At 71.8% G+C, this 56628-nt stretch carries 51 protein-coding genes, 1 tRNA gene and 1 pseudogene (2 of these 53 running past the window's edge); 22 read left to right on the top strand and 31 right to left on the bottom strand.

What is annotated here, in order from left to right:
* The 6 genes from IG54_RS0105330 to IG54_RS0105305 all read right to left on the bottom strand — a co-directional run.
* Positions 1-1132, bottom strand: partial view of an acyltransferase family protein gene (locus IG54_RS0105330; RefSeq protein WP_030777913.1) — the 5' portion only. 95 nt of this gene lie to the left of the window's left edge; the window shows 1132 of its 1227 coding nt (coding positions 1-1132); its start codon is at positions 1130-1132; the stop codon falls past the left edge of the window.
* A complete protein-coding gene (locus tag IG54_RS0105325; RefSeq protein ID WP_051819284.1) occupies positions 1129-2298 on the bottom strand; it encodes an alpha/beta hydrolase in 1170 nt (389 codons plus the stop codon). The genes IG54_RS0105330 and IG54_RS0105325 overlap by 4 nt, the downstream gene beginning before the upstream one ends.
* A gap of 146 nt (positions 2299-2444) precedes the next feature.
* Positions 2445-3122 carry a response regulator gene (locus IG54_RS0105320; protein ID WP_030777909.1) on the bottom strand — a complete coding sequence of 226 codons (678 nt, stop codon included), beginning with the start codon at positions 3120-3122 and terminating at the stop codon, positions 2445-2447.
* Complete coding sequence (locus IG54_RS0105315) at positions 3119-4483, bottom strand: sensor histidine kinase (protein ID WP_234335982.1); 1365 nt, start codon at positions 4481-4483, stop codon at positions 3119-3121. Before IG54_RS0105315 ends, IG54_RS0105320 begins: the two co-directional genes overlap by 4 nt.
* A 112-nt stretch (positions 4484-4595) precedes the next feature.
* Positions 4596-5471, bottom strand: coding sequence for a DUF4429 domain-containing protein (locus IG54_RS0105310; protein ID WP_030777905.1), 876 nt, complete (start codon positions 5469-5471; stop codon positions 4596-4598).
* Positions 5472-5537: 66 nt separating this feature from the next.
* Positions 5538-6758, bottom strand: coding sequence for an alpha/beta hydrolase (locus IG54_RS0105305; protein ID WP_030777903.1), 1221 nt, complete (start codon positions 6756-6758; stop codon positions 5538-5540).
* Positions 6759-7162: 404 nt separating this feature from the next.
* Between IG54_RS0105305 and IG54_RS0105300 the strand changes: the two genes are divergently transcribed.
* A complete protein-coding gene (locus IG54_RS0105300; protein WP_030777901.1) occupies positions 7163-7546 on the top strand; it encodes a peptidase inhibitor family I36 protein in 384 nt (127 codons plus the stop codon).
* A 71-nt stretch (positions 7547-7617) separates the two neighbouring features.
* Positions 7618-7722 (top strand): annotated as a pseudogene (locus IG54_RS42805) (small hydrophobic protein); the annotation flags it as partial.
* Between the two features lie 106 nt (positions 7723-7828).
* Here the strand turns inward: IG54_RS42805 and IG54_RS0105295 are convergent.
* The gene (locus IG54_RS0105295; protein ID WP_051819283.1) at positions 7829-8644 is read right to left on the bottom strand and encodes a potassium channel family protein; all 816 of its coding nucleotides are present in this window, start codon (positions 8642-8644) and stop codon (positions 7829-7831) included.
* A gap of 128 nt (positions 8645-8772) precedes the next feature.
* Positions 8773-11505: a pyruvate dehydrogenase (acetyl-transferring), homodimeric type gene (gene aceE, locus IG54_RS0105290; protein WP_030777896.1), complete on the bottom strand. Its 2733-nt coding sequence runs from the start codon at positions 11503-11505 to the stop codon at positions 8773-8775.
* Between the two features lie 367 nt (positions 11506-11872).
* Between aceE and IG54_RS0105285 the strand changes: the two genes are divergently transcribed.
* The 6 genes from IG54_RS0105285 to IG54_RS0105260 all read left to right on the top strand — a co-directional run bounded on the left by IG54_RS0105285 (position 11873) and on the right by IG54_RS0105260 (position 16494).
* A complete protein-coding gene (locus IG54_RS0105285) occupies positions 11873-12304 on the top strand; it encodes a DUF3052 domain-containing protein (RefSeq protein WP_030777894.1) in 432 nt (143 codons plus the stop codon).
* A gap of 203 nt (positions 12305-12507) precedes the next feature.
* A complete protein-coding gene (locus IG54_RS0105280) occupies positions 12508-12975 on the top strand; it encodes a peroxiredoxin (RefSeq protein ID WP_030777892.1) in 468 nt (155 codons plus the stop codon).
* Between the two features lie 115 nt (positions 12976-13090).
* Complete coding sequence (locus tag IG54_RS0105275) at positions 13091-13666, top strand: TerD family protein (protein WP_030777890.1); 576 nt, start codon at positions 13091-13093, stop codon at positions 13664-13666.
* Between the two features lie 143 nt (positions 13667-13809).
* Positions 13810-14385, top strand: a complete 576-nt coding sequence (locus tag IG54_RS0105270; protein WP_030777888.1) for a TerD family protein — start codon at positions 13810-13812, stop codon at positions 14383-14385.
* A 64-nt stretch (positions 14386-14449) separates the two neighbouring features.
* Entirely contained in the window at positions 14450-15595 is a 1146-nt protein-coding gene (locus tag IG54_RS0105265) for a DUF475 domain-containing protein (protein ID WP_030777885.1), read from the top strand.
* Between the two features lie 158 nt (positions 15596-15753).
* Positions 15754-16494, top strand: a complete 741-nt coding sequence (locus IG54_RS0105260) for a TerD family protein (protein WP_030777883.1) — start codon at positions 15754-15756, stop codon at positions 16492-16494.
* 52 nt (positions 16495-16546) lie between these two features.
* Here the strand turns inward: IG54_RS0105260 and IG54_RS0105255 are convergent, their stop codons facing one another.
* A complete protein-coding gene (locus tag IG54_RS0105255) occupies positions 16547-17506 on the bottom strand; it encodes a TerD family protein (protein WP_030777881.1) in 960 nt (319 codons plus the stop codon).
* 265 nt (positions 17507-17771) lie between these two features.
* On the opposite strand from IG54_RS0105255, the gene IG54_RS0105250 reads away from it, so the two are divergent.
* The 4 genes from IG54_RS0105250 to IG54_RS39940 are packed head-to-tail and all read left to right on the top strand — an operon-like array spanning position 17772 to position 22467.
* Positions 17772-18956, top strand: a complete 1185-nt coding sequence (locus IG54_RS0105250) for an HpcH/HpaI aldolase/citrate lyase family protein (RefSeq protein WP_030777878.1) — start codon at positions 17772-17774, stop codon at positions 18954-18956.
* 14 nt (positions 18957-18970) lie between these two features.
* Positions 18971-21442 carry a phosphoribosyltransferase gene (locus tag IG54_RS0105245; protein ID WP_030777876.1) on the top strand — a complete coding sequence of 824 codons (2472 nt, stop codon included), beginning with the start codon at positions 18971-18973 and terminating at the stop codon, positions 21440-21442.
* Positions 21439-22248 carry a hypothetical protein gene (locus IG54_RS0105240; RefSeq protein ID WP_030777874.1) on the top strand — a complete coding sequence of 270 codons (810 nt, stop codon included), beginning with the start codon at positions 21439-21441 and terminating at the stop codon, positions 22246-22248. Before IG54_RS0105245 ends, IG54_RS0105240 begins: the two co-directional genes overlap by 4 nt.
* A gap of 9 nt (positions 22249-22257) precedes the next feature.
* Positions 22258-22467 carry an FmdB family zinc ribbon protein gene (locus tag IG54_RS39940; protein WP_030777871.1) on the top strand — a complete coding sequence of 70 codons (210 nt, stop codon included), beginning with the start codon at positions 22258-22260 and terminating at the stop codon, positions 22465-22467.
* An 82-nt stretch (positions 22468-22549) separates the two neighbouring features.
* Here IG54_RS39940 and IG54_RS0105230 read toward each other — a convergent pair whose 3' ends face one another.
* Positions 22550-24046 carry a hypothetical protein gene (locus tag IG54_RS0105230; RefSeq protein WP_420712225.1) on the bottom strand — a complete coding sequence of 499 codons (1497 nt, stop codon included), beginning with the start codon at positions 24044-24046 and terminating at the stop codon, positions 22550-22552.
* Between the two features lie 190 nt (positions 24047-24236).
* Between IG54_RS0105230 and IG54_RS0105225 the strand changes: the two genes are divergently transcribed.
* Positions 24237-24308, top strand: a tRNA-Val gene (locus IG54_RS0105225).
* Between the two features lie 206 nt (positions 24309-24514).
* Entirely contained in the window at positions 24515-24931 is a 417-nt protein-coding gene (locus tag IG54_RS39120) for a hypothetical protein (protein ID WP_051819280.1), read from the top strand.
* A gap of 29 nt (positions 24932-24960) precedes the next feature.
* On the opposite strand, the gene IG54_RS0105215 is transcribed toward IG54_RS39120, so the two are convergent.
* The gene (locus IG54_RS0105215; protein ID WP_030777866.1) at positions 24961-25245 is read right to left on the bottom strand and encodes a hypothetical protein; all 285 of its coding nucleotides are present in this window, start codon (positions 25243-25245) and stop codon (positions 24961-24963) included.
* 361 nt (positions 25246-25606) lie between these two features.
* On the opposite strand from IG54_RS0105215, the gene IG54_RS0105210 reads away from it, so the two are divergent.
* The gene (locus tag IG54_RS0105210) at positions 25607-25828 is read left to right on the top strand and encodes a DUF2277 domain-containing protein (protein WP_030777864.1); all 222 of its coding nucleotides are present in this window, start codon (positions 25607-25609) and stop codon (positions 25826-25828) included.
* 28 nt (positions 25829-25856) lie between these two features.
* On the opposite strand, the gene IG54_RS0105205 is transcribed toward IG54_RS0105210, so the two are convergent.
* A complete protein-coding gene (locus tag IG54_RS0105205; protein ID WP_030777862.1) occupies positions 25857-26465 on the bottom strand; it encodes a DedA family protein in 609 nt (202 codons plus the stop codon).
* A 246-nt stretch (positions 26466-26711) separates the two neighbouring features.
* Between IG54_RS0105205 and IG54_RS0105200 the strand changes: the two genes are divergently transcribed.
* The gene (locus tag IG54_RS0105200) at positions 26712-27260 is read left to right on the top strand and encodes a superoxide dismutase family protein (RefSeq protein ID WP_030777859.1); all 549 of its coding nucleotides are present in this window, start codon (positions 26712-26714) and stop codon (positions 27258-27260) included.
* Between the two features lie 106 nt (positions 27261-27366).
* On the opposite strand, the gene IG54_RS0105190 is transcribed toward IG54_RS0105200, so the two are convergent.
* The 4 genes from IG54_RS0105190 to IG54_RS0105175 form a co-directional block, all read right to left on the bottom strand.
* Positions 27367-27819, bottom strand: a complete 453-nt coding sequence (locus IG54_RS0105190; RefSeq protein ID WP_030777856.1) for a DoxX family protein — start codon at positions 27817-27819, stop codon at positions 27367-27369.
* 50 nt (positions 27820-27869) lie between these two features.
* A complete protein-coding gene (locus IG54_RS0105185; RefSeq protein ID WP_037896398.1) occupies positions 27870-29801 on the bottom strand; it encodes an FAD/NAD(P)-binding protein in 1932 nt (643 codons plus the stop codon).
* A gap of 210 nt (positions 29802-30011) precedes the next feature.
* On the bottom strand, positions 30012-31670 hold the full coding sequence (locus tag IG54_RS0105180; RefSeq protein ID WP_030777846.1) for an alkaline phosphatase D family protein: 1659 nt from the start codon (positions 31668-31670) through the stop codon (positions 30012-30014).
* 97 nt (positions 31671-31767) lie between these two features.
* Positions 31768-32433, bottom strand: coding sequence for an HNH endonuclease family protein (locus tag IG54_RS0105175; RefSeq protein WP_030777844.1), 666 nt, complete (start codon positions 32431-32433; stop codon positions 31768-31770).
* A gap of 463 nt (positions 32434-32896) precedes the next feature.
* Here IG54_RS0105175 and IG54_RS0105170 point away from each other — a divergent pair, with 463 nt between their 5' ends.
* Positions 32897-33475, top strand: a complete 579-nt coding sequence (locus tag IG54_RS0105170; RefSeq protein WP_030777842.1) for a TMEM165/GDT1 family protein — start codon at positions 32897-32899, stop codon at positions 33473-33475.
* A gap of 190 nt (positions 33476-33665) precedes the next feature.
* Positions 33666-34340, top strand: coding sequence for an HAD-IA family hydrolase (locus tag IG54_RS0105165; protein ID WP_030777840.1), 675 nt, complete (start codon positions 33666-33668; stop codon positions 34338-34340).
* A gap of 503 nt (positions 34341-34843) precedes the next feature.
* Here IG54_RS0105165 and IG54_RS0105160 read toward each other — a convergent pair.
* Positions 34844-36172, bottom strand: coding sequence for an APC family permease (locus tag IG54_RS0105160; RefSeq protein ID WP_030777838.1), 1329 nt, complete (start codon positions 36170-36172; stop codon positions 34844-34846).
* A gap of 41 nt (positions 36173-36213) precedes the next feature.
* Positions 36214-37254, bottom strand: coding sequence for a peptidoglycan-binding protein (locus IG54_RS43435; RefSeq protein WP_158708826.1), 1041 nt, complete (start codon positions 37252-37254; stop codon positions 36214-36216).
* A gap of 611 nt (positions 37255-37865) precedes the next feature.
* Between IG54_RS43435 and IG54_RS0105145 the strand changes: the two genes are divergently transcribed.
* On the top strand, positions 37866-39932 hold the full coding sequence (locus IG54_RS0105145; RefSeq protein WP_078593715.1) for an MFS transporter: 2067 nt from the start codon (positions 37866-37868) through the stop codon (positions 39930-39932).
* Positions 39933-39944: 12 nt separating this feature from the next.
* Here the strand turns inward: IG54_RS0105145 and IG54_RS0105140 are convergent, their stop codons facing one another.
* The 4 genes from IG54_RS0105140 to IG54_RS0105125 form a co-directional block, all read right to left on the bottom strand.
* Positions 39945-40496 (bottom strand): GNAT family N-acetyltransferase, encoded by a 552-nt coding sequence (locus tag IG54_RS0105140; protein WP_051819278.1) that lies wholly within the window; start codon positions 40494-40496, stop codon positions 39945-39947.
* 71 nt (positions 40497-40567) lie between these two features.
* The gene (locus IG54_RS0105135; RefSeq protein WP_030777828.1) at positions 40568-40894 is read right to left on the bottom strand and encodes an antibiotic biosynthesis monooxygenase family protein; all 327 of its coding nucleotides are present in this window, start codon (positions 40892-40894) and stop codon (positions 40568-40570) included.
* Positions 40895-40925: 31 nt separating this feature from the next.
* Positions 40926-41300, bottom strand: coding sequence for a hypothetical protein (locus IG54_RS0105130; RefSeq protein WP_051819277.1), 375 nt, complete (start codon positions 41298-41300; stop codon positions 40926-40928).
* Complete coding sequence (locus IG54_RS0105125) at positions 41293-41934, bottom strand: hypothetical protein (RefSeq protein ID WP_037896394.1); 642 nt, start codon at positions 41932-41934, stop codon at positions 41293-41295. Before IG54_RS0105125 ends, IG54_RS0105130 begins: the two co-directional genes overlap by 8 nt.
* Before the next feature lie 193 nt (positions 41935-42127).
* Between IG54_RS0105125 and IG54_RS0105120 the strand changes: the two genes are divergently transcribed.
* Positions 42128-42520: an FHA domain-containing protein gene (locus IG54_RS0105120; RefSeq protein WP_030777822.1), complete on the top strand. Its 393-nt coding sequence runs from the start codon at positions 42128-42130 to the stop codon at positions 42518-42520.
* A gap of 22 nt (positions 42521-42542) precedes the next feature.
* On the opposite strand, the gene IG54_RS0105115 is transcribed toward IG54_RS0105120, so the two are convergent.
* Entirely contained in the window at positions 42543-43220 is a 678-nt protein-coding gene (locus tag IG54_RS0105115; RefSeq protein WP_030777819.1) for an O-methyltransferase, read from the bottom strand.
* 106 nt (positions 43221-43326) lie between these two features.
* Positions 43327-44763, bottom strand: coding sequence for a glycine betaine/L-proline transporter ProP (proP, locus tag IG54_RS0105110; protein ID WP_037896392.1), 1437 nt, complete (start codon positions 44761-44763; stop codon positions 43327-43329).
* 485 nt (positions 44764-45248) lie between these two features.
* Here proP and IG54_RS0105105 point away from each other — a divergent pair, with 485 nt between their 5' ends.
* Positions 45249-47297 carry a bifunctional glycosyltransferase 87/phosphatase PAP2 family protein gene (locus IG54_RS0105105; RefSeq protein ID WP_030777814.1) on the top strand — a complete coding sequence of 683 codons (2049 nt, stop codon included), beginning with the start codon at positions 45249-45251 and terminating at the stop codon, positions 47295-47297.
* Here IG54_RS0105105 and IG54_RS0105100 read toward each other — a convergent pair.
* Positions 47251-48885: a hypothetical protein gene (locus IG54_RS0105100; RefSeq protein WP_030777811.1), complete on the bottom strand. Its 1635-nt coding sequence runs from the start codon at positions 48883-48885 to the stop codon at positions 47251-47253. The genes IG54_RS0105105 and IG54_RS0105100 overlap by 47 nt on opposite strands.
* Before the next feature lie 88 nt (positions 48886-48973).
* Positions 48974-50218, bottom strand: a complete 1245-nt coding sequence (locus IG54_RS0105095; protein ID WP_030777809.1) for a cytochrome P450 — start codon at positions 50216-50218, stop codon at positions 48974-48976.
* A 252-nt stretch (positions 50219-50470) separates the two neighbouring features.
* On the opposite strand from IG54_RS0105095, the gene IG54_RS0105090 reads away from it, so the two are divergent.
* A complete protein-coding gene (locus IG54_RS0105090; protein WP_030777807.1) occupies positions 50471-51640 on the top strand; it encodes a steroid 3-ketoacyl-CoA thiolase in 1170 nt (389 codons plus the stop codon).
* Between the two features lie 147 nt (positions 51641-51787).
* Here the strand turns inward: IG54_RS0105090 and IG54_RS0105085 are convergent, their stop codons facing one another.
* From IG54_RS0105085 to IG54_RS0105065, 5 genes are all read right to left on the bottom strand, one after another.
* Positions 51788-52243 carry a transglycosylase SLT domain-containing protein gene (locus IG54_RS0105085; RefSeq protein WP_030777804.1) on the bottom strand — a complete coding sequence of 152 codons (456 nt, stop codon included), beginning with the start codon at positions 52241-52243 and terminating at the stop codon, positions 51788-51790.
* Between the two features lie 337 nt (positions 52244-52580).
* Complete coding sequence (locus IG54_RS0105080; RefSeq protein WP_030777802.1) at positions 52581-53429, bottom strand: ECF transporter S component; 849 nt, start codon at positions 53427-53429, stop codon at positions 52581-52583.
* Positions 53426-55126: an ABC transporter ATP-binding protein gene (locus tag IG54_RS0105075; protein ID WP_030777800.1), complete on the bottom strand. Its 1701-nt coding sequence runs from the start codon at positions 55124-55126 to the stop codon at positions 53426-53428. Before IG54_RS0105075 ends, IG54_RS0105080 begins: the two co-directional genes overlap by 4 nt.
* Positions 55123-56352 carry an energy-coupling factor transporter transmembrane component T gene (locus IG54_RS0105070; RefSeq protein ID WP_051819276.1) on the bottom strand — a complete coding sequence of 410 codons (1230 nt, stop codon included), beginning with the start codon at positions 56350-56352 and terminating at the stop codon, positions 55123-55125. The genes IG54_RS0105075 and IG54_RS0105070 overlap by 4 nt, the downstream gene beginning before the upstream one ends.
* 27 nt (positions 56353-56379) lie before the next feature.
* Positions 56380-56628 carry the 3' portion of an SCO2322 family protein gene (locus IG54_RS0105065; RefSeq protein WP_234335979.1) on the bottom strand. 438 nt of this gene lie beyond the right edge of the window, so the window shows 249 of its 687 coding nt (coding positions 439-687); its start codon lies off the right edge, out of view — the gene reads right to left on this strand; it ends in the stop codon at positions 56380-56382.

Raw genomic sequence — 56628 nt, 5'->3', positions numbered from 1 at the left:
AGGCCCGGGCGTAGCGGCCTATCAGCACCAGCAGCGCCGCGATGAGCGGAAGCCAGGCGAGCCGCGCGGCTATCCAGCCCAACGTGTCGGGGCTCATCGTCAACCCCGGTATCGCGCCGAGGAGCGAGCCGGGTACCGCCGCGGCGAGCAGTGCCGTCTGGTGCCAGCACAGGATCGTCATCGCCGTCAGGTTGACCACGACGACCGGGGCCCACAGTCCCGGCCTGCGCAGCAGTCGGCCGATGCGGTTCCGCAACAGGATCGCCGCGCCGCTCTGCACGGCGGCGAGGGCGAGGACCAGCAGGGACGGCGGATGTGAGTTCGTCCGGGCCTCACCGGGGACGCCGACCATCGACACCGGATAGTGGAAGACGAGGAGCAGCACGGAGAACAGAGCCGAGCCGCCGACGAGCAACAGCCAGGCCCCACGCTTTCCCAGCCTCTTCTCGCCCCAGGAAACGCCCAGTTGGTAGGCGAACAGCCAGCCCGGCAGCAGATTCAGCAGGGAAAGCCAGGAGGACATGGCGTCCGCGAAGGGGCCGTAGCGCAGAAAGTCGACGATGGCGACCGCCCCCAGCAACGGCACCGCGGCCCAGGCCCCCAGCCGCTCCGCCGCGCGTATGCACCAGGGGGTGAGCGCTGTGATCGCCATGTAGACGCCCACGAACCACAGGGGCTGGATGACCAGGGTGGACGCCGTGCGCAGTGTCGTGCCCGGCACCCCCAGTCCGTACAGCACCGGGATCAGCGCGGCCCAGACCGCCGTGACCCCGAGGACCGGTCGCCCGAGCCGAGCGACGCGCCCGCGCAGCCAGCCACCGGTCGACTCACCCCGTGCCACCGCCCTGCGGTACGACAGCGTGGAGGCATAGCCGCCCACGAGGAAGAAGATGCCCAGCATCTGGAGCACCCAGCTCACCGGTGCGAAGAATCCGAACGAGGCCAGCGGGCTCGCGTTGTGCAGCGCGCCTTCGGCGTCGAGGGTGAAGCCGCCCAGGAGCCAGTGCCCGGTGGGCACGGCGAGCAGCGCCAGGGCGCGCAACCCGTCTATGGCCCGGTCGCGGTGGGGCGGTGTCTTGCTGTCGATGGCGGACGCCGCGCGGCGCAGTCCGCTCAGGGCGGGGAGGCTCATGTGCGTGCTCCGATGGTTCGGGTGCCGTCGGTGTCGGTGGAGTCGCCCCCGCCCGCGATACGGACGAAGGCCCGCAGGGAGTCCGTGCCCGGGGCGAAGTAGCCGGTGTGGCCCTTTGCTTGCTCGGCCGGAACGCGCCGGGCGCCGAAGCCGGGTGCGGTGGGATCCTCGCCGTGGCCGAGCCCGAACAGCTCGACGTTCGGCACCTTGCCGATCCAGTCGCTGTCGTCCCGGGCGGCCCAGACCCGCGCGCCGGTGTTCAGGTCGGCCACGCTGTCCGCCCGCATACCGGGGGAGCCGAGCACCACCAGGTCGGTCGCGGCGAGTCGCGGAGCGGCCAGGCCGCACACCACCGAGCCGTAGCTGTGGCAGAACACGGCGGGCCGCGGAGCACCGGATGCACTCAGACCCTGCGTGAAGCGCGCGAGACGCGGGGCTCCTGCCTCGGCGAGCCGACCGGTGGCGGCATCGGTGCCGAGGCCGACCGGCGTGGTGTATCCCACCCAGGCCACCACAGCGGTGCGGTGGCTGGCCGCCGCGTAGAGGGAGCGGCCCATCCCGGCGGGCGTGCCGTACTTGTCGTTGGCGCGGTCGAAGGTGCTCAGGTCGATGTCGGAGCCCGGCACCACTACGGATACGTGTTCCGCCCGCTCCAAGTCGCCGTAGACCTCGGCGACTTGCCCTCGGCCTCTTGGGTCGAAGGCCAGTATGTGGCGGCCGGGGGAGAGCAGCTCGCCGTAGCGCACGACCAAGGCGCGGGCGCGCTCGCGCTCCTGCGCGGTGAGGTCGGGGTCGGTCGATCGGGCACGCTCGCGCGCTCGCTCGGCGCGCAGAAAGCGCGAGTTGGCCTCGTATCGAAGAGCAGTCGGGGCTCCGTCGAGATTGCCGACGACCGAGGGGTGCCGCTCCATCAGCTCGTGGCGTCGGGTGGCGCTCAGCGTGTCGAAGAACGCGGCCACGCGATTGGGAGAGGCGGTCGCTGGGTCCGGCAGGCGCACCCCCAGGCTATGGTCCGCGCGCCAGGAACTCGTGCCCGGTGGTGGGCCCGTGAGCGGCTGCTGCTCATTGCCGGTGGTCCAGCCCACCGTGCCGGCCATGACCGTCGTCGTGAGTGCGGCGGCGACCAGCGCCCTCTTGCTCCGTGCTTTCCATGACCGAAGCCGCATGGCCGGTCTCCCTCCCCGCTTCGTGGCGCGCTGTGGCCTGACGAAGCGAAAGGTAGGAAGAAGGTGTGTCGCCGCACGTCACACCGCGGAGCCAACTCTCAGGTGCTACCGGGGTATGCGGTGGTGATACCGAGGTAGGGGGTGGCCTACTGCCCGCCGGGCGTGACCAGCCCCGCCTCATAGGCGAAGATCACGGCCTGGGCGCGGTCCCGCAGGTCCAACTTGTTGAGCACACGCCCGATGTGGGTCTTCACCGTCTGCTCGGCAAGGACCAGGCGCTCGGCGATCTCCTGGTTGGACAAGCCGCGCGCGATCAGGACCAGTACCTCGGTCTCACGCGGCGTCAGGCCGTTCAGCCGAAGGGACTGGTCCTTGCGCGGCGAGGGACGCTGCTTCGCGAACTCCGCGATCAGGCGACGCGTCACCGACGGGGCGAGCAGCGCCTCGCCGGACGCCACCACGCGGACGGCCGAGATCAGATCGGCAGGCGGCGCGTCCTTGAGCAGGAAGCCTGAAGCACCGATGCGCAGGGCCTCGTATACGTAATCGTCCGCGTCGAAGGTGGTGAGCATGAGCACCTTCGGCAGGTGCACCACTCCCGGCGGCGGGTCCAACAGGGCGCGGGCCGCGGCGAGTCCGTCCATCTCCGGCATGCGGACGTCCATCAGAACGACATCGGGGTGCGTGGTGCGGCTGACCTCGACACCCTGTTTGCCGTCCGGCGCCTCACCCACGACGTCGATGTCGCTCTGCGCCGCGAGCAGGGCGGCGAACCCCGCCCGCACCATGGCCTGGTCGTCGACGATGATCACGCGAATGGTCATGCGGTGGCGGAGTCCTTCGGGAGCAGGGGGAGCCGGGCGGCCACGCGGAAGCCGCCGTCGGGCAGCGGCCCGGCATCGACCGTGCCGCCGACCAACCGTACGCGCTCGCGCATGCCCACAAGCCCATGGCCCGTACCGCTGCTCTCCAGCGGGGCGGGCGGCTCGGTGGACGGGCCGTTGACCACGAGGATCAGGAGATGGTTGTCGTCCAGACTGACCGTGATCCTGGTCCGTGCCCCGGGTGCGTGACGCATCACGTTCGACAGGGCCTCCTGGACGATGCGGTAAGCGGACAGGTCCACGGCAGGAGACACCTCGGCGAGCTGGGTGAGGATCGCCAGCTCGGGGCGCGACAGGTCGATCGGTATGCCCGCCCGCACCGTGGCCTCCACCAGGTGCGGCAGCCGGTCGAGACCGGGCTGGGGCGCCCGCTCACCGGGCGCACCCTCGCTGCGCAGCACGGCGAGCAGCCGCCGCATCTCGGTGAGGGACTCCCGGGCGCTCGCCGCTATGCTCCCGAACTCCTCGCGCGCGGCGTCGGGGAGGCCGTCGAGCCGGTAGGGCGCGGAGTCGGCCTGGACCGTGATCACCGACATGTGATGGGCGACGACGTCGTGCAACTCGCGTGCGATGCGGGCCCGTTCCTCCAGGAGAGTGCGCTGGGAGCGCTCTGTCTCGCTGATCGTCTCCTGCTCGACGAGCCTGCGCCGGGCGTCCCCGCGCTCGCGCAGCAGCGCGCCGAGCAGCAGTACGGCCCCGCTCAGCACGATCAGCAGCACGCCGGTGTCCTGGCTCCCCTCGCCGCGGAACGCCCCGAGCACCAGCCCGGCGACCACCGTGACCAGCCAGACCCCGAGCAGTGTGCGGCGGCTCTCCCGCAGGGACAGCGCACAGCAGAGCACCAGATACCCCACGATGATCATGGGGGTCCAGGGGGCGAGGCGGCCGGGATCCGCGGTCATCGTGGCGATCGCGCCGATGACGTCCGCGACGATGACGATCCACCACGCGGGCAACGGTCGGGTGACCGCGAGGAGCAGAGGCGCGGACTGGGCCACTCCCAGAGCCCCCGCCAGGCCGCCGCCCACCCCGTAGTCATTCGTCAGCACCTGGACGGTGACCGGGATGAGGACGACGACGAAGCCCAGCGCGATCAGGTGGGGCAGCATCCGCACCCAGCGTTTGGGGGCACCCGCCAGCAGCGGCTCGGTCGATCCCGCGGGTGTCGAGAGCGAGGCCCCCGCCGTCCGCAGGCCCTCCACGACCGCCGCGGTCGCGCGCCGGAGGCCGGCCCCGCGGCCCCCCGGCTCAGCGGCCGGGCGGCGGGGCTCTTGATCAGGGGATGTCTTCGCGCTGCTCATGGCCTGATCAGCGTAGGCACGAAGCCCGCGTCGTGACGTCATACCGGGGAGCCGGACCTCACCTCATACCCAGGTATCACCGGCACCCCCACGGACTCCTCGGCGGCGCGGCTCACAGCTCTGCCAGCAGCTCGGCCTTCTTCATCGTGAACTCGTCGTCCGTGAGCAGGCCCGCCTGGTGCAGGTCCCCCAGGTGCCGGATGCGGTCCGCGATGTCCGCCGGGTCGCGCCGCACGGTCGGTGCCGACGTGGCGCCGACACCGTCGGACGTCAGTGCGGGGCCGCTGGCACGTACCGCCGCGAGGACCGACGCGGCGAACGGCAATGACTCGTGGACCGGGCCGTATCCGAGCCCGAAGACCACGGCCGCCGGATCCTGGTCGGCCTGCGCGGGCTGCGCCACGGGAGTCTCTCGGCGCAGCAGCCGCAGGTGGCCCTCGAAGACCTCCGGCGAACGCCACTCGATGCCGCTCAGGTCCGAGACGGGGAAGCTCTGGTCACCGGCCTTCCACTTCGCCGACGAGGCGCCCGTCCAGAACCACCGGAAGGACACCAGCTTGCCGTCGAAGGAAGCCTTGCCGTCGTACGCCTTGAACTGGAGCGGCGCCTCGGGAGCGGCCACCAGATAACGGTCGGTGGGGCCGTCGTCGTCCCCGGTGATCTGTGCCCGCAGCTCATCCGCGTAGTACTCGGCGAGCGTCTCCCGCTCCGCGGGCAGCACCAAGCGGTACGGGTCGCAGCCGTCCTTCAGCTGGCCCGCCGCCGCTTCCATCAGAGGATCGGCGCCCGGTCTTGGCACGGCATGCAGAACCACGGTCCCGCGTTTGCCGGGAGAGAGTGTCACCGCTGCGATCGCCTCATGCGGGATACGCCGTTCGCCGAGCGCTTGGTAGAGCCTCGGCGTGCGGATTCCCCGTTCGAAGCGGATGAGCACGGAGTCGGACTCGAACTCCCAGGCGGCGTGAAATCCGGCCAGTACATCACCCATGCGGCTTATCGTAGGCGGCACACGCCTCTCCGTCCCTCCTGCGGCGGGCCGCTGTTTCGTTGATTTCTACGCGCGTCGGGCCGCCGCCTCACCGGAAATGTTCTTCCGGCAGGCGTCATCCGCACTCGCGCACCGCACTCCGTGGTACGCGCCGGTGCCGATCTCGGCGAAGTTGCGCAGGCTCTCCGTGCCCGGCTCGAAATAGCCGGTGTGCCCCCTGGCGCCCGCGGCCGAGAGCACTCGCGCGCCGAAACCGCCGGACACCGGGTCGGCGCCGTGGCCGAGCCCGCCCACCTCCATGTACGGCACATCCTGGATCCAGTCGTCGCTGTCCCGTGCGGCCCAGACCCGGGCCGTCGTACCCAACTGCGACGCCCGGTCGGCGCGCATGCCGGGGCTTCCCGCGACCGCGATGTCGGTGACCCGCTGGGGCAGCGTCCGCGCGGCCACACCGCACACCACGGAGCCGTAGCTGTGGCAGTACAGCGCGACCGGGGAACGCCCCGGGAGCGCTCGCACCATGGAGTCGAGACGCACGGCGCCGCTCTCGGCGCGCATGGACGTGGCCGCGTCCACGCCGATGCCCGCGGGCGCGGTGTAGTCGGCCCAGGCGATCACGGCGGTCCGCGCGCGTGGGTTCACGGAGCGCTCCTCGCGGTACAGCGCCTTCGCCATGCCCACCGGCGCCGAGTACTTGCGGAACGTCCGCTCGAAGGTCAGCACATTGGTGTCGACGCCGGGCACCACGACGGAGACACGGCGGGCCTTGTCGAGGTCTCCGAAGACCTCAGCCATGCGCCCGGCACCCATGGGGTCGAAGGCGAGGACCTGGCGCTGCGGTCGCATCATGACCCCGAAGCGCTTCATTCTGCGCTCGGCCTCCTGCTGCCCCACGGGGGAGAGGCGTTCGTCATGCATGCGTTCCCGCTCGATCTTGCGGGCCTGTGCCAGGGCGATGCGGTTCGCGCGATAACGCAGCTCGATGGGCGCGCCGTTCATGTTGCCGACCGCGAGGGGATAACGGCTGGCGAGCCGGTTGCGCTGCTGCTTGTCGAGCGAGGTGAAGAAGTGGGTGAGCCGAGCGGCGGGAGCATCGGGGTCGGGCAGCGCGTGCCCGTCGATGTTCCCCCGCTCCCAGGCGGAGAGCGCGGCCTCGAGAGGCGACGATTCGCCCGCGTTGTTGCGTACGGCGGTCCAGCCCGTGGTCGCCAGCATGACGAACACGACGGCCAGCGCAAGCAGAGCGCGCCAGGCGTTGAGTTGAGGGGAGGAGTCGAAGGAAGTCACTGCGGAACACCCTAGGAGAACCCCGACGCATACCGTGCATCGCGTGACGCAGATCACGTTTCCGTAGGGGCAATTGAGGCACAGCGGGCGCATCTGGTGCGCGTCGTCACACTCTGTAAGTAGAACATGCGTGCGGCGCGAGGTGTGTGCATGACCCGCCGTTACCGCATTATCGCTCGGCGTTGTCGCGAATTGTGCTGATTGCGCCACCTTCGGTGAGGATCGGTCACCGGATGGCGGCCGAAGTCAGGGAAAGCCCCTCAGGGGCATTCCGGGGGGTTTTCGCCTATCCGGGTGACGCACATTCGTACCCCTTCCGATGGCACGGTCGGACGGTCCACAGTTCATGCAGCAGCTCCGCACGACGCGGACAACTCAGCCATACGACACGGGGGTTGAAGCACATGCGTACGACCATGCCCACGACCATCACGGCCGCCGCGATCACCGCACTCATCGCGGTGATCCTCTCACCCACGCACACCGTGGCCGCGGCTCCACCGACGTCCGGTGGCTGCGGGCCCGGTGAGTTCTGCCTCTGGGAGAAGAAGCAGTTCAAGGGCGCCCGTCACACATACGAATTGGCCAATATCGACATCGAGAGCTGTATCGCGCTGCCGGAGGGGGGCAGCGCGCAGGCTCTCGCCAACCGGACCGGCCGACCCGTCACCACGTATCAATCCGCGAAGTGCGCCGAGACCGGCGAGTTCAACACCTACCCGGGCAGCGGCACCTGGGCGCCCGAATCCCCCTATCGCGTACGGGCTTTCAAGGTCTGGGAAAGCTGAATGGGGGTACTCGTGGATGCGAGCCCGAACCGGCCGGCCTCGTCCCGGTCGGCTAGGTCGAGGAGCAGATGATGACGGGCTTTGGACGCATGACGCGGAAGTACCCCCGCTCACGCGGCCGTACGTGGTCGCGGAGTGGGCCGGACCGCGCGATGCCCCGGGTCGTCGGGCTCATATGAGTAGTTCCTCGGGCTCATAGGGCCAGTCCTTCGGGCTCATATGGGCAGACCGGGGCGATCACGATGAACGGCATGCTCCGAGCCGAGGGGGGTCCACCCCGGCTCAGGGCATCCCCGTCCCTCCGAGAGCCTCCGCCCCTCGGGCGGCGGCCTCGGCGGGCGCGGGGCCGGGCACCACGCCCGCCGAGGCCGAACCCGGCCCCGACAGAGCCGTCACCTGCGCCCGCAGCGCCTTCACCTCGGCCGTCAACGCCTCGATCGCGGCCGTCTGACGCCGCTCCTCGACATCGTCCTTCTCGAAGCGCGAGATGAACCACGCCGCGATGTTCGCGGTGACCACACCGAGGAGCGCGATGCCCGACAGCATCAACCCGACCGCGAGCACCCTGCCGAGCCCCGTCGTCGGAGCGTGATCGCCATAGCCGACCGTCGTCATCGTGGTGAAGGACCACCACACCGCGTCACCGAGCGACTTGATGTTCCCGTTCGGTGAATCCCGCTCCACGGAGAGGACCGCCAATGAGCCGAACATCAACAGACCCACCACCGACCCCACGACATATGTCGTCAGCGTGATCTGCGGTGCCATGCGGGCGCGCCGGCCGACGAGCATCAGCGTGGAGACGAGCCGCAGCAGCCGCAGCGGCTGAATCATCGGAAGGATCACAGCGCACAGGTCGAGCCACTGAGTGCGGACAAATTTCCCGCGATGATCGGAGAGGAGGAGACGTACGAGGTAGTCGAGGGCGAAAGCGGCCCAGACGATCCACTCCGCGATCGTGCAGGCCCTCGTCACGGTCCGGCTCGCGTCGGGCATGACGATCGGCACGGCATAGGCGAGGGCGAACGCCACCGCGAGGGTGAGGAGCGGACGTTGGGTGTGGCGCTCCCAGCGGCTCTGCGCCGGTTGTTCCTTCATGGGCGCATCGTAGGAAACGCCGAAGGGCGACGGGACCCATGGGCCCGCCGCCCTCCGGATGAGACACGAGCTGACGTCAGGGCGACGCGTGCGCTGAGGTCAGGGCGATCTGTCTATTGGTGTCAGGGTTATGCGTCGCCCCCGGCCGCACCGGGGTCGGCCGCCGTGACGTCGAGGAGCTGGTAGCGGTCGATCGCCTGCTTCAGGACGGAGCGGTCGACCTTCCCCTCACGGGCCAGCTCGGTCAGCACGCCGACCACGATCGACTGGGCGTCGATGTGGAAGAACCGGCGGGCCGCGCCACGCGTGTCGGCGAAGCCGAAGCCGTCCGCGCCGAGCGACTGGTAGGTGCCGGGCACCCAGCGGGAGATCTGGTCGGGGACGCTCCGCATCCAGTCGGAGACGGCCACGAACGGGCCTTCGGCGCCGGACAGCTTCTGCGTCACGTACGGGACGCGCTGCTCCTCCTCGGGGTGCAGGAGGTTGTGGCGCTCCACGTCCACGGCCTCGCGGCGCAGCTCGTTCCAGGAGGTCGCCGACCAGACGTCCGCCTTCACGTTCCACTCCGAGGCGAGGATCTGCTGGGCCTCGACCGCCCACGGGACCGCGACACCGGAGGCGATGATCTGGGCGGGGATGGCGCCCTGCTCGCCCGACTTGAAGCGGTAGATGCCCTTGAGGATGCCCTCGACGTCCACGTTGTCCGGCTCGGCCGGGTGCTGGATCGGCTCGTTGTAGACGGTGAGGTAGTAGAAGACGTCCTCGCTGTCGGGGCCGTACATCCGGCGCAGGCCGTCCTTGACGATGTGCGCGATCTCGTAACCGAAGGCCGGGTCGTAGGCGACGCAGCCCGGGTTGGTCGAGGCGAGCAGCTGCGAGTGGCCGTCGGCGTGCTGGAGGCCCTCGCCGGTCAGCGTGGTGCGCCCGGCGGTCGCGCCGAGGACGAAACCGCGCGCCAGCTGGTCGGCCATCTGCCAGAACTGGTCGCCGGTGCGCTGGAAACCGAACATCGAATAGAAGACGTACACGGGGATCAGGGGCTCCCCGTGGGTGGCGTAGGCCGAACCGGCGGCGATGAGGGACGCCGTGCAGCCCGCCTCGGAGATGCCGTCGTGCAGCATCTGGCCCGTCGGGGACTCCTTGTACGCGAGGAGGAGTTCGCGGTCCACAGCCTCGTACTGCTGGCCGAGCGGGTTGTAGATCTTCGCGCTCGGGAAGAAGGCGTCCATGCCGAAAGTGCGGTACTCGTCGGGGGCGATCAGCACGAAGCGCTTGCCGATCTCCTTGTCCCGCATGAGGTCCTTCAGGATGCGGACGAACGCCATGGTGGTGGCGATCGACTGCTGACCCGAGCCCTTCTTCGCGGCCGCGTACGCCTTGTCCTCGGGGAGCTGGAGGGGCTTCGCGCGTACGACGCGGGTCGGGACATAGCCGCCGAGGCCCTGGCGGCGGTCGTGCATGTACTGGATCTCTTCCGAGTCCCGGCCCGGGTGGTAGTACGGCGGGGCGCCGCTCTCCAGCTGCTTGTCCGTGATCGGGATGTGCAGACGGTCCCGGAAGCGCTTCAGGTCGTCGACCGTCAGCTTCTTCATCTGGTGCGTGGCGTTGCGGCCCTCGAAGTTCGGGCCGAGGGTCCAGCCCTTCACCGTCTGGGCGAGGATCACCGTCGGCTGGCCCTTGTGGGCCTTGGCCGCCGCGTAGGCCGCGTACACCTTCTTGTGGTCGTGACCGCCGCGGCCCAGGTGCAGGATCTGCTCGTCGGTCATGTTCTCGACCATGGCGCGCAGGCGGTGGTCGTCGCCGAAGAAGTGCTCGCGGATGTAGGCGCCGGTCTCGGTCGCGTACGTCTGGAACTGGCCGTCGGGGGTGGTGTTCAGCTTGTTGACCAGGATGCCGTCCCGGTCCTGGGCGAGCAGCGGGTCCCAGCTGCGGTCCCAGACGAGCTTGATGACGTTCCAACCGGCGCCGCGGAACTGCGACTCCAGCTCCTGGATGATCTTTCCGTTGCCGCGCACCGGGCCGTCGAGGCGCTGGAGGTTGCAGTTGACGACGAAGGTGAGGTTGTCCAGGCCCTCGCGGGCGGCGATGGAGAGCTGGCCGAGCGACTCGGGCTCGTCCATCTCGCCGTCGCCGAGGTAGGCCCAGACGTGCGACTTGGAGGTGTCGGCGATGCCGCGCGCCTCCATGTAGCGGTTCATCCGCGCCTGGTAGATCGCGCCCAGCGGGCCGAGGCCCATGGAGACGGTCGGGAACTCCCAGAAGTCCGGCATCAGCCGGGGGTGCGGATAGGAGGAGAGGCCGTGGGGCGCCTTGGACTTCTCCTGGCGGAAAGCGTCGAGCTGCTGCTCGGAGAGCCGGTCCAGGAGGAAGGCACGGGCGTAGATACCGGGGGACGCGTGCCCCTGGAAGAAGATCTGGTCGCCGCCGTCGCCCTCGTCCTTGCCACGGAAGAAGTGGTTGAAGCCCACGTCGTAGAGGGACGCGGAGGAGGCGAAGGTGGCGATGTGGCCGCCGACGCCGATGCCGGGGCGCTGGGCGCGCGAGACCATCACCGCGGCGTTCCAGCGGGTCGCGTTCAGGACCTTGCGTTCGATTTCCTCGTTGCCGGGGAAGAACGGCTCGTCCTTGGTGGCGATCGTGTTGACGTAATCCGTACTGCGCATTTCGGGAACGGCCACGCGCTTTTCGCGGGCGCGCTCGATCAGTCGGAGCATCAGGTAGCGGGCCCGCTCACGGCCGCGTTCGTCGACCGCGGCATCGAGGGAGTCCAGCCACTCCTGGGTCTCTTCGGGATCGAAGTCCGGGACCTGACTCGGCAGGCCGCCAATGATGATCGGGTTGCGATCGGATCCGGAAGCCACGCTGTTCCTTCGCTGTTGGGGCTTTCACCTGGGTTCTGCCTGGCCGTGCACCGCTCCCCATCGTGTACCCGACGGACGCGAACGTCATCTCTACCGATAGGTAACCGAGGCGTTCCCCCGGCATCCCTGGGGTAGGCTCGACCAAATCGCAACGATACGCCCATCCTGCTTAACCGCTTCGCAGAGCCGTTCGGCACCGTACGGATGAGGCGACAGTTGCGGCGACACGGCCGGGAACGTCACCGTTTCGGCGGTCTCGGCGGCCGGGTACTTGCGCGATCCGTCCCGCCCGTGTGGACTACGGCCAACGCCCCGCGCACGCGCGTGGCTGAAGGCATTCCCGAAAAACATGATCAGGAGGCAATCCGTGAGCGCGACCGCGGACCACGCGGAGACGAACCTTGCCGTAAGGCTTGGTTTCCAGCCCGACCAGGTGGTCCAGGAGATCGGCTACGACGACGACGTCGACCAGGAGCTCCGCGAGGCCATCGAGGAGGCCACTGGCACAGAGCTCGTCGACGAGGACTACGACGACGTGGCTGATGCCGTGGTGCTCTGGTTCCGTGAGGACGACGGGGACCTTACTGATGCGCTGGTGGATGCCATCGCGTACATGGAGGAGGGCGGCCAGATCCTGCTGCTGACTCCGAAGACCGGTCGTGACGGCTACGTCGAGCCGAGCGACATCGGTGAGGCGGCCACCACCGCGGGCCTGTCCCAGACCAAGAGCACGAACGCAGGCAAGGACTGGAGCGGTACCCGCCTGGTCACGCCAAAGGCGGCCGCCAAGAAGCGCTAGCCACGCGCGCGCCGAGCCGCGACTCCAGCAGAGACAGCCGTGAGGCCCTCACCGACGACCATCCGTCGGCGAGGGCCTCACGCGCGTGCGGCCGGTTTCCACAGGCGTGGGCCGACGGACGCGGGGGCGTAGATCGACGGACGTAGGGTGGGGTGTCACCCGATCGGCCCCATCCGGGGGCCCCGTCGAAGGGATGCCCGCACATGGCGCTCGCTGGAATCGCGACCGGCACCAAGGCTCCGGAGTTCGAGCTGAAGGACAACCACGGCCGCTCCGTGAAGCTCTCCGACTTCCGGGGCGAGAAGAACGTGGTGCTGCTCTTCTACCCGTTCGCGTTCACCGGCGTCTGCACCGGTGAGCTGTGCGCGCTCCGCGACGAGCTGCCGAAGTTCGTCAACGACGACACCCAGCTGCTCGCCGTCTCCAACGACTCCATCCACACCCTGCGCGTCTTCGCCGAGCAGGAGGGCCTGGAGTATCCGCTGCTCTCCGATTTCTGGCCGCACGGCGAGGTCTCGCGCGCGTACGGCGTCTTCGACGAGGAGAAGGGCTGTGCGGTGCGCGGCACCTTCATCATCGACAAGGAAGGCGTCGTGCGCTGGAGCGTTGTCAACGGCCTGCCCGAGGCGCGTGACCTGAACGAGTACGTCCGGGCGCTCGACACCCTGTGATTCTGAGCCGCAGAGCATGTGGCGGCCGGGAACCGGTCACTAGGATCCAGTCGTTGATCCGATGGCAACGCAACGCTTGGGGCTCCCCGCCCCTGGACACCAATTGGGAGGACTCGTGGGAGTCAGCCTCAGCAAGGGCGGCAACGTATCGCTGAGCAAGGAGGCGCCTGGCCTGACCGCGGTTCTGGTCGGCCTCGGCTGGGATGTCCGCACCACCACCGGTACGGACTTCGACCTCGACGCCAGCGCGATCCTGACGAACGCGGAGGGCAAGGTCACCAGCGACCAGAACTTCGTGTTCTTCAACAACCTGAAGAGCCCCGACGGCTCCGTCGAGCACACCGGTGACAACACCACCGGTGAGGGCGAGGGCGACGACGAGGTGATCAAGGTCGACCTGGCGGCCGTGCCCGCGGACGTCGAGAAGATCGTGTTCCCGGTCTCCATCTACGACGCCGAGACGCGCCAGCAGTCGTTCGGCCAGGTCCGCAACGCGTTCATCCGCGTCGTGAACCAGGCGGGCGGCGCGGAGATCGCGCGCTACGACCTCTCCGAGGACGCCTCGACGGAGACCGCCATGGTCTTCGGCGAGCTGTACCGCCACGGCGCCGAGTGGAAGTTCCGCGCGGTCGGCCAGGGGTATGCCTCGGGTCTGCGCGGTATCGCGCAGGACTTCGGCGTCAACGTCTGAGCCGAGCCGCCCCTCCGCCTTGTCGTCCGGCGCCGCACACGCACCAGGTGCGGCGCCGGACGTGCTCACCGCCCTGTGCCCCCGTCACCTTGGGGGGCACCACGGGCACTGCCGCTGTCGTCACCTCGGGGAGGACCACGAATATGGGCGTCACACTCGCCAAGGGAGGCAATGTCTCCCTCTCCAAGGCCGCACCGAACCTCACCCGGATCCTGGTCGGCCTCGGCTGGGACGCGCGCTCCACCACCGGCGCTCCCTTCGACCTCGACGCCAGCGCGCTGCTGTGCAGTGGGGGCAGGGTCCTCGGCGACGAGTGGTTCGTCTTCTACAACAACCTGAAGAGCCCCGACGGCTCCGTCGAACACACCGGCGACAACCTGACCGGTGAGGGTGACGGCGACGACGAGTCGCTCCTGGTCGACCTCTCCAAGGTGCCGGCCAACTGCGACAAGATCATATTTTCTGTCTCCATTCATGACGCCGACAATCGCGGGCAGGCGTTCGGTCAGGTCAGCAACGCCTTCATCCGCGTGGTGAACCAGGCGGACGGGCAGGAGCTGGCGCGCTACGACCTGAGTGAGGACGCCTCCACGGAGACCGCCATGATCTTCGGCGAGGTGTACCGGTACGGGGGCGAGTGGAAGTTCCGTGCCGTCGGGCAGGGGTACGCGTCGGGCCTGCGAGGTATCGCTCTAGACTTCGGGGTCAATGTTTCGTAAAGCCGGGGACCGGCGCGGGGGAGACCGCTAAACGGGAGCCCGTACACACACGATTGGTTAACCAGTGATTCTGAAAACCTTCGGCTGGTCGTTCGCGGTTACCGCGCTCGGTCTGGTCGCGGCGGTGCTCTACGGGGGGTGGACCGGGTTCGGCATCGTGGCGATCCTGTCCATCCTCGAGATCTCGCTGTCCTTCGACAACGCGGTGGTCAACGCCGGAATCCTGAAGAAGATGAGTGCCTTCTGGCAGAAGATCTTCCTCACCATCGGTGTGCTGATCGCGGTCTTCGGTATGCGGCTGGTCTTCCCCGTCGTCATCGTGGCCATCAGTGCCAAGACCGGCCCGATCGAGGCGGTGCGCCTCGCGCTCAACGACAAGGACCGGTACCAGCAGCTGGTCACCGACGCGCACCCGTCGATCGCCGCCTTCGGTGGCATGTTCCTGCTGATGATCTTCCTCGACTTCATCTTCGAGGACCGTGACATCAAGTGGCTGGGCTGGATCGAGCGTCCGCTCGCCAAGCTCGGCAAGGTCGACATGCTGTCGGTCTGCATCGCCCTCGTCGTGCTCATGATCACCGCGATGACCTTCGCGACCAAGGCCCACCAGCACGGCGGCATCCATGTGGACAAGGCGCAGACCGTCCTGATCTCCGGTATCGCCGGACTCATCACCTATCTGGTGGTGGGCGGTCTCTCCGGCTACTTCGAGAACAAGCTGGAGGAAGAGGAGGAGCGCGAGCACGAGGCCGAGGAGGAGGCCAGGAAGAGCGGCAAGAAGGTGCCCGCCGTCGTGATGGCGGGCAAGGCCGCGTTCTTCATGTTCCTCTACCTCGAGGTCCTGGACGCGTCCTTCTCCTTCGACGGCGTAATCGGCGCCTTCGCGGTCACCAACGACATCGTCCTGATGGCGCTCGGCCTCGGTATCGGCGCCATGTACGTCCGGTCGCTCACCGTCTACCTGGTCCGCCAGGGCACCCTCGACGACTACGTCTACCTGGAACACGGCGCGCACTACGCGATCGGCGCCCTCGCCGTGATCCTCCTCGTCACCATCCAGTACGAGATCCACGAGGTCATCACCGGCAGCGTCGGCGTCATCCTGATCGCCTGGTCGTTCTTCTCGTCCGTGCTCCGCAACAAGCGGCTCGCGGCGGCCGAGGGGCAAGGCAGTTCCGGAGAGAAGAGCGAGGTCTCGTCCGGGGTCTGACGCTGACTGATTCCCTCGCCGCACTGTCCGATTCCGTACTCCGGAGTGTGACGGCGGCCAGGGTGAGGAACGCTCTGTGCGGGGCGGCCGTCGAGGAGGTTTCCTCATGGCCGCCCCGTCGGTATTCGTGCGGGGCACAAGGGACACTTGGGGGCGGCATGTCCTTCTGGGACGGTCTGTGGCGTGGGCGTTCGATGGACTTCGAATCGGGCAGCGCCGCGACCAACTCCATCGAACTGACCAAGCGCAACCCGACGGTCTCGCTCAGCAAGCAGGGCGCGGCCACCGGCAATCTGCGCGTCAACCTGTCCTGGCAGATGCGGACGTCCGACATCATCGGCAAGCAGCGCGGCGGCGCCGGCCTGCTGCGGCACCCGCTCAAGCTGTTCCAGCCCGACGTCGTGCAGGCGCACACCCAGGGCGTGGTCAACGTGGACCTCGACATCGGCTGCCTGTACGAGCTGATGGACGGCACCAAGGGCGTCGTACAGCCGCTGGGGAGCTTCTTCGGGAGCCTCAACGCGCCGCCGTACGTGAAGCTGAGCGGCGACGACCGGTTCGGCTCGCCCTCCGGGGAGACGATCTACGTCAACCTCGACCACCGCGAGTCCATCAAGCGGCTGCTGGTCTTCGCGTACATCTACGACCAGACGCCGGCCTTCGACCGCACGCACGCCAAGGTCACGCTCTACCCCAGCAACGGTCCGCGGATCGAGATCGACCTGGACGAGCGCCAGCCGCAGGCCCGCTCGTGCGCGGTGGTCTCCATCGAGAACGTCAAGGGCGAGCTGGTGGTGCGCCGCGAGGTGAAGTTCGTCTACGGCTTCCAGGCAGAGCTGGACCGGCTGTACGGCTGGGGACTGCAATGGGGCCGGGGCTACAAGACCAAGGTGGGCTGAGCCTGTGGCCCCACCCGGCGCCCCAGCCGACCCCGGCCCCCCCGGCGCGCTCTCAGCGGGGCAGGAACTGCGGCCCCTGCGGAGGCAGCCGGAAGTTCGGGTCCGGCATCGGGGTCACCGGCTGCGGATAGCCGTACGAGGGCTGGGCGACCGGCGGCGGCCCGCCGATCGGCCGGGGCTGGGTGGGCGCCGCCGGAGGGTAGCCGTACGAGGGCTGGGGCGCGGGTTGCCGGGGCGGCTCGGGCGGGTAGCCGTACGCGGGCTGCGGGTGCGGCTGCGGGGCGGGCTGGGCCACCGACGGCTGCGGCTGCGCCATGGAGGGCTGTGCCATGACCGGCTGCGCCATGGACGGCTGCGCCATGGACGGCTGGGGCTGGGCCTGTGGCGCGGGCTGCTGGGGCGGCAGCGGGAAGGACGCCGAGGAAGGGGGCGCGGAGGGCTGTGGCGCGGGCTCGGGTGCCGCGGAATCCGTGTCGTCCACGGAGATCCCGAAGTCGGAGGCGAGCCCCTCCAGGCCGTTGGTGTACCCCTCGCCGAGCGCCCGGAACTTCCAGCCCTCGCCGCGGCGGTACAGCTCCCCGCAGATCAGCGCCGTCTCCTCGCCGGTCTGCGGAGTGATGTCGAAGTAGGCGAGCGGCTCACCGTCGGCGACCGCGGCGTCGTGGAGCAGGATCCGCAGCGACGGCACGTGCTCAAAGGCGACGCCCTCCGCCGACGCCACCAGGAGGACACGGTCCACCGCGCCCTCCATCCCGGCGAGATCTGTCTGGATCGTGTCGGTCAGGCCCTCGGCGACCCGCTTCTTGCCGAGCCGCCAGACCGTGCCGCCCGGATGGCGCGGCTGGTTGTAGAAGACGAAGTCCTCGTCCGAGCGGACCCGGCCGTCGCCGCCGAGGAGCAGCGCCGACGCGTCGACGTCGGGGACGCCCTGACCGGGGGTCCAGCGCAGCACGGCGCGGACCGCCGGGGCTTCCAGAGGGACGTTGGACCCCTTCAACATCGCGTGCGTCATGCGGTCATCCTGCCTTCCCCCGCATGGGCCGGACAACGCGGGGGGCGCAAGGTCCCGGCCGCGTCGGCAGGCCCCTGACCTGCGGGTGCTGCGAGCGTGCGACGGTTGTGTGGTGAGCGTGTGCGACATGGCCGGGTTACCTGAAGTTCATGCCCGGAGGGAACCCCCGGCACCCGTCTCTACGTACTATTACCGGCCACATCACAACGGCCCATGTCGATGAAACAGGCGATAACGGCGATAACGGCGACAACAGGGGAATCTCATGCGTCATTTCGGGCACGTCGCCCCAGAGGTGCGGCAGCGTCTCTTCCACCGGGAGCCGTGTGCCTTCACCGCGGACTCCCCGCCCCACCTGCTCGCGTCCGCCCTGGGGGCCACGCTCTACAGCCCGGCCACCCGCCCGCGCCTCGCCGACGACATCCTGAAGCAGGCCGGCCGCGGGGTGACCTCCATGGTGGTCTGCCTGGAGGATTCCATCGACGACTCCGAGGTGGCCGACGCCGAGGAGAACCTGGTCCGGCACTTCGCCGACCTGGCGGGACGGGGCGTGGAGCCCCCGCTGCTCTTCGTCCGGGTGCGGGCCGCCGAGCAGATCCCCGACCTGACCCGAAGGCTCGGGCCGGCCCTTCGGCTGTTGTCCGGATTCGTACTGCCCAAATTCACCGAGGAGCGGGGCGTCCCCTTCCTGGAGGCGATCGCGGCCGCGGAGGCGGAGGCGGAGGCGGGCGGCGCGACCGGCGGGCGGCGGCTCTTCGCCATGCCCGTCCTGGAGTCGCCCGAGCTGCTGCACCTGGAGAGCCGCGGTGAGACCCTCGCCGGGATCGCCCGCACCGTCGACAAGTACCGCGACCGGGTGCTCGCGCTGCGCCTGGGGGTCACCGACTTCTGCTCGGCGTACGGACTGCGCAGACCGCCGGACATGACCGCGTACGACGTGCAGATCGTCGCCTCCGTCATCGCGGACGTGGTGAACGTGCTGGGCAGGGCCGACGGCACGGGGTTCACCGTGACCGGGCCCGTATGGGAGTACTTCCGTGTCCAGGAGCGCATGTTCAAGCCGCAGCTGCGCCGCAGCCCCTTCCTGGAGGGCCGGGCCGAGGAACTGCGGCAGGCCCTGATCGAGCACGACATGGACGGTCTGCTCCGCGAGATCGAGCTGGACCGCGCCAACGGCCTGCTCGGCAAGACCTGCATCCACCCCTCGCACGTCCTGCCCGTGCACGCCCTGTCGGTCGTCAGCCACGAGGAGTTCAGCGACGCCGAGGACATCCTGCGCCCCGACCGGGGCGGCGGCGGGGTGCTGCGCTCCTCGTACACGAACAAGATGAACGAGGTGAAGCCGCACCGCGCCTGGGCCGAGCGGACGCTCAGGCGCGCCGAGGTCTTCGGCGTCGCCAGGGCCGACGTCGGCTTCGTGGAACTGCTCACCGCCGGGTTGCCCGGCTGATGAACGTAAGGAACATGACGTACGTGACACAAGACGCGGTGTGGTCGGGGAGCTGGGTCGCCGAGCGGCTCGGGGTCGGGCTCGACGGCGACGAGGCGCTGCCCGGCCTGCTCGGCCTCGCGCTGCGCCGCAACCCCAAGCGGGCGCACCTCCTGGTGTCGAACGTGCTCGGCAAGCACGTGCCGCAGCACCCCTCGGTCGTGTACGGGGTCGGGCACGACCTCGGCGTCCGGGTGCGGAACCTGCTCGGCGACGACGAGGCGCGGCGCGCCGTCGTACTCGGCTACGCGGAGACCGCGACCGGCCTCGGTCACGCGGTCGCCGACGGCGTCGGCCTCGCGACCTATCTGCACTCCACGCGCCGCCCCGTCGAGGGCGTCGAGCGCGCGGGCGGCTTCGAGGAAGCACACTCGCACGCCAGTTCGCATCTTCTGCTGCCCGAGGACCCGCGGCTGCTCGCCGGGGACGGCCCGCTGGTCCTCGTCGACGACGAGTTCTCCACCGGCAACACGGTCCTGAACACCATCCGCGCCCTGCACGAGCGCTTCCCGCGCGAGCGGTACGTGATCGTGGCGCTGGTCGACATGCGCTCGCCCGACGACCGCGGCCGACTGGCCGCCTTCGCCCGTGAGATCGGCGCCCGCGTGGACCTGATCGCCATGGCGTCCGGGACGGTACGGCTGCCCGACGGCGTCCTGGAGAAGGGGCAGCGCCTGGTCGCCGAGCACGACACGGACCCGGCCGCGGAGCCGCGCGGGGAGCGCGGGGAGCGCGGCACGGTCACGCGCGTCGAGCTGGGCTGGCCGGCCGGGGTACCCGACGGGGGACGGCACGGCTTCACGCCCGCGCACCGCGAGCGCTTGCGCGGCGCGCTCCCCGGGATGGCCGAGCGGATCGCGAAGGCCCTTCCCGAGGACGCGCGCCGCGTACTCGTCCTCGGGTTCGAGGAACTGATGTACGCACCGCTGGTGCTCGGCGTCGAGCTGGAACGGGAGCTGGGGCGGCGGACCGGCGCGGAGGTGCGGTACTCCACCACGACCCGCTCGCCCGTGCTCGCCGTGGACGACCCCGGTTACGCGATACGCACCCGCCTCGTCTTCCCCGCGCACGACGCGCCCGCCGACGGGGAGGGGCCCCGGTTCGCGTACAACGTCGCGGGCGGGGACTTCGACGCGGTCGTCGCCGTGGTGGACTCCGTGGCGGATACGCCCCAACTGCACGCCGCCGACGGCCTGTTGGCCCAGCTCTCCGCGCACGCCGGACAGGTGCTGCTGGCGATCGTGCCCTCATACGTCCCCCCGCGGGACGCCCCCGAAAGGCCCCCCATGCTTCCCGAGCCGCTCCGTGGCCCCGCCTTCTCCTCGTACGCGCCCGAAGACGTCGGCTGGCTGCTCCAGGACCTCTCCGACGTAACCCTCGAAGCACCCACCGAGGAGCGCGAGGAGGCGATACAGAGCGGGGGCGCGCACTACGCCGAGTCGCTGCCGGTCGAGTACCAGCCGAGCGAGCGGTACCAGGAACTGTTCCGCGCCGCGCTCGACACCTCCGCCGCCCGCATCGCCCAGGCCGTCGGCACGGTCACCGACATCGTCCTCGCCGAGAGGCCGCCGCGTCCCGTCCTGGTGTCCCTGGCCCGCGCCGGCACGCCCGTCGGCGTCCTGATGCGCCGCTGGGCCGCCCACCGGCACGGCCTCGACCTGCCGCACTACGCCGTGTCGATCGTGCGCGGCCGCGGCATCGACGCCAACGCCCTGCGCTGGCTCGCCGCCCACCACGACCCCGCCGACATCGTCTTCGTCGACGGCTGGACCGGCAAGGGCGCGATCACCCGTGAACTCGCCGACGCCGTCCGGGAGTTCGAGGAGAGCGGCGGCCCGGTGGGGTTCCGTCCGGAGATCGCGGTGCTGGCCGACCCCGGCTCGTGCGTACGCACCTACGGCACCCGCGAGGACTTCCTCATCCCCTCAGCGTGCCTCAACTCCACGGTGTCCGGGCTGATTTCGCGTACCGTGCTGCGCTCCGACCTGGTCGGCGCGGACGACTACCACGGCGCGAAGTTCTACCGCGAGCTGGCCGGCGCCGATGTGTCCGGCCACTTCGTCGACGCGGTCGCGGCCCGCTTCGACGAGGTCGCCGACGCGGTGGACGCCCAGGTCAAGGAGGCTCTGGGTGCCGACCGGGCCCCGACGTGGGAGGGCTGGGCCGCCGTGGAGCGGATCAGTGAGGAGTACGGGATCCACGACGTGAACCTCGTCAAACCCGGCGTCGGCGAGACTACGCGGGTGCTGCTGCGCCGCGTCCCCTGGAAGATTCTGGCCCGTGCCGGGGCGGGGGCGGACCTCGACCACATACGGCTGCTCGCCGAGCAGCGGGGCGTCCCCGTCGAGGAGGTCGGCGAACTGCCGTACAGCTGCGTCGGGTTGATCCACCCCAAGTACACGCGCGGCGCGACCGGCGCGGACGGCAAGGCGGTGGCTGCCCAGTGACCAGGCTCGTCGCCAGCGACCTCGACCGCACGCTCATCTACTCCGCCGCGGCCCTCGGCCTGACCATGCCCGACGCCGAGGCGCCGCGCCTGCTCTGCGTCGAGGTGTACCAGGGCCTGCCGCTGTCGTACGTCACCGAGGCCGCGGCGGGCCTCCTCGACGAGCTGGGGCGCGCCGCGGTCTTCGTACCGACCACGACACGCACCCGCGAGCAGTACGGACGAATCCGTCTGCCGGGCCCCGCACCGCAGTTCGCGATCTGCGCCAACGGCGGGCACCTGCTCGTCGACGGCGTCTCCGACCGCGACTGGCAGCGGCGGGTGGCCCGGCGCCTCGCCGACGAGTGCGCCTCGCTCGATGAGATCCGCGCCCACCTCCTGCGCACCGCCGACCCGGCCTGGCTGCTCAAGGAGCGCGTCGCCGAGGACCTCTTCGCGTATCTGGTCGTCGAGCGCTCGCTGCTGCCCGACGGCTGGGTGAAGGAACTCGGCGAGTGGGCGCGGGGGCGCGGCTGGACGGTCTCGCTCCAGGGGCGCAAGATCTACGCGGTTCCGCAGCCGCTCACCAAGAGCGCGGCGGTACGGGAGGTCGCGCGGCGCGTCGACGCGGAGGAGATCCTCACGGCGGGCGACTCGCTGCTCGACGCCGATCTGCTGCTCGCCGGGGACCGCGCCTGGCGCCCCGGGCACGGGGAGCTGGCCGACACCGGCTTCGCGGCGCCGGGCCTCACGGTGCTGGAGGAGCGGGGGATCGCGGCGGGGGAGGAGATTCTGCGGGCGTTCCTCACGGCGGGGGTCAGGCCCTAGCCTGTGCGTATGCCTCGATACGAATACCGGTGCCGGTCCTGTGGAGACACCTTCGAGCTGAGCCGGCCGATGGCCGAGTCCGGCGACCCCGCGATGTGCCCTGTCGGGCATGAGGACACGGTGAAGTTGCTGTCGACCGTGGCGGTCGGCGGGGCGGCGTCGGCTGCGCCTGCGCCTAGCGGGGGTGGCGGTTGCTGTGGTGGGGGTTGTTGCGGCTGAGGGTGAGGTCGTTCGCCGCGGGGGGTGGGGTTGAAGGGGCTCTGCGGAGGCGTGGCGGCTGGTCGCGCAGTTCCCCGCGCCCCTACGGGGCGCCCCGCTCCTCCCGGATCTGCGTGACCACGCCCGCCACCGTCGAGCGGACCGCCTCGGTCTCGGTCAGGAAGTGCCAGTAGTCGGGGTGGCGGCCCTCCAGGGAGGCCACCGCGCGGTCCAGGCGGGCCACCGAGTCGTCCAGCGGGCGGGCGTGGCGCGGCTCGGGGGTCTGGCGGCCCGCCATCGCGAGGCGCTGTGCGTCACGGATCGCGAAGCGGGTGCGTTCGATCTCCCGCTGCGGGTCCTTCGCGACGGCGTTGAGCCGCTGGAGGCGGTCACCGGCGGCGGATACGGCCTCGTCCGTGGAGTTGAGCAGCGCGCGGACCGTCGAGAGCAGCGAGGTGGCGTCCGGCCAGCGCTGTTCCTCGCGGGCCTGCTGGGCCTCTCTGAGCTTGGTCTCGGCCTGCCGGACGCTCTGCGCGGCCTCGTCGGGCACGCGCTGGAGGTCCTGCCAGCAGGCGAGGGTGAAGCGGCGCCGCAGCTCGCTCAGAATCGGGTCGACCTGACCGCTGCGCGTGGTCAGGGCCTGCGCGCGGGTGCGCAGCGAGACGAGGCGCCGGTCGATCTCGGCGGCCCGCTCGGGCAGCCGCTCGGCCTCGGCGCGCACGGCCTCGGCGTCGCGCAGGACGCGGTCGGCGCGTTGCAGGGTCTCCGGCACGCCGTGCCGGCCCGCGCCCTGGTTCAGCTTGGTCAGCTCCGGGCCGAGAGCGGCGAGGCGGGCGGCGAGGTCGTCGGCCCTCAGCCCGGCCGCTCGTACGGAATCGAGGGCGTTGCTCGCGGCGAGCAGCGTCCGGCGGGCGCGCTCGACGGCCGGGGCGAGGCGGGCGAGCTGGGTCTCCGCCTTGTCGAGCAGCGGTCCGAGCCCCTGCTGGAAGCGCTCCAGGTCCGCCTTGACCTTGCCCAACTCCTCCTTGGCCCGCGTCAGTTCGGTCCTGGCGTGGGCCGCGACCGACGCGTCGAGGTCGTCCCGGTCGAGGTCATGGGCGTCGACCGCGCTGATGTACTGGTGGCTGACCTCGTCGATGCGCTGCCCGAGCGCCTCGAAGTCGGTGACGGCGCGCTGGGCCGCGGGCGAGGAATCGACGGCGGTGATGGTCTCGATGGAGATCCGCAGATCGCGCTGGGCGGTGTCCAGTTCGTAGAAGGCGGCGGCAGCGGCGTCCTTGGCGGCCTGCGCCTCGGCACGCACGCTCTCGCCGCGGCCCCCGAACCACCGGCGCGTGCCGCCGCCCGCGAACGCGGCGGGCGCGGTGAGGGCGAGCAGCGGCAGGGGGAGGAGGACGAGGGCGAGGACGTCACGCAGGCCTTGGCCGGGCCGGCCGCGACGCGCGGTGCGGCGGGGCGCGCTCGTCCCACGGGGCGCGCCCGTTCCACGGGGTGCGCTCGTCCTACCGGCCACGCCTGCCGCCCGCGTCGCGTCTGCCGCGTCCGTGCTCCCGCTCCCCGCTGTGTCCGGTGTGTACGGCTGCCAAGGTGTCGCCGTCACTATCCCTCTCCCGTGCTGTCATCAGCCCTGCCCGGTGTCACATTCTCCCACCGGTTGGAGACGAACACACGGGCCGGTCGGTTCGCGGCGCCACACGGTGACTTCGCCGCCTTCGCCATGACCGTCACGGTCTTCGGCAACGGGTTTGCGAGGCACTACCTGCGGCAAGGTAGGCTGTCCACTCGTTCCCGGGCGCGTAGCTCAGGGGTAGAGCGCCTCCCTTACAAGGAGGATGTCGGCGGTTCGAAACCGTCCGCGCCCACCGGGTCTGACCAGCAGCGGAGCCCCTTGCCTTGATCGGTGAGGGGCTCCGCTGTGATCATTTAGGGGTTTCCTGGGAGTGCAGCTTCGCGACCTGGTCTGAAGGAGCGGGGCCACCAGCGGCGGGCCCCCGCCCCATGGGTCGGCGACGGGCGGCCGCAGTGGGGTGAGCGGCCTCCGCCGGCAGGGCGGCGGAAGGGGCGGACGTTGCTGTACGTGGTGCTCGGAGCCGTGGCGCTGCTGCTCGTCGTCGTGTCGGCGCTCGCCGTCGTGGTGGGCGGTGATGACACTGGGCCCTCGACTCCGCCGCCGCGTCAGGAAGAGACCGCGCCGAGTGTCTCGGGGCCCCGCGCCGATGTGGAGATCACCAAGTGCTCGGTACTGGAGGGGGTGCGCTGGCCCACCGCCGAGGTGCGTATCACCAACCACAGTTCCAAGAACTCGAACTACTGGGTCGATGTTGAATTTGTCGATGCCAAGGGTGAACGCGTCTCGGAGGGGGCTGCCGTCGCCAACAATCTGGCGCCGGACCAGGTGGCGAACGAGACCGCCACCGGTACGCGCGAGGCGTCCGGCAAGGTGACGTGCCGGATCACCGACGTGACGCGCTACGCGTCGCCGTAGACAGTCGCCGAGGGCATATAGCGTCCTCGTCAGCGGCCCGAGCCCGGATGGGTCCTGCGGTATCTGCGGTCCCAGCGCTCCTGGCGTTCCTTGCGGAGGCGGAAGTCGCGGTAGGTCTTGGGGTAGCCGCCGCCTCCGCCGCCGGTCGCGCCGCCGCCTCCTCCGGGGGCCGGGGCGTTCTTCGTGGGCGGGGTGCCGGGGATGTAGAAGCGGACCAGGTAGAAGACGAGTGCCGCCGCGGCCAGCCAGAGCAGGGGCTGGTCGAAGCCCAGGCCGATGAGGGCCAGGACGGCGACGACGATCAGGATGTTCATGGCTGCACCTCCGTGGCTCGTCAGGGCCGGCCCGGGGTTGCTAGGGGCGAGTCAACGCCCGCCCTCCCCGGCTGTCAATGGCTTGCGGGGGCACAGTCGTCCGGTGCTCCGGACCGTATCTCCGCCGTAAGGGGCGTGGAGTCCAGGGTGGTTACCCGAGTGCGTCCGGTGTGGGACAACAGGCCGCCGGACGTACGGAATTCCAGGTCGGCGATCCGTGGCGCCGTCGACCTCACCGGCGCCTTCACGCCCGCCTGGGCCAGGCCAGCCTTGCCCTGGTGACCGCGGTCGTCGCGCTCGCCGCGGGCACTGAACGCCGCGCCCGCTGACACGCCTCGGACGCCGGTGGCAAGCTTGAGGTATGTGCCGAAGCATCAAGACGCTGCGTCCCCCCGCCATCCCCGAGAAGGCCGGCGAGGAGGAGATCCGGGCCGCCGCGCTTCAGTACGTGCGCAAGGTCTCCGGGTTCCGGGCGCCCGCCGCGCACAACCGCGAGGTCTTCGAGCGGGCCGTCGACGCCGTCGCCGAGGCGACCGCGGAGCTGCTCGACCACCTTGAGGTGCGTGGCGCGCGCGCCACCTGAGCGCCCGTACCGGGGTGGGGCGCGTACGTCAGGCCGTCGCCCGGGGGTGGCGCACCAGGTACGCCGCCACCCCGCCCGCCGCGAACAGCGCGAGCAGCGAGACGCCCGTGGCCAGCCACGTCGCCCCGAGCCACTGGCCGCCGAGGTAGCCGAGCGCGACGCTGTAGCCCGCCCAGGCCAGGCCCGCCAGCGCCGACCACGGCAGGAACTCGCGCAGCTTGCGATGGGCCGCGCCCGCGCCGAGCGAGACGACCGAGCGGCCCGCCGGGGCGAAGCGCGCGATGACGACGAGGGCGCCGCCGCCCCGGGAGAGCGCCGCGCCCAGCCGTTCCTGGGCGGTGGTCAGCCGCCGGGAGCGGGCGATGGCGCGGTCCAGGCGTGCGCCGCCCCGCCAGGCCAGGCGGAAGGCGGCCATGTCGCCGAGCACGGACGCGGTGGCGGCGCTGAGGGTCAGCAGCAGGATGTCCGGGACGTTGTGCGGCACGCGCCCCGTGCCCGCGGCCGCCGCGGCGGTGGCCGACATGATGACGAGGACGCCGCTCGGCAGTACCGGGACGAAGACGTCGAAAAGGACGGACAGGGCCACGACCGCGTAGATCCATGGACTACCGGTCAGTGCCCCCACACTCTCTAGCACCGCAACTCCCCCGTGATTCCCCGATCGGCAGCGCGTTGCCGCTGTGTCGCGGGGTACGGCAGGGGCGGCCTGATGACAGCTGTACAGCGTACGCCGCGCGCCCAGCCGTAGATCAACGGGGGGCTTATGTCGTGCTCACACGACATTCACCCGGCTGCCGCCTCCGACGCGGCGTACGTCCCCTGAGTCCCGTACGAACGAGGAGGCAGAAGCCGGAACACGGGGGCCGTGGGACAGGAGTGGGCGATGGTGGCAGGAATGTGGGCCGGTGCCGTGGCGGCGGTGGTGCTGACCGCCGGTGGTGGCGCGACCGGCGACGGAGCGGATTGCCGCGAGGTGCGGGAGCGGGCGCGGTTCGCGCCGCCCACCGCCTTCATCCCCTCGCCCGCGGTGACGTACGACATGGGGCTGGTGCCCGCGGGCGCCTGGATCGAGGTCGCACAGCACACCGGCGAAGGCGGGACAACCGTGAAGTTGCGGGTCAAGGGCCTGAAGCCGGGACACGCGTACGGCGCCCACGTGCACCGGAAGCGGTGCGGCGCCGACCCGGAGGCCGCGGGCGGCCACTACCAGCACCGCGTGGACCCTGTGCAGCCGTCGAAGAACCCGGCCTATCTCAACCCCAGGAACGAGGTGTGGCTGGACTTCACCGCCAAGGCGGACGGCACCGGCTCGGCGCGTGCGCACCACCGCTGGGGTTTCAGGCCGGGCGAGGCCGCCTCCGTGGTCCTGCACCGCGAGCAGGGCGGCGCGGGCGACCGGCTCGCGTGCTTCACGGTGCCGTTCAAGCCGTAGGCGGTGCAGGCCGAGCCATAGGGGAGGGCTGCGGGGAGGAAAAAGGGCGGCGCCCCCCGTCCCGTACGTACGAGAGGGAGGGCGCCGCCGGATGCCGGGCGAGCGGTCAGGCCGCGACCTGCGCCCGCTCCGAGGCCTTGTCGCCCGCCCCCGCGCCGCGCGAGGCGAGGAGCCGGTCGAGGCCGAACGCGCCGGACCCGGTGAAGACGAGGAGCAGCATCGCCCAGCAGAAGATCGCCGAGGCCTCGCCGCCGTTCTCGATGGGCCACAGGGCCTCCGGCTGGTGGACCTTGAAGTAGGCGTAGGCCATCGAGCCGGACGCGATGAACGCGGCGGCGCGGGTGCCGAGGCCGAGCAGGACGAGGCCACCGCCGACGAGCTGGATCACGGCCGCGTACCAGCCGGGCCAGGTTCCGGCGTCGATGGTGCTGCCGTCGCCGCCCGCGCCGCCGAGGACTCCGAAGAGCGAGGCGGCACCGTGGCAGGCGAAGAGCAGCCCGATCACTATGCGGAACAGGCCGATGGCGTAGGGCTGGGCGGCGTTGAGACGGCCAGTCATGGTGGAGGACTCCTCCGGTTTGGGGACGGTAACCGAGCGGAGGCCCAAGATTAGGGGTACCTAATTAGTGCTTGCAAGTTCAACATCCGGTCAGTCCTCGGTTCCGTTTCCGTCGTCGACGGCCCCGCTGCGCTCCCGGCGGCCACGCGCAGCGCCGCCCGCGCCACCGCGTCGGCATCCGACAGCGTGACCGAGTCGACGCCCGGCCGGGCCCCCGCGGCCGTCACCCAGTGCACACCCTCCGTGGGCACGCCGAACGCGAACCGCCTAGGGTGCGCCCGGCCTTGACGGTCGATCAGGCGATACGGGCGCTGTGTTACGTCCAGGCCACCGGTTTCATAACCGTCGACGACATGGGGGCGGCACCCGCCGGTTTCGAGGAGCCGCCCGAGCAGGTCGTCCCCCGTGCGGCGCAGGTCCGGCTCGGGCAGCCGGGCCTCGATCAGCGTGGTGACGCGGACATCGGAACCCGGCACGTCAGGGGAGTGCGCGAGGAACGCCCCGCCTTCGAGGCGCACGGTCAGCCGCGGGCCGAGTACGTCGAGGACGCCCGCCTCGATCAGCGCGGCCATCTCCTCGATGCGCCGGCGCGGCGGGCCGATCGAGAGGAAGGCGTTGAGAGGGGTGTACCAGCGGTCGAGGTGGGTGCGGCGCGAGATGCCGGAGAGGCCGCCGTGGTCGACGATCCTGCGCAGTTCGTTGCGCAGGTCGCGCAGCACGTCGAGCGCGGCCTTCAGCGGGCCCGCGACATTGCCGAGCGCGGCCTGCGCGGCGTCCTCGCGCAGTTGGCCGAGGAGCCAGGCGCGGTGGGCGCGCGGGGAGGCGAGGGCGCGGGCGGGGTGCGGGCGCGAGAGGCGGTCCCAGGACCAGCGGTCGGCCTCCGCGATGCCCGACTCGTCGAGCAGCGCGGCCTCTTGGGGGCTCTGGTGGGCGGTGGCGAGAAACCTCTCCCGGAAGTCCTCCGGGCGGGCCCGGCGGCCGTCTCGCGCGGCGAGCAGCGCCGTGTAGTAGACCGTCTCCACCTCCTTCGCGACCAGTGGCCATATCTCGTCGAGGAAGTCGGGGGCGTCGCCGCTGTCCGCGCGCTTGCGGAAGCGGGCTATGACGTCGTCGGTGAGGACCGCGGGCTCGTGCCGTCCGTAGGGGCCCTTCGCGTTGTCCCCGCGCGCCTGGTAGGGGATGCCGCGCCGCGACCCCGCGTACAGCCGCGGCTCGTGGCCCGAGGGCTCGTAGCGCAGGGTGCCGTCCGGCCCGCGCAGGTACCGGCCGCCGCGGCCGCCGCTCAACAGCGCCATGTGGTCGAAGAAGTTGAGGCCGAGACCGCGCAGCAGCACGGGCTCGCCGGGGGCGATCGCCGTCAGGTCCAGGTCGGCGGGGTTGGCGGGCGGGAAGTGGCGCAGGCCGTACAGCGCGGCGTGCTCGGCAAGGCGCCGCTCCTCGCGGTCGGCGCGCGCCGGCAGATGTCCTTGCGCCAGGACAACGGCCGAAAGCCCGGACAGCTCAAGGCCGTTGTCCAGTACGAGGGTCTGCTGGCCGTCCGCCGTCTCGTCCAGCCGCAGGGCGCGCGCCGCGTGCACCCGTACGCGGACGGAGCCGGGCGCGGTGCGCACCACCTCGGCGAAGACCCACTCCAGATAGCGTCCGTAGCAGGCGCGGGTCGGGTAGTCGTCGGGGCCGAGCCCCGGCTCACGGCCGTCGGCCGCCCACTCGTACAGGCTCGGGCCGGGACGGACGGGCCCCGAGCAGTCGACGCTCTCGTCCGTGAAGAGGGTCACCTGCGAGGCGACGGTGTTCATCAGGAGCCCGCCCGGCTGCGCCGTCCGCCAGACGCGCCCGGCGCCCGGCGGCGCGGGGTCGACGACATGCACCGTCAGCCGGGCCCCGGGGGCGAGGAGTTCGCCCGCCGACGCGCAGAGCCGTTCGAGCACGCTGGTGCCGCGGGGGCCCGCGCCGACCAGGGCGAGGGCTGTCGCGTCCGGCACGGTCGGTCGCGACGCGGAGGGGCGCGGCGCGGGCAGAGATGCGGACAAAAGCGTGACTCCCGGGGCATAGAGAAGCGGGCCGCACGCCGGAAGCGGACGGTCCGCCTCATCATGCCGCCGGAACCCCGGATGCCGAACCCCGGCCGAAGGATCCGTACGCGGGTGTGGGGTGTGTCACGTCCGCCTACGTCGGACTCGGCTCCCGTCCGCCTACGACAGGCTCCGCTCCTCCGCCGTTTCCAGGCGTACGCCGCCGCGTACCGCCCTCGCCTGGTCGAGGCGGAGCCGGGCCGAACGGCCGCGCAGTGTGAGCGTCATGAGCTGGTTGCCGAACCAGGGGCCGCCCGTCCTGCGCCAGTCGATGCCCGCCTGGCTCACTCCGCCGTGGCGGGCGAAGCGGCGGCCGAGGGCGCGGCCCGCGCGGCTCCAGCCGAAGCGGAAGCCGAGCTGTATCGACCGGGGGATGGAGTTGTGGACGGGGGAGCAGGTCAGCTGGAGGACGCGGGCGGCGGGGCCGGTGCCGTCGGGCCAGCTCGGCTCGGCGACATAGGCGTGGTGGACGTCTCCGGAGAGCACGCACACCGTCGCCGGGGCGCCGTCGCCCGAACCCACCTCCGCGATCAGCTCGGTGAGCGCCTCGAAGGACGTCGGAAAGGCCGACCAGTGCTCCAGGTCCGAGCGTCTGCGCAGGTTCTCGCCGAAGCGGGCCCAGCGGGCGCCCCGTTCGCCGCGGCACAGCGCGGCGTTCCACCCCTCGGCGTCATGGATGAGGTGCGGCAGCAGCCACGGCAGCGATGTGCCGATGAGGAGGTGGTCGAAGCCGCCCGCCCCGTCGGCCATCTGCTCGCGCAGCCAGCGCGCCTCGGCCGGGTCGAGCATGGCGCGCTCCCCCTCCGCGAGGACGCGCGCCGCCCGGGTGTCGACCATCAACAGGCGTACGCGCCCGAAGTCCCGCCGGTAGCTCCAGCGCGCCGAGCCCGGGTCGGCGTCGGCCGTGGCGGCGAAGGCGCGCAGCGCGTCCGTGCCGTCGGGCGTGGCGCGCACGGCGGCGTAGACGGCGTCGGTCGCCAGCTCCCCGGGCGGCAGATTGCCCAGGTGCTGATGGACCCAGTACGACATCAGTCCGCTCAGGACCCGCTCGCGCCACCAGGGCGTGGCCCGCATCTCGGCGAGCCAGGCCGCGCTGGTGTTCCAGTCGTCGATGACGTCGTGGTCGTCGAAGATCATGCAGCTGGGCACGGTGGACAGCAGCCAGCGCACCTCGGGGTCGAGCCAGGACTCGTCATAGAGGTGCGTGTACTCCTCGTAGTCGGCGACCTGGGCGCCCGGGGGCTCCGAGAGGTCCCGGCGGGCCGCGAGCCAGCGCCGGGTCGCCTTCGAGGTCTGGTCCGCGTACACCTGGTCGCCCAGGAGCAGCAGCACGTCGGGGCGCGCGGCCGGGTCCGCGGCGATGCGGGCGGCGAGCGTGTCCAGGGCGTCGGGCCCCACGGGGTCGTCCTCGCCGGGCGGCGGCGCGGCCCAGCGGCAGGAGCCGAAGGTGACGCGCAGCTCGTCGGCGCCGTCCCCGGCGGGCGTGCGGATGGTGCTCGCGGGGAAGCGGGAGCCGGGCAGGGGCCAGACCGTGCCCGGCTCCCGCTCGCCGGCGCCGGTCCCGAGCCGCACCTCGTACGCCGTCTCGGTGCCCGGTGTCAGGCCCGTGACCGGGATCAGGGCGTAGTGGTGCCCGGCGATCTGGAAGGTGCGTGCCGAGCCGTGCGCGCCGTCCGCGCACCGCACCTCGGCGGTGCAGGGCCGGTCGGCCTCGACCCAGACCGTCGCCGTGCAGCCGTCGACGTACCTCAGCAGTGGACCGAGCCGCAGCCGTGCCACAGGTGATCACCCTCCTCCGTCGCCCCGTACGGTACGGAACGACGGAGGCGGGCGGGGCGGTTCCGGCAGGCGCGTACGGCGTACGGCGTGCCGGTGGTCAGCAGCCGCTGAGGACCGAGGTCAGCGCGCTCCTCTCCTCGGCGTTCACCGTGAGCTTGTAGTGGTGCTTCACGTCCACCCACATCCGGGCGTAGAAGCAGTGGTAGGAGCCGGTGGGCGGCATCCACTCGGCGGGGTCCTTGTCGCCCTTGGCCTGGTTGACGTTGTCGGTGACGGCGATCAGCTGGGGCTGGGCGAGGTCGTTGGCGAAGCCTTGGCGCTGCGCGGTGGTCCAGCCGCTCGCGCCGGACCGCCAGGCCTCGGAGAGCGGCACGACGTGGTCGATGTCGACGTCGGACGCGGCCGTCCAAGTGCCGCCGTCGTAGGGGGACTTCCACGTTCCGGAGACGGCCGCGCAGCTGGCGTCCTGCTGGACGTTCGTGCCGTCGCGCTTGAGGACGACCTCGCGGGTGTTGCAGGCGCCGGACTGGGTGCTCCAGTGCGGGAACTTGTCGCGGCTGTAGCCGTCGGACGAGCCCTCGGCCCTGACGGTGAGGTCGCCGAGGTAGGTGCGGGCGGTGGCGGCGTCGACCGGGGCCGGGGGAGCGGCCTGGGCGGGGGTGCCGGTGGTGAGGACGGCCGCGCAGGCCAGCAGGGCGGCGCCGCCGAGGGCGGCGAGGCGGCGCCGCGGGGCCGTGTGGTGACGCGCGTAGACAGCGGACATGAGAACTCCCTTGGAGTGGGGGGAAGTTGACCGGTGGGGCGGTCAGGCTCGGGTGGTGGGGTTGCGGGTGGATGTGCGTCTGATGACAGGGTCGCGTCAATGAGGTGCACAATTCAATAGTTCTGGCGCGGCGTCAGGCGCATTGAGCGGGGCGGCAGTTGCTTCCGAGTGATCCACGTCACTCCGGCGCGGGCCGAAAGTCCCTGGCCGCGGGCCGTGCGCCGTCCCGTACGATGGGCGGCGCAGAAGGGGAGTAGCTCTTCGCCGGACCGTCGACATACTGCTCAGCTCGTCTGAGCCGGCGCCCGGAGGCAGGCCCTGTGGGGCAGGCCAGCGAGACCTTCGGCAAGCAGTGACCCGACGCGTACGCCCGTACGCGTCCGTGTGCGCTGCCATGCCGAGGTGTCGTGCGCGAAGCGGTGGAACACTCTCGGTGGGGCGGCCCCGACCGATTGAGGAACCCTTGATCAGCATCAGTGTGATGGCGCTCGTCTTCGGCGTCGTCTTCCTTGCCGAGCTGCCGGACAAGACGGCCCTGGCCGGACTCGTGCTCGGCACGCGCTACCGCGCCTCGTACGTCTTCGTGGGCGTCGCGGCGGCCTTCGCCGTCCATGTGGTGCTCGCCGTCGCGGCGGGCAGCGTCCTGACCCTGCTGCCGCAGCAACTGGTCCACGCGCTGACCGGTGTCCTCTTCCTCGGCGGCGCCGCGATGCTGCTCCTGAAGGGCGGCGGCGAGGAGGAAGAGGTCAGGCAGCCCGAGGACCAGAGCTTCTGGAAGGTCTCGGGGGCGGGCTTCATGCTCATCCTGGTCGCCGAGTTCGGCGATCTGACGCAGATCATGACGGCGAACCTGGCCGCCCGCTACGACGACCCGCTCTCCGTCGGCCTCGGCGCCGTGCTCGCGCTGTGGGCGGTCGCCGGGCTCGGCATCGTCGGCGGGAAGGCGTTGATGAAGAGGGTTCCGCTGGCGCTCATCACGAAGATCGCGGCGCTGCTGATGCTGGGGCTCGGGGTGTGGAGCCTCTACGAGGCGATTGCGTGACGTCAGTCCTTTTTGGCGGGCTTGACCGGTCTGACCTGCGGCGTTGGCTTTTGGCGCCCTCGTTTTGTACCGTGCAGGAACAAAGTGGCTCCGCCCGTACTCCCTGACCGGCGGGCGGGGCCGCCTTGATCTTCCCGTCGCGGGACCTTCCTCCGTGGCGGGTTTTTCCTCTGCGCTCTGGAGTACGTCGATGACGGCCACGACCGCCGACTCTGTTCTGACCGCCCGAGCCGTCCTCCTCGACATGGACGGCACCCTCGTGAACTCGGACGCCGTCGTGGAGCGCTGCTGGCGGCGGTGGGCCGACCGGCACGGGCTCGACTTCGACGAGGTCATCAAGGTCGTCCACGGACGCCAGGGGTACGCGTCCATGGCGGTGCTGCTGCCGGAGCGGCCGATGGCGGAGAACTACGCGGAGAACCGCGAGATGCTCGCCGCGGAGACCGCCGACATGGACGGCGTCGTACCGATACCCGGCGCGCCCGCCTTCATGGCAGCGCTCGCCGGACTCGGGATGCCGCACGCGCTCGTGACGTCCGCCGATGTGCCGCTGTCCACCGGGCGGATGGCCGCGGCGGGGCTCGGCCTGCCGGATGTGCGGGTGACCGCCGAGAGCGTCGGCGCGAGCAAGCCGGACCCCGAGGGGTTCCTCAAGGGGGCGGCGGAACTGGGCTTCGCCCCGGCGGACTGCCTGGTCTTCGAGGACTCGGAGGCGGGCATCCTCGCCGGCCGGGCGGCCGGTATGCGCGTGGTGGGCGTCGGCGCGCGGGCCGCCGCCCTGGGGCCGACCGTGCACGTCGACGATCTGACGGGGGTACGGATCGCCGATGCGGGGGGCGGGGAGTTCCGACTGACGTTCGCCTGAGGGTTGGCTGACGGCGGGGTGGGGTTCGGCTCGGGCCTGGTTGGGGCGCGGCTGGCGCCTGGCTGGGCGGGCGGGGTCGGTTGGCGCCGGGCTGGGGCTCGGCAGGTTCGGTTCCTGGCTCTGGTTCTGCTGGTTTGGCCGGCGCATGGCTGAGGCGGGCCGAGTTCGGCTGGCGCCTGGCTGGGCGGGCGGGGTCGGTTGGCGCCTGGCTGGGGCTCGGTCGAGGGTCGGTGTCTGGCTGAGGTTCTGCCGGTGCCTGGCTGGGACTCCGCCGGTTCGGGCGGTGCTCGGCTGAACCCGGCCGAGGTGGTGTGACTGGGCTGCCCCGGCGCAGGTACTGCCGGGGCGCATGTTCGTACCGGCGTGGGCGCCGGACACCGGTGGTACCGCTCACGCTCACCGGGGCTCAGTCCCGGCGTATCCGTTCCGCCACCGCGGCGCCGCGTCCCGCGCTGTGCGCGGTGGCCCACCCGTGCCTGCCGTGGGGCAGGCACCGCCGCGGCTCAGTCCTGGCGGCGCCGCAACCGTGCCGCCGCTACGGCCCCGCACACCGCGCCCACCGCCAGCACGATCAGGCCCCTCGCCCACACCTCGCCCTCGATCTGGGTCGCGAGCGCGACGCAGGACGCCGCGCCGAGGACCGGCACCGCCGTCGGCGCCCGGAAGTGGTCCCGGGCGGGCGTGTCGCGGCGCAGGACCAGGGCCGCCGTGTTGACGAGGAAGAAGACCACCAGCAGGAGCAGGACCAGCGTCGAGGCGAGCGTGGCCACGTCGCCGGTCAGCGCGAGCAGCAGCGACAGTGCCGTCGTGGCGGCGATCGAGGCCCACGGCGTGCGGCGCCCCGGCAGCACCTTCGTCAGGAACCCCGGCAGCAGGCCCTCCCGCGCCATGCCGTAGGCGAGGCGCGACGACATGATGCCGGTGAGCAGCGCGCCGTTGGCGACCGCCACCAGCGCGACGGCGCTGAACAGCTCCGTGGGGACACCGCCCGCCTCCCGCACCACTTCGAGCAGCGGCCCGCTGGACCCGGCCAGCGTCCCGGTCGGCACGGCCGCCGCCGCGGCGGCCCCCACCAGCGCGTACACCGCTCCCGCCGTCACCAGGGCGCCGAAGAGCGCCCGCGGGTAGGAGCGGCGCGGGTCGCGGGTCTCCTCGGCCACGTTCACGGACGTCTCGAAGCCGACGAACGAGTAGTAGGCGAGCACCGCACCGCTCAGCACGGCCGCCGCGGGCCCGTGGCTGTCGGTGCCCAGCTCCGTCAGCCGCCCCAGGTCGCCGTCCCCGCGCAGCACGATCCACAGGCCGAGCCCGATCACGAGCAGCAGGCCGCTCACCTCGACGACCGTGGCGACCGCGTTGGCTCGCGTCGACTCCCTGATGCCGCGCGCGTTCAGCAGCGCGAGGGCGGCGAGGAAGACGATGACGACCAGGACCACCGGGAGCGTGACGAACTCGGTGAGGTAGTCACCGGCGAAGCCGCGCGCCAGCGCCGCGACCGACACGATGCCCGCGGCGAGCATGCAGAACCCGGCGAGGAACCCCGCGAAGGGCCCGTACGCCAGGGTCGCGTAGTGGGACGCGCCGCCCGCGCGCGGGTACTTCGTCACCAGTTCGGCGTACGAGGCGGCCGTCAGCAGCGCCAGGCAGAGCGCCACGACCAGCGGCACCCATACGGCGCCTCCGGAGTCGGCCGCGACCTGGCCCACCAGGACGTACACGCCCGCGCCCAGGACGTCTCCGAGAATGAAGAAGTACAGGAGCGGGGTGGTCAGGGCCTTCTTGAGCGCCGTGGGGCCGGCTGCTGCCTGCGGGGTGGTGCGGTGATCGTTCACGCAGAGCCGTATACCCGGTGCGGCGCCCCCGACCACGGGACTTACGGCTCCTTGGTCTCCGACTCCAGGCTGCGTCGCGTCTGGCGGCCGTACGCGCCCGGGGGGTCGGAGGTCAGTCCGCGCGCCCACTGGTAGCGCAGGACCGCGGCGGTCACGGCACGGCTGTACGTGCCGTCCCGCTCGCCCGCGTAGAGGTGGAGCTGGGCCAGGCGGCCCTGGAGTTCCGCGACCGCGGGGCCCTCGTCGCCCTCGCGGAGGACCGCGGGGGCGGACGGTTCGCGGGTCGCGGGGGGCGACTTCGGGCCCACCGAGCCCGTGGCGCGTGCCGTCGACGGCGGTGGGGACGGTGACGGCGGCGAAGGCGAGGGCGACGGCGGGGCTGTCGAGCGGGTGGGCGCGGGCGGGGCGGCGGCGCGGCGGGGTGCGGTGGCGGGGGTGCGGGCGGCGGAGGCGGATGGTTTCGCCGTGGGCGGTGCGGGTTCCGCGGGGCCTGCGGAGACGGACGCGGGGGCTCCGCCCGGCAGCGCCCGGTCCCGCTCCGGCCGGTCGGCGGCGGAGGAGAACAGGCCGGAGGCGAACACGACTCCGCCGACGACGACAGCGAGGGCGCCGGCCCCACCACCGAGCAGGAGATACCGGCGCGTACGGGCCCGTCGTGTGTGTGGGGCGGGGGCGTAGGAGGCGGTGCCGTCCGCCACGCGGTCGGGTGGGGTCATCACGCCTGCCGCGGTGGCCTGGCCGAGCCGCCGCCGCGGGTGTGGGGTGGGGGCTTCCCTGGTGGTGCCGTCCGCCGCTTGGTCCGGCGGGGTCTCCGTCCCCGCCACGGCGGCCTGGCCGGGCCAATGCCGCGCGTGTGGGGTGCGGGCTTCCCCGGTGGTGCCGTCCGCCGCCCGATCCGGCGGGACCTTCGCCCCTGCCGCAGCGGCCTGGCCGGGTCGGTGCCGCGTGTGCGGGGCGAGGGGTTCCTTGGTGGTGCCGTCCAGCGCCCGGTCCGGCGGGGCCTTCGCCCCTGTCACACCGTCCCCGCCGGACCGGCGTGGACCGGCGGCGCTGTCCGGCACCGCGAGCGGCGGAGCCGGCATCGCGTCGCCGTCCGGGCGGGGGTCGGCCAACGCGGAGGCAGGGCGGGGATCAGATGGCGTGGAGGCCGGGCGGGGGCCCGCCTCCGCTGAGGCCGGGCGGGGGTCAGATGGCGCGCAGGCCGGCCAAGGGTCGGCCAGCCCGGCGGCCGTGCAGGGGTCGGCTGGCGGCGAGGCCGGGCGGGGGTCAGGCGGCATGGAGGCCGATTGGGGGGCAGGTGGCGTCGAGGCCGGTTTGGGGGCAGGCGGCGCCGGGTTTCTGGCCGGGCCGGCCGTCTCGGGGTCCGGCAGTGAGACGTACGGACGTATCCGCAGGGGGTCGAAGTCCTCCGCCGCTGCCGCCTCCGCGCGGCGGGTCCGGTGGGCCGCGTCCGCCGTGTGGCGGGCGCAGTCGCACTCCGGGGCGGTGCCCGGCGCGCGCGGCACGCCGCAGCGGGGGCACCGCGGCCCGTCCTGACCGGTCATCGCCGCGCCCCCTCCCGTGCCCCGCCCGCCCGAGAACACCCGCGATTATGCAGACCGAGGCTTCAACAGGCCATAACCGGTCACACGGACCACGATGGAGGGGGAGCACCCTCAGCCACAGGCGGAATCCGGACTCCCAGGAGGTGCCCATGTCGCAGGATGTCAGCGCCCGCCCCTCGGGGCCGGGCCCCGACCCCGCGCACGGTCAGGGAGCGAACGGGCATCCGCCGGGCGGCGTACTGGTCTCCATCGGCGCGCTGCTCCTCGGCATGCTGCTCGCGGCCCTCGACCAGACCATCGTCTCGACCGCCCTGCCGACGATCGTCAGCGAGCTGGGCGGCATGGACCACCTGTCGTGGGTCGTCACCGCGTACATGCTGGCCGCGACGGCCGCGACCCCGCTCTGGGGAAAGCTCGGCGACCAATACGGCCGAAAAAAGCTCTTCCTGACCGCGATCGTGATCTTCCTGGTCGGCTCGGCGCTGTGCGGAATGGCGCAGAACATGCCGCAGCTCATCGGCTTCCGGGCGTTGCAGGGGCTCGGCGGCGGCGGGCTCATGGTGCTGTCCATGGCGATCGTCGGCGACCTCGTGTCGCCGCGCGAACGCGGCAAGTACCAGGGCCTGTTCGGCGCGGTGTTCGGCGCGACCAGCGTCCTCGGACCGCTCCTCGGCGGGCTCTTCACCGAGCACCTCAGCTGGCGCTGGGTCTTCTACATCAACCTGCCCATCGGCGTGATCGCGCTCCTCGTCATCGCCACCACGCTGCACATCCCGGTGCGCGACACCAAGCACACCATCGACTACCTCGGCACCTTCCTCATCGCGTCCGTCGCCACCTGCCTCGTCCTCGTCGCCTCGCTCGGCGGCACCACCTGGGACTGGGGCTCGCCGCAGATCATCGGCTTCGCGGTGCTCGGCGTGGTCCTCGCCGCCGCCTTCGTGGCCGTGGAGCGCAAGGCCGCCGAACCGGTGATCCCGCTGAAGCTGTTCCGCGTCCGCACCTTCACGCTCTCCGCGGTCATCAGCTTCATCGTGGGCTTCGCGATGTTCGGGGCGATGACCTATCTGCCGACGTTCCTCCAGGTCGTCCAGGGCGTCTCACCGACCATGTCGGGCGTGCACATGCTGCCGATGGTGGCCGGCATGCTCCTGTCGACGACCGCGTCCGGGCAGATCGTCAGCCGCACCGGCCGCTGGAAGGTCTTCCCCGTCGCGGGCACGGCCGTCACCACGCTCGGCCTGCTCCTCCTCCACCGGCTCGACGAGCACAGTTCCACGGGCGAGATGAGCGCGTACTTCTTCGTCTTCGGCCTGGGCCTCGGCCTGGTCATGCAGGTGCTGGTGCTCATCGTGCAGAACGCGGTCGGCTACGAGGACCTGGGCGTCGCCACCTCCGGCGCGACGTTCTTCCGCTCGATCGGCGCCTCCTTCGGCGTCGCGATCTTCGGCACGATCTTCACCAACCGGCTCGGCGACAAGCTGACCGACGCCCTCGCCGGGCGGCAGCTGCCGCCGGGGCTGAGCGTCACCACCCTGGAGGCGGACCCGCGCGGCATCGCGCGCCTCCCCGCCGACCTGCGGCCCAGCGCCCTGCACGCGTACGCCTCCTCGATCACGGACGTCTTCCTGTACGCGGCGCCGGTCGCGCTCCTCGCCTTCGTACTCGCCTGGTTCCTGCGCGAGGACAAGCTGCGCGGCTCGGTCACCGCGCCCGACCAGACCCAGACGCTGGCCAGCAACCCCGTCGAACGCTCCTCCTACGACGAGGTGGCGCGGGCCCTCTCGGTCCTCGGCACCAGGGAGGGCCGCCGGGCGATCTACGAGAAGATCACCGCGCGGGCGGGCTACGACCTGCTCCCCGCCGCGAGCTGGCTGCTGCTGCGCATCGCCCGGCACGGATCCGTCGAACCCGCCGTACTCGCCGAGCGCACCACTGTGCCGCTGACCGTCATCACCGCGGCGGCCCGCCAGGTCGAGGAGCGGCGCCTCGCCGAACGGCGGGGCCTGGAGATGTTCCTGACGGACAGCGGCCGCGAGGTCGCGACGAAGCTCGCCAAGGCCCGTGAGGAGTCCCTGTCCGAACTGCTCGGCGACTGGTGGGGCCCGCGGCGCCCGACCGACCTGTCCCAGCTGGTCCAGGAGTTGAGCGGCGAGCTGTGCGGGTCGGAGTCGGAGCGGCCGCACGACGGGGCGCCGCGGCTGCGGGCGGTGTGAAATCAGGTCAGGTCAGGCCTCGGCCGGGGCCAGCTTCTTGCCGTACCAGTGCTCGGCGTACGCGCTTTCGGCGTAGGGCTCGATCTCCTCGTAACCGTGCCGCGTGTACAGCGCGCGGGCCTCCACCAGGTCGGTGCGGGTGTCGAGGACGAGCCGCTCGGCGCCGAGCGCGCGGGCCGCGTCCTCGGCGGCAGCCAGCAGCACCGGGGCGCCGCCTTTGCCGCGCAGGTCCTGACGTACGAATACGCGCTTCAGTTCGGCGGTCGCCGGATCCAGCAGCCGCACGCCCGCCGTGCCGCCGGGTTCGTCGCCGTACCGCGCGACGAGCAGCACTCCGTGCGGCGGCGCGAGGTCGGCGCCGCTCTCCGCGGCGATCTCGCGCTCCAGCTCGTCGGGGTCGGTGGTGGTGCCCTCGTGCAGCAGGTACCAGCGGTCGCTGACCTCGGTGTAGTACGCGCGCCAGAGCGCGGCGGCCACGGCCGAGTCGTACGCCTCGGGGGCGATGGTCCAGGAGGCGGCGCGGGTGGTGGCGCGGGTGGTGGCGCGGGCGGGGGCTCGGGTCATGCCGTCATTGTCGGGACACGGGAGCGGCGCCCCGCAAGCGAATTGCTCGCGGGGCGCCGGTACGGCCCGGGTCAGCTCTTGGGCGCGGCCTGCTGGACGACCTCGAAGGACCAGACCGTCGATCCGGAGGCGGCGGGCTTCGGCCGCTCGCCACCGCCCTCGCCGCCACCCTGGTGCGCGGCCTTCATGGGGCCCTCCATCCAGGCCTGGAAGGAGGCCTCGTCGCGCCAGCGGGTGTAGACGAGGTACTGGTCTGTGCCCTCGATGGGGCGCAGCAGCTCGAACCACTCGAAGCCGTCGGAGTTCTCCACCGCGCCCGCGCGGGACGCGAAGCGCTTCTCCAGGACCTCGCGCTGTTCCTCGGGAACGGTGAGTGCGTTGATCTTCACGATGCTCATGCGGCCATCCTGCCGTACGGGTCGACGGCGCTCAGAGCCGCAGCAGGCGCTCGGCCGTCTCGCGGTAGTCGCGCAGGGCCAGGCGGAGCTGTTCGGTGTCGGTGGCCGAGGCCTCGGGGGCGGCGGGGGTGCCCTCGGTGGCCAGGGCGCCGCCCGGTGCCATCCCCGCGGCCGGGGGCGTGCCGCCCTCCGGGGTGGTGCGGGCCGGCGTCGTCTGCCAGGAGGAGCGCAGGACCCGGCGGCGTTCGGCCAGGGTGTCGGTGAGGCGGGCGATGGCGTCCTCCAGGACGTGGTCGACCTCCTCGACCGCGCCGCGCGGGCCGTCGACGAAGCCGTTGACGGCGTTCTGGAGGCGCAACGTCAGCTTGTCGCGCTCCTCGGGCGGGAACAGCGTCGTGTCAGCCATGCTGGACTCCCCTTCGGGTGATGCCGGTCGAACGCTTGCCGGACGTGTGCTTGCCGGAGCGCGCGGCGGAGTGGTCGTGCCGGTCGGCGATCAGGTCGTCGAAGAGGGCCCGCGCCTCGATCATGGCCTCGCGCATCTCCTCGGTGCCGGTCCTGCTCTCCTCGGCGCCCGTCGTGTCGAGCGCGGCGCGGTGCACCCTGCGGTAGCCGTGGACGTGGGCGGAGTGGTGCACGGAGAGCGCGTCCAGCTGGTCCTCGTAGTGGCCGGCGTCGGGGAAGCCCCGCGCGCCCGCCAGCTCGGCGATGAGCCGGTCCGCGTCGGCCACGGCCTCGCGCGGGGAGTCGACGAAGCGCTCCTGGGCGAGGTTCCAGCGGGCGGCGTACTGCTCACGCGCCGCGGGCTCCAAGGGCCTTACCTGCAAGGAGCCGTGTCGCTTCACACGCTCCCCGAGGTCGCGTTCGGCCGCTTTCGTGTCGCCGTCGTGCCGGGCGACCGCGCGGTCGTACTCGGGGCCGAAGCGCCGCTTCAGGCTGTGGCCGCCGCCCGCGTTCCGCTTGCGGCTCAGCACGACGAACGCGCCGACGGCGAGGGCGACGACGACCACGATCAGAACGATGATCATGACTGTGGACATGGAGTGGGTGCCTTCCCGGGGGGTGGGCCTTGGGATGCGAGGCGCGGTGTCGCCATCGCGCCTGTCCCGGGGACGAGTTGCCAGGAAGCGGGCGGCCAAACGCGGTACGCACGCCCGGAGGTGGCCTTAAGATGCCGCAGCGCGCGATGACCAATCACGTTCGCGCCGCGCCGAGTTGAAGGAGCGTACGTACGTGCTGGAGCTGACGATGGCCTCGGTGTCCGGGGCGGATGCGGGCGCGACCGCGGGCATGCTCATGGCCGAGGCGCCGAGCGAGCCGGGTGCGGTGCTGCGGGTCGGGCGCGACGCGAGCGTCTGCCGTCTGGTGACGCCCGACGACTGGCTTTTCGTGTCCCGTACGCACCTGGAGTTCCGCTGCGGACCCGACGGGGCCTGGAGGGTGACCTGGCTGCGCGGCTCGAACCCCGACCCCGCCTCGCAGGTGCGGGTGGTGTCCGAGGGCGCGGCGCTCTCCCTCGCGTACGGAGGGGTGGCGCCGCTGGGCCGGGGCGGCTCGGGCGAGGTGGTCATCCAGGACAGGTCGGGGCCGCGGAGCGTGAACGTGGGCTTCTACCACGAGGGTTGAGCCCCACCTGCGTACGTGGTCGTCAGTCCCGTACGCGGGCCAGCGCGAAGCCGTCGTAGCCCTTGGTGCCCACCGTCTGGATCGCCGTCGCCTCCAGCTCGGGGTGGCGTGCCATGAGGTCGAGCGCGGCGCGGGTGCCGCGCACGTTCGGGTCCGGGTCGGCGGCGTCGGTGATCGCGCCGCCGCGTACGACGTTGTCGAGGACGATGAGGCTGCCGGGGCGGGTGAGCTTGAGCGACCACTCCACGTAGTGCGGGTTGTTGGCCTTGTCGGCGTCGATGAAGACGAGGTCGAAGGGCGCGGGGTTCTCGACGTGTTCGGCGCCGAGCGCGGCGAGCGAGTCGAGGGCGGGGCCGACGCGGACCTCGGTGAGCTTGTCGAGCCCGGCGCGGGCGAGGTTGCCGCGGGCCACCTCGGCGTGCTCCCGCTTGTACTCCAGGGTGATGAGGCGGCCGTCGGCGGGCAGGGCGCGGGCCAGCCAGATCGTGCTGTAGCCGCCGAGCGTGCCGATCTCCAGGATGCGGCGGGCGCCCTGCGTCCGTGCGAGGAGCTGGAGGAGCTTGCCCTGGTTCGGGGAGACGCTGATCCGCGGCAGACCGGCCGCGTCGCTGTCGCGCAGGGCGGCGGCGAGGGCGTCGTCGGCCGGGGCGAGGAGGTCGGTGAAGTAGTCGTCGACTGAGTTCCACTGCGGTTGGCTCATGCGGGGTCCCTTCGGGCGTAGGGGGGCGGGGCCGGTTGTCGGTGGCGTCATAACAGTCGGCCCGTGCCGTGGCTCGGCCTCGGGGCTCTGCCCCGGACCCCGCTCCTCAATCGCCGGAGGGGCTGAAACTTGCCTCCACCGCCGCCGGAGACCCCGGCAGCGGCCTGCCCGCTGATTCCGTCAGGTACCAGACCGCGACGCCGCCCACGACCGCCGCCGCCATCATGTAGTACGCGGGCATCATCTTGTCGCCCGTCGCTCCGATCAGCGCCGTCACCACCAGCGGTGTCGTGCCGCCGAAGACCGACACGGAGATGTTGAAGCCGATGGAGAGCGAGCCGTAGCGGACCTTCGTGGGGAAGAGGGCGGGGAGGGTCGCCGGCATCGACGCCGTGAAGCAGACCAGGAGCAGGCCGAGTGCCCCGAGGCCCAGGCCGATCGCCCAGAGCGACCCCTCGCGGATCAGCAGGAGGGCGGGGACGGAGAGGAGGAGGAAGCCCGCGCAGCCCGTGGCGATCACCGGACGGCGGCCCACCCGGTCCGTGAGCGCGCCGACGAACGGCTGGGCGCACATCATCAGCGCCATGACGGCCAGGATGACGAGCAGCCCGTGCGTCTCGTCGTACTTCAGCTCGCTCGTCAGATAGCTCGGCATGTACGACAGCAGCATGTAGTCGGTGACGTTGAAGACCAGGACCAGGCCCATGCAGAGGAGGAGCGCCTTCCACTGCCCGGTGACCATGTCGCGCAGCCGGACCTTCGCGCGGGTCTGCTCGTCCTTGTGGGCCTTCTCCAGCTCCGCGGCGAACGCCGGGGTCTCCTCCAGCCGCATCCGCAGATACAGGCCGATCAGACCCATCGGGCCCGCGATCAGGAAGGGGATGCGCCAGCCCCAGGAGACCAGGTCCTGCGACGACATCAGGGCCGTCATCAGGGTCACCAGACCCGCGCCGCCGATGTAGCCCGCCAGCGTGCCGAACTCCAGCCAGCTGCCGAGGAAGCCCCGCCTCTTGTCGGGGGAGTACTCCGCGATGAACGTGGAGGCACCCGCGTACTCACCGCCCGTGGAGAAGCCCTGCACGAGCCGGGCCAGCAGGAGCAGCACCGGGGCCCAGACGCCGATGGTCGCGTAGGAGGGGATCAGGCCGATCGCGAACGTGCCCGCCGCCATCATGATCATGGTGAGGGCGAGGACCTTCTGGCGGCCGACGCGGTCGCCGAGCGGGCCGAAGACCATGCCGCCCAGCGGGCGGATCAGGAAGGCCGCGGCGAAGGCGCCGAAGGTGGAGAGCAGCTGGGCCGTGGGGTTGCCCGAGGGGAAGAAGACCTTGCCCAGCGTCACGGCGATATAGCTGTAGACGCCGAAGTCGAACCACTCCATCGCGTTGCCGAGGGCGGCCGCCTTCACCGCGCGCCTGACCATCGCGGGGTCGGTGACGGTGACGCCCTCGGGACCGTCCGGGGCGGCCGCGTGCTGGGGCCGGGGGCGGGGCCCCCGCGCGGGCTCGGGCTTCCGGAGTGCGACGGATGTGGCGCTCGGCAAGGGTTCGCTCGCCCGCTTTCGGTCGACGACAGGGACAGGGCCGCCCGCGGAGACCGGGGCAGCCCGAAAAGCGACCTTAGGTGCATCAGCCACCATTACGTTCGGTGCCCGCCCGACCGCATACCGCACCGAAAGGGCGGTTATCCAGGTCAAACGGCGTTTCCCGTGGCGGGAGGGACAAGCCGCACTTGTGATCTATGTCGCGACCCGGGCCGGGAACCGCGCCCCGGCGGCCTGCGCGGACCCTCGCGCCGAGACGGCCACTCGCGCCGCCGAGGGGATTTCGGCCGGTTTCGGGTTGGATAGGGCCGATAAGAGCCGATAGAAAGCGGTGTGACCGTCAGATGAAGAGGCGGTCGCGCGCGTCCCTCCCAGTGGGGCGCGACCCCTCCGGGCCGCATCCGGGCCCACGACCGGGCCGCCGCAACCGGGCCCCGCACAGACAGGGCCGCACATGACGATCGGGGCGGGAGGTCCGACGGGGCATGGCGAATGTTGAGCACAGCGGATCCGGCGACGCCGTGGGCGCGGGGCGGGCCGACGGCCCCCGGACGCGGATCGGAGCGGCGCGCGCCGCCCTCTGGCTGATCGCCGCGGTCCTGGCGATCCGGCAGGTGGCGGTCGTCCTGCGCACCCCCGAGGGCGAGCGCCTCACCGACCTGGAGACCTGGCTCGGGCCGAACGGCGTACTGCACGTCAACGGCTCCCTCTATGACGCGGACAGGTTCACGGGACCGCCCTTCGCGGGCCTCGTCCTCAAACCGCTCGCCCGCTCGGGAGAGCAGACCCTCGGCTGGGCCTGGACCTTCGGCACCCTCGGCCTCGTCGTCGTCCTGGGCCTGATCGCCGCCCGCGCCCTGCCCCAGCCCGTCTCCCGGCGCACCTCGCTGCTCGCCGCCCCCGTGGCGATCAGCCTGCTGATCCTGTCGCTGCCGGTGCGCAGCACCCTGCACCTCGGCCAGACCAGCATCCTCCCGGTCCTCCTCGTCCTGCTCGGCCTCTTCGCCGTGCGCGGCGAGCGTCCCAGCGGCCTCCTGATCGGCATCGGCGCCGCGCTGCAACCGACCATGCTGCTCTTCGCCGGCCTCCTGTGGTTCACCGGCCGCAAGAAAGCCGCCGCGTCCACCGGCGTCTCCTTCGCCGCCTGCACGGTCCTCGCCTGGGCCGCGATGCCGCACGACTCATCGACGTACTGGGTCCACCACCTCGCGGGAGCGGGCCTCGGCGCGAGCCCGGACGCCAACGCCAACCAGTCCCTGCACGGCATGCTCCTGCGCCTCGGTCTCGAAGGGCCCCTGGAGACAGGCCTCTTCCTGCTCCTGAGCGCCGCCGTCGCCCTCCTCGGCCTGCGCCGCGCCGTGCGCTACGCCACGGACGGGCAGCTGCTCCTCGCCGCCGCGATCACCGGCTGCGTGGCGGTCTCGGTGGCGCCGGCGACCTGGCAGCACCAGCTCCTGTGGGTGCTCTTCGCGGCGGTCGGCAGGGTCGGCAAGCGCCGGTCGGACCGGTACGTATGGCCGGTGGCCGTGGTCCTCGTGTCGACGCTGCCCGCCACGATGACGCTGCCGAACATCCCGGCCACCGAGCCGGTCCGCGACAACGTCGTGCTGATCACCGCGCTCGCCGCCGCCGTCGCCGTACCGTTCCTCCTGCGCGCGCACCCGCAGTACGAGAACCCGATCCCCACCGACTACGCCGCTCCCGCCCCGGCCCGCTGGAGCCGGGTGCCGCTGCTGCCGTTCTGGCGGCGCGTGCTGACCCGCCCGAACCTCCTGCTGGAACTCCTGCTGATCCGCGTCGGCTACTCCGCGTACCAGCAGGTCAGGCTCGCCGCGACCGGCGGCACCATCTCCGGGGGCCGGGCCACGGCCGAGCACCACGGCGAACAGATCCACGCGATCGAGCAGTTTCTGCACATCGACGTGGAGTACTGGTTCAACCACCTGACGGCGCGGACCGGTTGGCTGGAGGACTTCTTCAACTTCTACTACACGTCGTTCCACTTCGTGGTGCCGCTGAGCGTCCTCGCCGTCCTCTACGCGCGCCGCCCCGCCGAGTACCGCTGGGCGCGCTCCGCGCTCGGCTTCGCGACCGTCCTCGCCCTCATCGGCTTCTGGGCCTACCCGCTAGCCCCGCCGCGCCTGATGCCGGACCTCGGCTTCGTCGACACGGTGCACGGCGTGCAGGACTTCAGCAAGCCGAACTACGGCACGCTGACCGACCTCACCAACCAGTACGCGGCGATGCCCTCGCTGCACTTCGGCTGGTCCCTGTGGTGCGGCCTGGTCATCCTGGTCGTCGCGCCCAGGGGGTGGATGAAGGCGCTCGGCCTGCTGCACCCGTTCCTCACGCTCTGCGCGATCGTCGGCACCGGCAACCACTGGGTGCTCGACGCGGCGGGCGGCGCGGCCGTGGTCGGGGCGGGCTTCGGCCTCACCTACCTGCTCTCGGGACCCCGTGTGAGCAGGCCCGCCGGGGCGCCGCCCCTCACCGACACGTCGAAGCGCTCGGCGAAGGACGGTACCCCGAGCTGATCCGGTAGGTGCCGGGGCCGGGCACCGAGAGCCGGGTGTACTCGCCGTCCTGCTTCAGACAGGCCCCCTCGGCCCGCAGCCACGGCGAGTACACCAGGCGTACGGTCACCGAGCCCCGCAGCGGGACGCGCACCACCACGTCGGAGCCCGTGGCGCGCACGACGGACGCGGGCTCCGAGACCAGCGGCACCGGGTTCTTCACCCGGAAGATCCGCCAGTTGGCGTCCTTCCACACCGGCTCCAGCCACTCGGGGCCGCTCGCCACCAGCTCCGCCTCGTCCTCCGCGAACCCGTCCGGCTTGCCCGAGGGCAGCACGACGTACCCCACGGCCCACCGGTCCAGCCAGGCGCGGTAGGTGGCCGCCGAGAACGTGCCGTCGTAGAAGAGGCGGCCGCGCTCGATGTCGAGCTGACGGTTCCAGCCGCGCGCCATGTTCACGTAGGGGGCGAGGGCGGTGGCCTCGCGGTGGTTGCGGGCCGGGACGACCTCGACGCGGGTGCGGTCGGCGCCCAGGCTCTCCAGCTCGCGCACCACGCCATGGGTGTCGACCGCCCACTTGGGCACCTCTGTGGATACGACGAGGTCGTCGACGGTCTTCTGCACGACCCAGCCCGAGCAGAGCACCAGCGCCACCGTCAGTGCGACCCGCCGCGCCCGCTCGCGCCCGGTCGCGAGCAGCGCCGCGAGCAGCGCGGCGGGCCCGACCAACTCGGCGAGGCGCTCGACGTTGGTGCCGATCGGGGAGGGGATGAGGTACGTGAGCACGGTCCCGACCGCGTAGACGCCCGCGCCCCAGCGCAGTACGCGCCACTCGCGGGGGCCCGCGAGGATCAGCACCAGGCTGACCGCGACGGGCGGGAAGATCCGGTCGAAGGGCATCAAGTGCTCGCCGGTGAACGGGAAGAGCACCGTCGTGGTCGCCACGACGAGGACGGGCGGCGCGATCAGCGCGGCGGCGCGCGTCCAGTCGCGTACGAGGAAATAGCCCGCGCCCGCGACCAGCAGGAAGAGGCCGGCGACCGGCGATCCCATGGTGGCGAGCGCCGCGCAGACCACGGCGGGGCCGACGCGCCGCCGCTCCCGCACGAGCGCCAGACAGGCGGCGAAGGCGAAGGCGATGCCGAGCGCGAACGTCGTACGCCCCGACGCGACGTTGCACCACACGCCGAGCGAGGCGAGCACGGCGGGCCACAGGGGCTTGCGGATGCCGGTGCGCTCGACGAGCGCGGCCACCAGATAGGCGCCCGCGACCCCGGAGAGCACCGTCACGGTCTTCACCCCGAGGGCGGCCATCAGATAGGGCGAGATCAGGCTGTAGTTGGCGGTGTGCATGCCGCCGTACCAGAACAGGCTGTACGCGGCCGTCCCGTGCTCGGAGGCGAACCGCGCCCAGGCCTCCTGCGCGGCGAGGTCGCCGCCGCCCGTCGCGAGGAACGCCGCCCACACCGCGTACAGGGGAAGGGTGGGGGCGGTGGCGAGCAGCGGTACGCGATGCCGGCGGCAAAACGCTCGGAAGGGGGACTTCCGCTCGGTGGGCGCGCTGCCGGGCGGGGCGATCGAGAACTCGGCAGAGACCACGGCCACCATTTCCGTTCGGAGTCTTGGAGAGGCAAGGTTCACCTCTCCAGACGCGGCGCGCAACGCAAACGTTGGTTCCGTGGCGAAGGCCGGCGGGTCAGCCGGTGCTGACCTGGAGTTCCTTGACGCCGTTGAGCCAGGCCGAGCGGAGCCTGCGCGGGTCGGCCGCCAGCCGCAGGCCCGGCATGGCGTCGGCGATCGCGTGGAAGATGAGGTTGATCTCCAGGACCGCGAGGGACTTGCCGAGGCAGAAGTGGGGGCCGCCGCCACCGAATCCGAGGTGCGGGTTGGGGTCGCGGGTGATGTCGAACGCGCCCGGGTTGTCGAAGACTTCGGGGTCGTGGTTGGCGGAGGAGTAGAAGATGCCGACGCGGTCGCCCCGCCTGATCCTGGCGCCGCCCAGCTCCGTGTCCCGCGTCGCGGTGCGCTGGAAGGAGACGACCGGCGTCGCCCAGCGCACGATCTCCTCCGCCGTCGTGTCGGGGCGCTCGCGTTTGTACAGCTCCCATTGGTCCGGATGGGTGAGGAAGGCGTGCATGCCGTGGGTGATGGCGTTGCGGGTGGTCTCGTTCCCGGCCACCGCGAGCAGGATCACGAAGAAGCCGAACTCGTCGCCCGAGAGGTTCCCCTCGTCCTCCGCCGCCACCAACTGGCTGACGATGTCCTTGGCCGGGCACTCCTTGCGGGCCGCGGCGAGGTTCATCGCGTAGCTGACGATCTCCAGGGCCGCCTCGGCGCCGATCTCCTCGGTGATGGCGTACTCCGGATCGTCGTATCCCGCCATCTTGTTGGACCAGTCGAAGATCTTGGAGCGGTCCTCCTGCGGCACCCCGATCAGCTCGGCGATGGCCTGGAGCGGGAGTTCGACGGCGACGTTCGTGACGAAGTCGAAGGAGCCGTCGGGGCCCGCCTGCTCCAGCGCCGTCGTGACGATGGAGCGGGCGCGCTCGCGCAGGGCCTGTTCCAGCGAGCGGATGGCGCGGGGCGTGAAGCCGCGCTGCACGATCTGCCGGACCCGGGTGTGCTCGGGCGGGTCCATGTTGAGCATGATCAGCTTCTGGACCTCGATCTGGTCGCGGCTGATCGTCTCGTTGAAGCGGATGACCGCGGTGTTGAGATGGGAGGAGTACAACTCCGGGTGCGTGGAGACGTACTTGACGTCCTCGTGCCGTGTGACGGCCCAGTATCCCGCGTCGTCGAAACCGGAGACGCGCGGCCGCTGGGCGATCCAGCGCACCGGTTCCGTCCGCCGCAGCTGTGCGAACTCCGGCAGTGGCACGCGGTCTTGGAGCAGGCCCGGGTCGGTGAAGTCGAACCCGTCGGGCAGCGCTGGACAGGGCATCGGCAACTCCTGGCGTGGGCTGAGTCCTGACGAGCCGTCAGCAGGCTTGCCAGGCAAGCTAGTAACGGGTTCTACAAGAGGCAAGGCCCGGGGCGGGTCCGGTTGCGCGCGCGCCCCGCGCAAGGTACCTGCACGACCCTTGCGGCGCCGGGGTCCCGCTCAGCAGACTGCTGACAGAACTAGAACGCGTACTAGTTCCTCCCGCGAGGCGCCGGGACGGCTCGCGGGACATGGACGGAGAGGACCAGCCCCATGGCCGCGGAACCTGTCATCGTCGAAGCCGTACGCACCCCCATCGGCAAGCGCGCGGGCGCGCTCGCCAACCTCCACCCCGCCTATCTGCTCGGGGAGACCTACCGCGAACTCCTCGGACGCACCGGCATCCACGCCGACTGCGTCGAGCAGATCGTCGGCGGCACGGTGACCCACGCGGGGGAGCAGTCGATGAACCCCGCGCGCACGGCGTGGCTCACCATGGGGCTTCCGTACGAGACGGCGGCGACGACCGTGGACTGCCAGTGCGGCTCCTCGCAGCAGGCGAGCCACATGGTCGCCAACATGGTCGCGGCCGGGGTCATCGACATCGGCATCAGCTGCGGGGTCGAGGCGATGTCACGGGTGCCGCTGGGCTCCGGCTCCAAGCACGGTCCGGGCAAGCCCTTCCCCGACGAGTGGAACGTCGATCTGCCCAACCAGTTCGAGGCCGCCGAGCGCATCGCCCGCAAGCGCGGCCTCACCCGCGAGAACGTGGACTCGCTCGGCCTCATCTCGCAGGAGCGGGCGGCCGTCGCCTGGTCCGAGGAGCGCTTCAAGCGCGAGACGTTCGCCGTCCAGGTGCCGACGACGGAGGAGGAGCAGGCGGCCGGGCAGGGCATGTGGCGGCTCGTCGACCGGGACGAGGGGCTGCGCGATACGACGATGGAGGCGCTCGGCGGCCTCAAGCCCGTCATGCCGACCGCCGTGCACACGGCAGGCAACTCCTCGCAGATCTCGGACGGCGCGGCGGCCCTCATGTGGGCGTCCAAGCGCATGGCGCGGGCGCTGAAGCTGAGGCCGCGGGCGCGGATCGTGGCGCAGGCGCTGGTCGGCGCCGACCCCCACTTCCACCTCGACGGACCGATCGACGCGACGCGCGCGGTGCTCGGCAAGGCGGGTATGTCCCTGAAGGACATCGACATCGTCGAGATCAACGAGGCGTTCGCCTCGGTGGTGCTGAGCTGGGCGCAGGTCTTCGAGCAGGACCTGGAGAAGGTGAACGTCAACGGCGGCGCGATCGCGCTGGGCCACCCGGTGGGGGCCACCGGGGCACGGCTGATCACCACGGCCCTGCACGAGCTGGAACGGCGGGACAAGGAGTTCGCGCTGGTGACGATGTGCGCGGGCGGCGCGGTGGCGACGGCGACGATCATCCAGCGCCTGTAGAAAGCGACGGGAACCACAAAACGCCGGACGGGCTGGAGGTGTCCAGCCCGTCCGGCGTTTGAGGACGAACTCGGCGAAGCCGGTGATTCAACGGTGCGCTGATCTAGCGGTGCGAATACGAACCCCGCTAAAGGCGCCCCGCCAGACTCAGTACCAGCCGTTGGCCTGCCAGTGGTTCCACGCGCCGACGGGGCTGCCGTAGCGCTCGTTCATGTACTTCAGACCCCACTCGATCTGGGTCTCCGGGTTGGTCTTCCAGTCGGCGCCCGCCGAGGCCATCTTCGAGCCGGGCAGCGCCTGGACCAGGCCGTAGGCACCGGAGGAGGAGTTCGTCGCGTTGACGTCCCAGCCGCTCTCGTGCGAGACGATCTTGTCGAACGCGGCGAACTGCGCGGGGTCCGAGATCTTCGCCTTGGCGATCGCCTTGGCGGAGGTCGGGGCGGCGGCGGGAGCGGCGGCCGGGGCGACGGCCTTCGCGGTGGTCGGGGTGGCTGCCTGGGCCGGGGCCGCGGCGAAGACCATGCCGGTGGCGGCAGCGGCGACGAGGCCGCCGGCGAGGGTCTTCTTCGGGGAAGCGATGCGGCGGATGAGCGAGGCGGACACAGAGGACCTTCCGGTGGGGGACGGGGCTGTCGCGGTGCGTGCCGTAGAACGTGGGGGACATGCGGAGGCGCCGAGTTCCCGGGGGGACGTCGGCGCCCTGCGACTCATCCAGAGAAACAGGCTCGGGACGCCGCCGCAATGACCCCTTTTACTAGTGGAAGTCGCACCCGAGCCGAATGCCCCGTCTGTGATCTGGCTCTCAATCCCCAGGTCAGCGCGGTGATTGATGCGTGTACATCAAGAGATCGGGGCTACGAACCCGCCTAGTAGAGGACCAAGGTCCTGTGGGCCGCCTCACGGATACGAGGCCTCGATGTCACGCACAGCGCAGGGCCCCTTACGGCTTTGGGGCCTCGAATGTGACCGGCGCCTCGAAAGCCGCCCGCCGCGTCGCCCGGCGCAGCGCCTTCAGCACGGCGGGCCCGAGCGTCAGGCTCAGCAGGACTGTGACGACGGCCCGCGGCAGGTCCCAGCCGAGCGAGGTGGCCAGGCAGTACGCGATGAAGCGGCCGAGGTTCTCCGCGAGGGGGTCGCCCGGCTGGAAGGAGACGCCGGTGGCCATCCCGCCCAGATAGGGCCAGCCCTGAAGGTTCATGGCCGTGCCGTACAGGACGGCGGAGACCGCCCCATAGGCCGCGAGCAGCCACAGCTCGCGGCGCCCCCGCAGAGTGTCGGCCCCCGGCAGCAGCCCCGCCCCCATGCACACCCAGCCCATCGACAGCATCTGGAACGGCATCCACGGCCCGACGCCCCCGGTGAGCAGCGCCGACGCGAACATCGACACCGCCCCGAGCACGAATCCGAAGCCGGGTCCGAGCACCCGCCCGCTCAGCACCATCAGGAAGAACATCGGCTCGATGCCCGCCGTGCCCGCGCCCAGCGGCCGCAGAGCGGCGCCCGCGGCGGCCAGCACCCCGAGCATGGCGATCGCCTTCGCGTCCAGGCCGACGTCCGCGATGGTCGCCACGACCACGGCGAGCAGCAGCGGCAGCAGCGCCGCGAACAGCCACGGCGCGTCCTGGGCGTGCGCGGCGAACCCCGAACCCCTGCTCGACAGCAGCGGCCACCCGAAGGCGACCGCACCCACCGCGCTGACCAGCGCGAGCGCGGCGACCGAGCGGGGCCCCAGGCGAAGGGGGCGGGCCCGCCGGGCGGTGCCCGCCGCGCGCTCACCGGCGGTGTTCACGACGCTCCCTCCGCCGCGCCGAGCGCCTCGCGCACCTGCGCCACCGTCAGCCACTCCCGCGGCGCCAGGATCTTCGTGACCTGCGGCGCGAAGGCCGGTGACGACACCACGACCTGCGGGGTCGGGCCGTCCGCGACGACCTCGCCGTCCGCGAGGATCACCACCCGGTCAGCGATCTCGGCGGCCAGCTCCACGTCATGCGTGGCCAGCACGATCGCGTGCCCCTCGGCGGCCAGGCCCCGCAGGATGGTGACCAGGCGGGCCTTGGCCGCGTAGTCCAGGCCGCGGGTCGGCTCGTCGAGGAGGAGCAGCGGCGGGCGCGCGGCCAGCACGATCGCCAGGACCAGCGCCAGGCGCTGGCCCTCGGAGAGGTCCCGGGGATGCGTGTCGTCCGCGATGCCGGGCAGCAGTTCGCTCACCAGCGCCCGGCACGTCCCGGGCCCGGCGCCCGCGTCCCGGTCGGCGGTGGCGCACTCGGCGGCCACGGTGTCCGCGTACAGCAGGTCGCGCGGTTCCTGCGGGACCAGGCCGACGTGCCGGATCAGTTCGCGGGGGGCCGTGCGGTGGGGGACGGCGCCGCCGACGCGGACGCTGCCCGACGCGGGTGCGAGGAGGCCGACCAGCGTGGACAGCAGTGTGGACTTGCCGGCGCCGTTGCGGCCCATCAGGGCGACGGTCTCGCCGGGGGTGACGGTGAGGTCGACGCGGCGCAGCGCCTCGACCCGGCCGCGCCGCACGGCCAGCCGTTCGACGACCGCCGCGGGCGGCTGGTGGGTCCCGGGTGCCCGGTCGGGCGTACGTCCCTTGCGCAGCCGGGGCCGGCGGGCGGGGGCCGCCCGCTCCACGGCGCGTACGGCCATCGCCTCCTGGCGCGGTTCCGTCCCGGCGAGCCGGTCCCGCAGCGCACCCGCCCTGCGCCGCGCGTCCCGCACGGTCAGCGGCAGCGGCGACCAGCCCGCGAGCCGGCCGAGCGCGACGACCGGGGGATATACGGGGGAGCGGGCCATCAGCGCGGCCGGGTCGCCGAGCACCGGTGGCTCGCCCGGCGCGGCGAGCAGCAGTACCTGATCCGCGTACTGCACGACCCGCTCAAGGCGGTGCTCGGCCATCAGGACGGTCGTGCCGAGGTCGTGGACGAGCCGCTGGAGCACGGCGAGGACCTCTTCGGCGGCGGCCGGGTCGAGTGCGGAGGTCGGCTCGTCGAGGATGAGGACTTGAGGGTGCGGGGTGAGGACCGAGCCGATGGCGAGGCGCTGGCGCTGCCCTCCGGAGAGCGTGGCGATGGGCCGGTCGCGCAGCTCGGCCAGGCCGAGCAGGTCCAAGGTCTCCTCGACCCGCCTGCGCATCACGCCGGGGGCGAGGCCGAGCGATTCCATGCCGTAGGCCAGCTCGTCCTCGACCGTGTCCGTCACGAAGTGCGCGAGCGGGTCCTGGCCCACGGTCCCGACGACATCGGCGAGTTCCCGGGGCTTGTGCGTACGGGTGTCGCGGCCCGCCACGGTGACGCGGCCGCGCAGGGTGCCCCCGGTGAAGTGCGGCACGAGCCCGCTGACCGTGCCGAGCAGCGTCGACTTGCCGACCCCCGACGGCCCGACGAGCAGCACCAGCTCACCCTCGGGCACGGTGAGGTCGACCCCTTGCACGGTGGGCGAGGCGCTCCCCTCGTACGTCACCGAGACGTCCTCGAAGCGGATCATGAGGTCTCCTCGGGAGGAACGGGCGCCGAGTCCTCGGCGGGCGTTCGGGTGGCGGATGGCGGGGACTCGGGCGCGGGCGCGGGCCTGGGTAGGGGGGACTGGTCGCCCGTGGGGGCGGGGGACACGAAGGCCGGGAGCAGGCCGAGCAGCGCCGCCGCCGCGGGCCACAGCGGCAGGGTCGGGGCCACCAGCGGTACGACGCCCGGGTGCAGCGCCTCCATGTCGTACGACGCGGACCAGATCGTCAGGCCCGCGACCGCCACGCCCGACCCGGCGACCAGCCAGGCGCGCACGCCCCACGCGTCGGGGCGGTAGCGGGTGCGCACGGCGCGGCGCCCGCCGAGCCGCAGCCCCGCCAGCGCGGCCAGCAGCCCGGCGCCGAGAAGAGGCAGCCCGTAGGCGGCACCCTGCGCGGTCAGCAGTCCGTACGCGCCCACGCAGACGCCCATCAGCCCGCCCAGCGTCAGCACGGCGGTGAGCCTGCGCACGCCCGCGGGCACGGCGGCGCTGCGCCCGAAGCCGCGCGCGTCCATCGCGGCGGCCAGCGCGACCGACCGCTCAAGGGCACCTTCCAGGACCGGCAGGCCGACCTGGAGCAGCCCGCGCACTCCGCTGTCCGGCCGCCCGCGCAGCCGCCGCGCGGCCCGCAGCCGCCCCACGTCCCCGATGAGGTTCGGCGCGAAGGTCATCGCCACGACGACGGCGACCCCCACCTCGTACAGCGCGCCCGGCAGCGACTTGAGCAGCCGGGACGGGCTGGCCAGCGCGTTCGCCGCGCCGATGCAGATCAGCAGGCCCGCGAGCCTGATCCCGTCGTAGAGCGCGAAGACCATGCCCTCCGCCGTGACCCGCCCGCCGATCCGCACGCCCTTGGCCCAGTCGGGCAGCGGCACCTCGGGCAGCGTCACGAGGACGTGCGTACCCGGGATCGGCGAGCCGAGGACGATCGCGAAGACCAGCCGGATGCCGATGACGACAAGACCCAGCTTCACGAACGCGCCGTACGACTTCGCCCAGGGGGCCGAGGTCCGCCGGGCCGCCACGACATAACCGGCGACGCCGATCAGCAGTCCGATCAGCAGCGGGTTGGTCGTCCGGGACGCCGCGGTGCCGAGCCCGATGGCCCATACCCACCAGGCGCCCGGGTGCAGGGCGTTGCTCCGGTGCGCCGCGGGGGCGAGGCGGCGCCGCAGGAGGCCACGCGTGCCGCTGCCGTGGTTCGTCATCGTGCTGTCCGTGTCCGGGGGGCCGCGTCAGCCGCGGCGGCGCCGGGCCTGCCAGAAGGCGGCTCCGCCGAGCAGCGCGACGGCGACGGCGCCCGCGATCAGGCCGACGGAGGGCCCGCGGTCCTCGCCCTTGTCCCCGCCCGCTTTCGGCTGCCCCTCGGTCTTCAGGGTGTCGTTGGATACCTGCTCACCGCAGCCCGACCTCGGATAGCCGTCGATGGCGCACAGCAGCGCCTTGCTGTCGTAGCGCAGCGGCTTCGCGACGGAGGCGAGCGC

It is taken from the genome of Streptomyces sp. NRRL S-920, assembly GCF_000717945.1.
Lineage (GTDB): Bacteria > Actinomycetota > Actinomycetes > Streptomycetales > Streptomycetaceae > Streptomyces > Streptomyces alboniger.
This window is presented reverse-complemented; position numbering and strand designations above follow the sequence as displayed.

Bases quoted from the DNA above. Each gene is read 5' to 3' on its own strand.
- IG54_RS0105130 (WP_051819277.1), bottom strand. From the start codon at position 41,300: ATGGCTGACACGACGCTGTTCCCGCCCGAGGAGCGCGACAAGCTGACG.
- IG54_RS0105245 (WP_030777876.1), top strand. From the start codon at position 18,971: ATGACGTACGTGACACAAGACGCGGTGTGGTCGGGGAGCTGGGTCGCC.
- IG54_RS0105295 (WP_051819283.1), bottom strand. From the start codon at position 8,644: ATGAAGGAACAACCGGCGCAGAGCCGCTGGGAGCGCCACACCCAACGT.
- IG54_RS0105125 (WP_037896394.1), bottom strand. From the start codon at position 41,934: ATGTCCACAGTCATGATCATCGTTCTGATCGTGGTCGTCGTCGCCCTC.
- IG54_RS0105255 (WP_030777881.1), bottom strand. From the start codon at position 17,506: ATGACGCACGCGATGTTGAAGGGGTCCAACGTCCCTCTGGAAGCCCCG.
- IG54_RS0105105 (WP_030777814.1), top strand. From the start codon at position 45,249: ATGGCGAATGTTGAGCACAGCGGATCCGGCGACGCCGTGGGCGCGGGG.
- IG54_RS0105070 (WP_051819276.1), bottom strand. From the start codon at position 56,352: ATGACGAACCACGGCAGCGGCACGCGTGGCCTCCTGCGGCGCCGCCTC.
- IG54_RS0105310 (WP_030777905.1), bottom strand. From the start codon at position 5,471: ATGGGTGATGTACTGGCCGGATTTCACGCCGCCTGGGAGTTCGAGTCC.
- IG54_RS0105145 (WP_078593715.1), top strand. From the start codon at position 37,866: ATGTCGCAGGATGTCAGCGCCCGCCCCTCGGGGCCGGGCCCCGACCCC.
- IG54_RS0105190 (WP_030777856.1), bottom strand. From the start codon at position 27,819: ATGACTGGCCGTCTCAACGCCGCCCAGCCCTACGCCATCGGCCTGTTC.
- IG54_RS0105300 (WP_030777901.1), top strand. From the start codon at position 7,163: ATGCGTACGACCATGCCCACGACCATCACGGCCGCCGCGATCACCGCA.
- IG54_RS0105100 (WP_030777811.1), bottom strand. From the start codon at position 48,885: ATGGTGGCCGTGGTCTCTGCCGAGTTCTCGATCGCCCCGCCCGGCAGC.
- IG54_RS0105325 (WP_051819284.1), bottom strand. From the start codon at position 2,298: ATGCGGCTTCGGTCATGGAAAGCACGGAGCAAGAGGGCGCTGGTCGCC.
- IG54_RS0105320 (WP_030777909.1), bottom strand. From the start codon at position 3,122: ATGACCATTCGCGTGATCATCGTCGACGACCAGGCCATGGTGCGGGCG.
- IG54_RS0105200 (WP_030777859.1), top strand. From the start codon at position 26,712: ATGGTGGCAGGAATGTGGGCCGGTGCCGTGGCGGCGGTGGTGCTGACC.
- IG54_RS0105215 (WP_030777866.1), bottom strand. From the start codon at position 25,245: ATGAACATCCTGATCGTCGTCGCCGTCCTGGCCCTCATCGGCCTGGGC.
- IG54_RS0105090 (WP_030777807.1), top strand. From the start codon at position 50,471: ATGGCCGCGGAACCTGTCATCGTCGAAGCCGTACGCACCCCCATCGGC.
- IG54_RS39940 (WP_030777871.1), top strand. From the start codon at position 22,258: ATGCCTCGATACGAATACCGGTGCCGGTCCTGTGGAGACACCTTCGAG.
- IG54_RS43435 (WP_158708826.1), bottom strand. From the start codon at position 37,254: ATGCCGGCTCCGCCGCTCGCGGTGCCGGACAGCGCCGCCGGTCCACGC.
- IG54_RS0105140 (WP_051819278.1), bottom strand. From the start codon at position 40,496: ATGACCCGAGCCCCCGCCCGCGCCACCACCCGCGCCACCACCCGCGCC.
- IG54_RS0105135 (WP_030777828.1), bottom strand. From the start codon at position 40,894: ATGAGCATCGTGAAGATCAACGCACTCACCGTTCCCGAGGAACAGCGC.
- IG54_RS0105175 (WP_030777844.1), bottom strand. From the start codon at position 32,433: ATGTCCGCTGTCTACGCGCGTCACCACACGGCCCCGCGGCGCCGCCTC.
- IG54_RS0105210 (WP_030777864.1), top strand. From the start codon at position 25,607: ATGTGCCGAAGCATCAAGACGCTGCGTCCCCCCGCCATCCCCGAGAAG.
- IG54_RS0105095 (WP_030777809.1), bottom strand. From the start codon at position 50,218: ATGCCCTGTCCAGCGCTGCCCGACGGGTTCGACTTCACCGACCCGGGC.
- IG54_RS0105165 (WP_030777840.1), top strand. From the start codon at position 33,666: ATGACGGCCACGACCGCCGACTCTGTTCTGACCGCCCGAGCCGTCCTC.
- IG54_RS0105250 (WP_030777878.1), top strand. From the start codon at position 17,772: ATGCGTCATTTCGGGCACGTCGCCCCAGAGGTGCGGCAGCGTCTCTTC.
- IG54_RS0105075 (WP_030777800.1), bottom strand. From the start codon at position 55,126: ATGATCCGCTTCGAGGACGTCTCGGTGACGTACGAGGGGAGCGCCTCG.
- IG54_RS0105115 (WP_030777819.1), bottom strand. From the start codon at position 43,220: ATGAGCCAACCGCAGTGGAACTCAGTCGACGACTACTTCACCGACCTC.
- IG54_RS0105315 (WP_234335982.1), bottom strand. From the start codon at position 4,483: ATGAGCAGCGCGAAGACATCCCCTGATCAAGAGCCCCGCCGCCCGGCC.
- IG54_RS0105280 (WP_030777892.1), top strand. From the start codon at position 12,508: ATGGCGCTCGCTGGAATCGCGACCGGCACCAAGGCTCCGGAGTTCGAG.
- IG54_RS0105260 (WP_030777883.1), top strand. From the start codon at position 15,754: ATGTCCTTCTGGGACGGTCTGTGGCGTGGGCGTTCGATGGACTTCGAA.
- IG54_RS0105270 (WP_030777888.1), top strand. From the start codon at position 13,810: ATGGGCGTCACACTCGCCAAGGGAGGCAATGTCTCCCTCTCCAAGGCC.